The sequence below is a fragment of the Pseudomonas sp. Z003-0.4C(8344-21) genome (assembly GCF_900104975.1).
Taxonomy (GTDB): domain Bacteria; phylum Pseudomonadota; class Gammaproteobacteria; order Pseudomonadales; family Pseudomonadaceae; genus Aquipseudomonas; species Aquipseudomonas granadensis.
This window is the reverse complement of sequence record NZ_LT629756.1, coordinates 5,352,260-5,409,620: the sequence shown is the minus strand read 5'-3', so window position 1 is coordinate 5,409,620 and position 57,361 is coordinate 5,352,260. Positions and strand designations below refer to the sequence as shown.

51 protein-coding genes (1 of these 51 only partly in view) are annotated in these 57,361 nt (G+C 60.4%); 24 read left to right on the top strand and 27 right to left on the bottom strand.

The features are described from left to right. Positions 1-1,453 precede the first annotated feature (1,453 nt). Complete coding sequence (locus BLU24_RS24485) at positions 1,454-2,635, top strand: MFS transporter (RefSeq protein ID WP_093104723.1); 1,182 nt, start codon at positions 1,454-1,456, stop codon at positions 2,633-2,635. A gap of 159 nt (positions 2,636-2,794) precedes the next feature. Further along, on the top strand, positions 2,795-3,058 hold the full coding sequence (locus tag BLU24_RS24480) for a hypothetical protein (RefSeq protein ID WP_093104721.1): 264 nt from the start codon (positions 2,795-2,797) through the stop codon (positions 3,056-3,058). A gap of 211 nt (positions 3,059-3,269) precedes the next feature. Here the strand turns inward: BLU24_RS24480 and BLU24_RS24475 are convergent, their stop codons facing one another. The 9 genes from BLU24_RS24475 to BLU24_RS24435 all read right to left on the bottom strand — a co-directional run bounded on the left by BLU24_RS24475 (position 3,270) and on the right by BLU24_RS24435 (position 15,903). Then, the gene (locus tag BLU24_RS24475; RefSeq protein WP_093104716.1) at positions 3,270-4,250 is read right to left on the bottom strand and encodes a peptide ABC transporter ATP-binding protein; all 981 of its coding nucleotides are present in this window, start codon (positions 4,248-4,250) and stop codon (positions 3,270-3,272) included. Continuing rightward, entirely contained in the window at positions 4,250-5,218 is a 969-nt protein-coding gene (locus tag BLU24_RS24470; protein WP_090281743.1) for an ABC transporter ATP-binding protein, read from the bottom strand. Before BLU24_RS24470 ends, BLU24_RS24475 begins: the two co-directional genes overlap by 1 nt. Before the next feature lie 10 nt (positions 5,219-5,228). Beyond that, entirely contained in the window at positions 5,229-6,155 is a 927-nt protein-coding gene (locus BLU24_RS24465) for an ABC transporter permease subunit (protein WP_093104715.1), read from the bottom strand. Positions 6,156-6,165: 10 nt separating this feature from the next. Continuing rightward, a complete protein-coding gene (locus BLU24_RS24460) occupies positions 6,166-7,176 on the bottom strand; it encodes an ABC transporter permease subunit (protein WP_016771720.1) in 1,011 nt (336 codons plus the stop codon). A gap of 73 nt (positions 7,177-7,249) precedes the next feature. Beyond that, the gene (locus BLU24_RS24455; RefSeq protein WP_093104714.1) at positions 7,250-8,845 is read right to left on the bottom strand and encodes an ABC transporter substrate-binding protein; all 1,596 of its coding nucleotides are present in this window, start codon (positions 8,843-8,845) and stop codon (positions 7,250-7,252) included. Between the two features lie 77 nt (positions 8,846-8,922). After that, positions 8,923-10,338: an OprD family porin gene (locus tag BLU24_RS24450; RefSeq protein ID WP_093104713.1), complete on the bottom strand. Its 1,416-nt coding sequence runs from the start codon at positions 10,336-10,338 to the stop codon at positions 8,923-8,925. Between the two features lie 176 nt (positions 10,339-10,514). Beyond that, entirely contained in the window at positions 10,515-12,113 is a 1,599-nt protein-coding gene (locus BLU24_RS24445; protein ID WP_093104710.1) for an ABC transporter substrate-binding protein, read from the bottom strand. Between the two features lie 302 nt (positions 12,114-12,415). Then, entirely contained in the window at positions 12,416-14,041 is a 1,626-nt protein-coding gene (locus BLU24_RS24440) for an ABC transporter substrate-binding protein (RefSeq protein ID WP_093104709.1), read from the bottom strand. A gap of 260 nt (positions 14,042-14,301) precedes the next feature. Then, a complete protein-coding gene (locus BLU24_RS24435) occupies positions 14,302-15,903 on the bottom strand; it encodes an ABC transporter substrate-binding protein (RefSeq protein ID WP_093104708.1) in 1,602 nt (533 codons plus the stop codon). Positions 15,904-16,830: 927 nt separating this feature from the next. Here BLU24_RS24435 and BLU24_RS24430 point away from each other — a divergent pair. Next, positions 16,831-17,232, top strand: coding sequence for a DUF6124 family protein (locus tag BLU24_RS24430; protein WP_093104705.1), 402 nt, complete (start codon positions 16,831-16,833; stop codon positions 17,230-17,232). Positions 17,233-17,400: 168 nt separating this feature from the next. Here BLU24_RS24430 and BLU24_RS24425 read toward each other — a convergent pair whose 3' ends face one another. Continuing rightward, on the bottom strand, positions 17,401-18,117 hold the full coding sequence (locus BLU24_RS24425; protein WP_093104701.1) for an SIMPL domain-containing protein: 717 nt from the start codon (positions 18,115-18,117) through the stop codon (positions 17,401-17,403). 265 nt (positions 18,118-18,382) lie between these two features. Between BLU24_RS24425 and BLU24_RS24420 the strand changes: the two genes are divergently transcribed. The 4 genes from BLU24_RS24420 (at position 18,383) to BLU24_RS24405 (ending at position 22,964) form a co-directional block, all read left to right on the top strand. Beyond that, positions 18,383-19,642, top strand: coding sequence for an ATP-binding protein (locus BLU24_RS24420; RefSeq protein ID WP_090281752.1), 1,260 nt, complete (start codon positions 18,383-18,385; stop codon positions 19,640-19,642). After that, positions 19,639-20,199 (top strand): response regulator transcription factor, encoded by a 561-nt coding sequence (locus BLU24_RS24415; RefSeq protein ID WP_003221630.1) that lies wholly within the window; start codon positions 19,639-19,641, stop codon positions 20,197-20,199. The genes BLU24_RS24420 and BLU24_RS24415 overlap by 4 nt, the downstream gene beginning before the upstream one ends. 96 nt (positions 20,200-20,295) lie before the next feature. Beyond that, the gene (locus BLU24_RS24410; protein ID WP_093104700.1) at positions 20,296-22,023 is read left to right on the top strand and encodes an ABC transporter ATP-binding protein/permease; all 1,728 of its coding nucleotides are present in this window, start codon (positions 20,296-20,298) and stop codon (positions 22,021-22,023) included. 191 nt (positions 22,024-22,214) lie between these two features. Further along, a complete protein-coding gene (locus BLU24_RS24405) occupies positions 22,215-22,964 on the top strand; it encodes a FadR/GntR family transcriptional regulator (RefSeq protein WP_177344124.1) in 750 nt (249 codons plus the stop codon). 3 nt (positions 22,965-22,967) lie between these two features. Here BLU24_RS24405 and BLU24_RS24400 read toward each other — a convergent pair whose 3' ends face one another. Next, positions 22,968-23,348 carry a hypothetical protein gene (locus BLU24_RS24400; protein ID WP_093104695.1) on the bottom strand — a complete coding sequence of 127 codons (381 nt, stop codon included), beginning with the start codon at positions 23,346-23,348 and terminating at the stop codon, positions 22,968-22,970. Between the two features lie 298 nt (positions 23,349-23,646). On the opposite strand from BLU24_RS24400, the gene kdgD reads away from it, so the two are divergent. From kdgD to BLU24_RS24375, 5 genes are all read left to right on the top strand, one after another. After that, a complete protein-coding gene (gene kdgD, locus BLU24_RS24395; protein ID WP_093104692.1) occupies positions 23,647-24,558 on the top strand; it encodes a 5-dehydro-4-deoxyglucarate dehydratase in 912 nt (303 codons plus the stop codon). Between the two features lie 74 nt (positions 24,559-24,632). Further along, positions 24,633-26,078: an aldehyde dehydrogenase family protein gene (locus BLU24_RS24390; RefSeq protein ID WP_090281756.1), complete on the top strand. Its 1,446-nt coding sequence runs from the start codon at positions 24,633-24,635 to the stop codon at positions 26,076-26,078. 147 nt (positions 26,079-26,225) lie between these two features. Then, positions 26,226-27,587, top strand: coding sequence for an MFS transporter (locus BLU24_RS24385; protein WP_090281757.1), 1,362 nt, complete (start codon positions 26,226-26,228; stop codon positions 27,585-27,587). Between the two features lie 11 nt (positions 27,588-27,598). Further along, positions 27,599-29,152: a galactarate dehydratase gene (gene garD, locus BLU24_RS24380; RefSeq protein WP_090281758.1), complete on the top strand. Its 1,554-nt coding sequence runs from the start codon at positions 27,599-27,601 to the stop codon at positions 29,150-29,152. Positions 29,153-29,417: 265 nt separating this feature from the next. Beyond that, the gene (locus tag BLU24_RS24375; RefSeq protein ID WP_093104689.1) at positions 29,418-30,359 is read left to right on the top strand and encodes an AEC family transporter; all 942 of its coding nucleotides are present in this window, start codon (positions 29,418-29,420) and stop codon (positions 30,357-30,359) included. Between the two features lie 116 nt (positions 30,360-30,475). On the opposite strand, the gene BLU24_RS24370 is transcribed toward BLU24_RS24375, so the two are convergent. The 6 genes from BLU24_RS24370 to gatC form a co-directional block, all read right to left on the bottom strand. Next, complete coding sequence (locus BLU24_RS24370; RefSeq protein WP_090281760.1) at positions 30,476-30,856, bottom strand: carboxymuconolactone decarboxylase family protein; 381 nt, start codon at positions 30,854-30,856, stop codon at positions 30,476-30,478. Further along, complete coding sequence (locus BLU24_RS24365; RefSeq protein ID WP_090281761.1) at positions 30,853-31,914, bottom strand: calcium/sodium antiporter; 1,062 nt, start codon at positions 31,912-31,914, stop codon at positions 30,853-30,855. Before BLU24_RS24365 ends, BLU24_RS24370 begins: the two co-directional genes overlap by 4 nt. Before the next feature lie 46 nt (positions 31,915-31,960). Continuing rightward, entirely contained in the window at positions 31,961-32,332 is a 372-nt protein-coding gene (locus tag BLU24_RS24360; RefSeq protein WP_090281762.1) for a septal ring lytic transglycosylase RlpA family protein, read from the bottom strand. A 149-nt stretch (positions 32,333-32,481) separates the two neighbouring features. Then, positions 32,482-33,927 (bottom strand): Asp-tRNA(Asn)/Glu-tRNA(Gln) amidotransferase subunit GatB, encoded by a 1,446-nt coding sequence (gene gatB, locus BLU24_RS24355; RefSeq protein ID WP_093104688.1) that lies wholly within the window; start codon positions 33,925-33,927, stop codon positions 32,482-32,484. A gap of 10 nt (positions 33,928-33,937) precedes the next feature. Continuing rightward, positions 33,938-35,389 (bottom strand): Asp-tRNA(Asn)/Glu-tRNA(Gln) amidotransferase subunit GatA, encoded by a 1,452-nt coding sequence (gene gatA, locus BLU24_RS24350; protein WP_090281764.1) that lies wholly within the window; start codon positions 35,387-35,389, stop codon positions 33,938-33,940. A 16-nt stretch (positions 35,390-35,405) separates the two neighbouring features. Then, positions 35,406-35,693 carry an Asp-tRNA(Asn)/Glu-tRNA(Gln) amidotransferase subunit GatC gene (gatC, locus tag BLU24_RS24345; protein WP_007976465.1) on the bottom strand — a complete coding sequence of 96 codons (288 nt, stop codon included), beginning with the start codon at positions 35,691-35,693 and terminating at the stop codon, positions 35,406-35,408. Positions 35,694-35,904: 211 nt separating this feature from the next. Between gatC and mreB the strand changes: the two genes are divergently transcribed. The 8 genes from mreB to tldD all read left to right on the top strand — a co-directional run bounded on the left by mreB (position 35,905) and on the right by tldD (position 47,070). Further along, positions 35,905-36,942 (top strand): rod shape-determining protein MreB, encoded by a 1,038-nt coding sequence (gene mreB, locus BLU24_RS24340; protein WP_002555108.1) that lies wholly within the window; start codon positions 35,905-35,907, stop codon positions 36,940-36,942. Between the two features lie 189 nt (positions 36,943-37,131). Continuing rightward, positions 37,132-38,184 carry a rod shape-determining protein MreC gene (gene mreC / locus BLU24_RS24335; protein ID WP_418951618.1) on the top strand — a complete coding sequence of 351 codons (1,053 nt, stop codon included), beginning with the start codon at positions 37,132-37,134 and terminating at the stop codon, positions 38,182-38,184. Continuing rightward, on the top strand, positions 38,184-38,675 hold the full coding sequence (gene mreD / locus BLU24_RS24330) for a rod shape-determining protein MreD (protein WP_090281766.1): 492 nt from the start codon (positions 38,184-38,186) through the stop codon (positions 38,673-38,675). Before mreC ends, mreD begins: the two co-directional genes overlap by 1 nt. Before the next feature lie 37 nt (positions 38,676-38,712). Continuing rightward, positions 38,713-39,309: a Maf family protein gene (locus BLU24_RS24325; RefSeq protein ID WP_090281767.1), complete on the top strand. Its 597-nt coding sequence runs from the start codon at positions 38,713-38,715 to the stop codon at positions 39,307-39,309. Between the two features lie 58 nt (positions 39,310-39,367). Continuing rightward, positions 39,368-40,825 (top strand): ribonuclease G, encoded by a 1,458-nt coding sequence (gene rng, locus BLU24_RS24320; protein ID WP_090281768.1) that lies wholly within the window; start codon positions 39,368-39,370, stop codon positions 40,823-40,825. Between the two features lie 75 nt (positions 40,826-40,900). After that, a complete protein-coding gene (locus BLU24_RS24315; protein ID WP_093104685.1) occupies positions 40,901-44,704 on the top strand; it encodes a YhdP family protein in 3,804 nt (1,267 codons plus the stop codon). Between the two features lie 58 nt (positions 44,705-44,762). Then, positions 44,763-45,623: a carbon-nitrogen hydrolase family protein gene (locus BLU24_RS24310; RefSeq protein ID WP_093104684.1), complete on the top strand. Its 861-nt coding sequence runs from the start codon at positions 44,763-44,765 to the stop codon at positions 45,621-45,623. A 4-nt stretch (positions 45,624-45,627) separates the two neighbouring features. Further along, entirely contained in the window at positions 45,628-47,070 is a 1,443-nt protein-coding gene (gene tldD / locus BLU24_RS24305; protein WP_093104683.1) for a metalloprotease TldD, read from the top strand. A gap of 51 nt (positions 47,071-47,121) precedes the next feature. Here the strand turns inward: tldD and yjgA are convergent, their stop codons facing one another. Next, positions 47,122-47,646 carry a ribosome biogenesis factor YjgA gene (gene yjgA, locus BLU24_RS24300; protein WP_090281772.1) on the bottom strand — a complete coding sequence of 175 codons (525 nt, stop codon included), beginning with the start codon at positions 47,644-47,646 and terminating at the stop codon, positions 47,122-47,124. Positions 47,647-47,748: 102 nt separating this feature from the next. On the opposite strand from yjgA, the gene pmbA reads away from it, so the two are divergent. The 4 genes from pmbA to BLU24_RS24280 all read left to right on the top strand — a co-directional run bounded on the left by pmbA (position 47,749) and on the right by BLU24_RS24280 (position 51,312). Next, positions 47,749-49,101 carry a metalloprotease PmbA gene (gene pmbA / locus BLU24_RS24295; protein ID WP_172833296.1) on the top strand — a complete coding sequence of 451 codons (1,353 nt, stop codon included), beginning with the start codon at positions 47,749-47,751 and terminating at the stop codon, positions 49,099-49,101. 232 nt (positions 49,102-49,333) lie between these two features. Beyond that, on the top strand, positions 49,334-49,774 hold the full coding sequence (locus tag BLU24_RS24290) for a hypothetical protein (protein WP_090281774.1): 441 nt from the start codon (positions 49,334-49,336) through the stop codon (positions 49,772-49,774). 1 nt (position 49,775) lies between these two features. Further along, positions 49,776-50,387, top strand: a complete 612-nt coding sequence (locus tag BLU24_RS24285; protein WP_093104680.1) for a superoxide dismutase — start codon at positions 49,776-49,778, stop codon at positions 50,385-50,387. 31 nt (positions 50,388-50,418) lie between these two features. Next, positions 50,419-51,312, top strand: a complete 894-nt coding sequence (locus BLU24_RS24280; protein WP_093104679.1) for a ZIP family metal transporter — start codon at positions 50,419-50,421, stop codon at positions 51,310-51,312. 35 nt (positions 51,313-51,347) lie between these two features. Here BLU24_RS24280 and BLU24_RS24275 read toward each other — a convergent pair whose 3' ends face one another. The 9 genes from BLU24_RS24275 to BLU24_RS24235 all read right to left on the bottom strand — a co-directional run. Then, positions 51,348-51,623 carry an HPr family phosphocarrier protein gene (locus BLU24_RS24275; protein ID WP_090281777.1) on the bottom strand — a complete coding sequence of 92 codons (276 nt, stop codon included), beginning with the start codon at positions 51,621-51,623 and terminating at the stop codon, positions 51,348-51,350. A 15-nt stretch (positions 51,624-51,638) separates the two neighbouring features. After that, on the bottom strand, positions 51,639-52,496 hold the full coding sequence (rapZ, locus tag BLU24_RS24270; protein WP_090281778.1) for an RNase adapter RapZ: 858 nt from the start codon (positions 52,494-52,496) through the stop codon (positions 51,639-51,641). A 2-nt stretch (positions 52,497-52,498) separates the two neighbouring features. Continuing rightward, complete coding sequence (gene ptsN, locus BLU24_RS24265) at positions 52,499-52,963, bottom strand: PTS IIA-like nitrogen regulatory protein PtsN (protein ID WP_093104677.1); 465 nt, start codon at positions 52,961-52,963, stop codon at positions 52,499-52,501. 11 nt (positions 52,964-52,974) lie between these two features. Then, on the bottom strand, positions 52,975-53,283 hold the full coding sequence (gene hpf, locus BLU24_RS24260; RefSeq protein ID WP_090281780.1) for a ribosome hibernation-promoting factor, HPF/YfiA family: 309 nt from the start codon (positions 53,281-53,283) through the stop codon (positions 52,975-52,977). A 73-nt stretch (positions 53,284-53,356) separates the two neighbouring features. Further along, a complete protein-coding gene (locus tag BLU24_RS24255; protein ID WP_093104675.1) occupies positions 53,357-54,850 on the bottom strand; it encodes an RNA polymerase factor sigma-54 in 1,494 nt (497 codons plus the stop codon). 185 nt (positions 54,851-55,035) lie between these two features. After that, positions 55,036-55,761, bottom strand: coding sequence for an LPS export ABC transporter ATP-binding protein (lptB, locus tag BLU24_RS24250; protein WP_008085069.1), 726 nt, complete (start codon positions 55,759-55,761; stop codon positions 55,036-55,038). Continuing rightward, positions 55,761-56,306, bottom strand: coding sequence for a lipopolysaccharide transport periplasmic protein LptA (gene lptA / locus BLU24_RS24245; protein WP_090281782.1), 546 nt, complete (start codon positions 56,304-56,306; stop codon positions 55,761-55,763). The genes lptB and lptA overlap by 1 nt, the downstream gene beginning before the upstream one ends. Next, positions 56,293-56,865, bottom strand: coding sequence for an LPS export ABC transporter periplasmic protein LptC (gene lptC / locus BLU24_RS24240; RefSeq protein WP_090281783.1), 573 nt, complete (start codon positions 56,863-56,865; stop codon positions 56,293-56,295). The genes lptA and lptC overlap by 14 nt, the downstream gene beginning before the upstream one ends. Positions 56,866-56,873: 8 nt before the next feature. Beyond that, positions 56,874-57,361: the 3' portion of a KdsC family phosphatase gene (locus BLU24_RS24235; protein WP_090281784.1), read on the bottom strand. 37 nt of this gene lie beyond the right edge of the window; 488 of the gene's 525 nt are visible here — the last part of the coding sequence; its start codon lies beyond the right edge, outside the window; it ends in the stop codon at positions 56,874-56,876.

Sequence of the window (57,361 nt, the reverse complement as noted above, 5' to 3'; positions counted from 1 at the left end):
CCCAGCCCTCTCCCCTTGGAGAGGGAGCCGATTTTTGGGTGGTTCAAAACCTGAGTTCGACTCGGTATGTCATGTCGGCGTACCTCGCCCATTCACCACGATCAGTTCCCTCTCCCTCCGGGAGAGGGCTAGGGTGAGGGGCTTTTGATCTTCAAAATCCGGGTTCGACGCGGCATCGCACTTCGGGGCGCCTCGCTCAAACACCAGATCTGGCTGCGCCAGACGGTCGCTGCGCTCCCACGCCAGGATCAATCCCTCCGCTCAGCCTTCCGATGTCGCTGGTGGATCAAGATCAAAAGCACTCGAGCTGGCGCTCATTGTTGAGTGGTGAGAAGCGCCGCATGGCTTGGGATTTTCGGTGGATTCGCCCCTCACCCCAGCCCTCTCCCCTTGGAGAGGGAGCCGATTTTTGGGTGGTTCAAAACCTGAGTTCGACTCGGTATGTCATGTCGGCGTACCTCGCCCATTCACCACGATCAGTTCCCTCTCCCTCCGGGAGAGGGCTAGGGTGAGGGGCTTTTGATCTTCAAAATCCGGGTTCGACGCGGCATCGCACTTCGGGGCGCCTCGCTCAAACACCAGATCTGGCTGCGCCAGACGGTCGCTGCGCTTCCACGCCCGGATCAGTCCCTCCGCTCAGCCTTCCGATGTCGCTGGTGGATCAAGATCAAAAGCACTCGAGCTGGCGCTCATTGTTGAGTGGTGAGAAGCGCCGCACGGCTTGAGATTTTCGGTGAATTCGCCCCTCACCCCAGCCCTCTCCCGAGGGAGAGGGAGCCGATTCGTGGGCCGTTCAAAACCTGAGCACGACTCGGTATTGCACGTCGGCGTGGCTTTCGCATTCACCTCGGTCAGTTCCCTCTCCCTCCGGGAGAGGGCTAGGGTGAGGGGCTTTTGATCTTCAAAATCCGGGTTCGACGCGGCATCGCACTTCGGGGCGCCTCGCTCAAACACCAGATCTGGCTGCGCCAGACGGTCGCTGCGCTCCCACGCCCGGATCAATCCCTCCACTCAGCCTTCCGATGTCGCTGGTGACGCAAGATCAAAAGCACTCGAGCTGGCTCTCATTGTTGAGTGGTGAGAAGCGCCGCACGGCTTGGGATTTTCGGTGAATTCGCCCCTCACCCCAGCCCTCTCCCGAGGGGAGGGAGCCAGATTGATGAGCTGTTCAAATCCTGAGTTCGGCTCGGTATTTCAGATCGGCGTACCTTCTCCAAGCAACTCGGTCAGTCCCCTCTCCCTCCGGGAGAGGGATAGGCGGGCGGCGTTCCGATGAGGGGTTTTTTGTTGCTGCTTGAAAATGGGGAACTGTCAGGCATACAGAATTTTCTGTAGGCAGTTTTCTTCAGCAACGTAGCCCGACTCTGTTTTTACTTCGCCAGGCCTTTGCCTCGCGACATTGCGCTTGATCCGGTTTAGTGTTCAAAGAACCCTCGCCCACAGCGGACGTTTCATGCTCAAAGGACTGACCCATCTCCTGCACCCCAACGGCTATTTCGCCCCGATGGCCTGGGTGCTCGGCGCGCTTTTATTTATCAATCGCCTCAGCGCCATGGTCAAGCTATTCATGGCGTTGTATCTGCGTCAGGAGCTGGGTTTTGCGATTGAAACCGTCGGCTGGTTACTCTCGGCTTATGGCGCGGGTTTGCTGGTCGGTTCAATGCTCGGCGGTTGGCTCAGTGATCATGTGCGCACGGCGCGGCTGACGGCGGCGCTGTTTTTTGTTTCGGTGTGGGTGCTGATGTTGCTGGGGCTGGTGACGCAGGTGGCGTGGCTGGCCGGTCTGTTGTTGCTCAGTGGTGTGATTGATGGGGCGATTCGTACGCTGCATCAGCGGCTGATCATGGAGTACTGCGAAGTTGCGCAGCGTTCGCGGGCGCAGGCTTTGAGTCGGGTGGCGCGTAATCTGGGCATGGCGGCTGCCGGGGTGGCGGGTGGGGTGTTGGCGCAGGCGGATTTTCGCTGGGTGTTTTTTGTCAGTGCGGCGATGACGATGCTGGCCTTGTTGTGGTTTGTGCGCACGACGTGGCGGCGGCCGATCATTAAGCAGGATGGAGCGCGGGAGACGGTTTCAGGCTCGCCGTATCGCGATAAACCGTTTCTATGGCTGCTGGCCGCGACCGCCATGCTCGGTATCGCGTTCGATACGGTTTACAGCACGCTGGGCAATTATCTGCGGGATTACTACCACCTGAGCACCGAAGTGATCGGCTGGCAATTCGGCCTCAATGCGTTGCTGGTGATTGCGCTGCAGATTCCGCTGTCCCACTCGATCGAACGCTGGGGCGCGCGCTGGCAGATGCTGGCCGGGAGTGTGCTGCTGGCGTGCGGGTTGGGGATGTTGCCGTTCGGTTCGGGGCTGTTTTACGTGTGTCTGTCGACGGTTATCTGGACGCTGGGCGAGGCGCTGTTCATGCCGCCGCTGAATGTGCTGGCGATGCAGTTTGCCCAGAGCGGCAGAAGCGGTCAGTACTTCGGATTGTTCTTCATGAGCTGGAGTGCCAGCGCGTTGTTATCACCGATGCTCAGCGGGCAGCTCTATGGCGAATTTGGCGGGCACAGTGTCTGGCTGATGAGTGCGCTGCTGGTGCTGATCTCGATTCCGCTGACCTGGCAGGCCACGCGCGCAGCTTAGCTGTTTCGGTTATGACCTTTATTCGAAAGCAATCTGTCTATCAAGGGCATTTCTGCCTTTGCCGTCGCGTCCTAAGTGGTGAGTCGGGCGGTTCGCAACTAGATTTCACACGGAGCCAGTCCGGCAAGCATGTCTTAGCGCAACAGGATGGAGTCGGCCATGAAAAGCAGATTGCTACGGGTTTTGATGTTGTTGAAAGTGATGGTGATGCTGTCTCTTGGCACCGCTACGGCGTGGGCCGAGTGTGAGGATCACGATTCGCAGGCGTTCAATGGGCAGGTCGGGCACAGCGGGCTGATGATTGCCAAATCGGAGTCGGAGCCGGGGGACATGAATCAGGGCGGCAGCGCCGATGATGACGACTCGACGACCGGTGATCCGGACAGCGATGACCCGGATGATGAGGGCGATAGCCAGACGTAGATCGCAGGCAAAAGAAAACCCCTTCGGCCTCGACTGATGCGCAATCGGGGTGGAAGGGGTTTGTTAACACGTCACTCTGGTTGAAATGCGATCCCTGTAGGCCTTCGCCTGCTCGATATCGGTGGATCAGTCGATGAGGATGTTGACTGAAATAACGCTATCGCGAGCAGGCGAAGGCCTACATTGGTTTTGTGTTGGCCTCCGGAGCTGCTTACGCTGCGCCGTCGAGGAATTGCTCGGCGTAGTGGCAAGCCACCTGCCGATTATCCAGCTCGCGCAACAGCGGCTCTTCGGTGCTGCAACGCTCGGTCGCATACGGGCAGCGCTTGTGGAAAGCGCAACCTGGTGGCGGGTTCAGCGGGTTGGGCAGTTCGCCGACGATCTTGATTTTCGGCTTGTTCGGGTCCGGGTGAATGGTCGGGGTCGCCGACAGCAGCGCCTGGGTGTAAGGGTGCAGCGGGCGCTCGTAGATGTCGTTTTTCGGGCCCAGTTCCACCGGGCGCCCGAGGTACATCACCATCACGTCATCGGCCACGTGCTGCACCACCGCGAGGTTGTGCGAGATGAACACGTAGGCAGTGTTGAACTCCTGCTGCAGGTCCATGAACAGGTTCAGCACCTGAGCCTGAATCGACACGTCCAGCGCCGAAGTCGGTTCATCCGCCACCAGCACTTTCGGCTGCAGCATCATCGCCCGGGCCAGGGCGATACGCTGGCGCTGACCGCCAGAGAACATGTGCGGATAGCGCTGGTAGTGCTCGGGACGCAAGCCGACCTGCTTCATCATCGCCTGGACTTTCTCGCGACGCTCGGCGGCGGAGAGGTTGGTGTTGATCAGCAGCGGTTCGCCGAGCTGGTCACCGACTTTCTGCCGTGGGTTCAGCGACGCGTACGGGCTTTGAAAGACCATCTGCACGTCTTTGCGCAGTTGCTTGCGTTGCGCCTTGTCGGCACCGGCAACTTCCTGGCCGGCGATTTTCAGCGAGCCTGACGATGGCTCCTCAATCAGTGTCAGCGCGCGGGCGAGGGTGGATTTGCCGCAGCCCGATTCGCCCACCACGGCGAGGGTCTTGCCGGCTTCCAGTTCGAACGACACACCGTTGAGTGCGCGCACGGTCGCATGGCCCTTGAACAGGCCACGGGAGACTTCGTAGTGACGGGTCAGGTCGCGGGCGGTAAGTACGACGGCCATTACGCCACCTCCTGGTTCAGCGGGTAGAAGCAGCGGGCGAGGCTGTTGCTTTTCGGGTCAAGGCCGGGACGCTGCGCGCGGCAGTTGTCCTGCACGTACGGGCAGCGCGGCGACAGCAGGCAACCTTGCGGACGGTCGTAACGACCCGGGACGATGCCCGGCAGGGTCGACAGGCGTGAGGCGCCGAGGCTGTGCTCGGGAATCGCCTTGAGCAGCGCTTCGCTGTACGGGTGCGCCGGGATGTCAAACAGTTGCGGGACTTGGCCGACTTCCACAGCCTGCCCGGCATACATTACGCAGACGCGCTGGGCGGTTTCGGCGACGACCGCGAGGTCGTGAGTGATCAGCACCAGGCCCATGTTCTGTTCTTTCTGCAACGCCAGCAGCAGATCCATGATCTGCGCCTGAATCGTCACGTCGAGCGCGGTGGTCGGTTCGTCGGCGATCAGCAGTTTCGGCTCGCCGGCAATCGCCATGGCGATCGCGACGCGCTGGCTCATGCCACCGGACAGTTGATGCGGGTAGGCGTCCATACGGCTGGCGGCGCCAGGGATTTCGACTTTTTCCAGCAGTTCGATGGCACGCTTGCGCGCTTGCTTGCCGGACATTTTCAGGTGCAGGCGCAGCACTTCTTCGATCTGGAAACCGACGGTGTAGCTCGGGTTCAGCGCGGTCATCGGATCCTGGAAGACCATCGACAGGTCCTTGCCGACGATCTGCCGACGCTGACGGTTGCTCAGCTTGAGCATGTCCTTGCCGTCGAAGCTGAGCGAGTCAGCGGTGACGATGCCGGGGTGCTCGATCAGGCCCATCAGCGCCATCATGGTCACGGATTTACCCGAGCCCGACTCGCCAACGATGGCCAGCACTTCGCCTTTGTCGACTTTCAGGTCGAGGCCGTCGACCACGGGTGTGGCGTTCTTGTCGCCGAAGCGGACGTTGAGATTCTTGATTTCTAGCAGTGACATGGGAATCTCCTCAGGCGGCGTTCTTGAGTTTCGGGTCCAGCGCATCGCGCAGGCCGTCGCCCATCAAGTTGATTGCCAGCACGCTGAGCAAAATGGTCAAGCCAGGCAGACTGACTACCCACCAGGCGCGTTCGATGTAGTCGCGGGCCGAGGCCAGCATGGTGCCCCACTCAGGGGTTGGCGGTTGTACGCCGAGGCCGAGGAAGCCCAGGGCGGCGGCATCGAGGATCGCCGACGAGAAGCTCAGGGTCGCCTGCACGATCAGCGGCGCCATGCAGTTAGGCAGCACGGTGATGAACATCAGACGCGGCAGGCCGGCACCGGCCAGGCGCGCAGCGGTGACGTAGTCGCGGTTCAGTTCGCCCATCACCGCGGCACGGGTCAGACGCACGTAGGACGGCAGCGAAACCACGGCAATCGCGATCACGGTGTTGATCAGGCCAGGGCCGAGGATAGCGACGATCGCCACGGCCAGCAGCAGCGACGGCAAGGCCAGCATGATGTCCATCAGACGCATGATGGTCGGGCCGATCATCTTCGGGAAGAAACCGGCGAACAGACCCAAAAGGATCCCCGGAATCAGCGACATCACCACCGACGACAAGCCGATCAGCAGCGACAGGCGCGAGCCTTGGATCAGGCGCGAGAGCAGGTCACGGCCAAGCTCATCGGTGCCGAGCAGGAATTGAATCTGCCCGCCTTCGAGCCACGCCGGTGGTGTCAGCAGGAAGTCGCGGTATTGCTCGCTCGGGTCATGCGGCGCAACCCACGGCGCGAAGATCGCGCAGAAAATGATCAGCAGCATGAACAGCAGGCCGGCAACGGCGCCCTTGTTTTTCGCGAAGGCTTGCCAGAATTCTTTGTACGGCGACGGGTACAGCAGGCTTTGATCCACGGCGGACGTGGCGGTGGCTACTGAGGATGTTGGAGTGCTCATGGTATTGACCTCAGCGCTGATGACGGATGCGTGGGTTGGCAAAGCCGTAGAGGATGTCCACCACGAAGTTGACCAGAATCACCAGGCAGGCGATTAACAGGATGCCGTTTTGCACCACCGGATAGTCCCGGGCGCCGATGGCTTCGATCAGCCATTTGCCTATGCCGGGCCAGGAGAAGATGGTTTCGGTCAGAACCGCACCGGCCAGCAGCGTGCCGACCTGCAGGCCGACGACGGTGAGTACCGGAATCAGTGCGTTACGCAGACCGTGGACGAACACCACGCGCGACGGCGACAGACCTTTGGCCTTGGCGGTGCGGATGTAGTCTTCGCGCAGCACTTCGAGCATCGACGAACGGGTCATCCGCGCGATCACCGCCAGCGGAATGGTGCCGAGCACGATGGCCGGCAGGATCAGGTGATGCAGCGCATCGAAGAACGCGCCGACGTCATCGGCCAGCAGCGTGTCGATCAGCATGAAGCCGGTTTTCGGCTCGATGTCATACAGCAGGTCGATCCGCCCGGAGACCGGCGTCCAGCCCAGGCTCACCGAGAAGAACATGATCAGGATCAGGCCCCACCAGAAGATCGGCATCGAATAGCCCGCCAGGGAGATGCCCATCACCCCGTGGTCGAACAGCGATCCTCGCTTGAGTGCCGCGATTACCCCGGCCAGAAGGCCGAGGATGCCGGCGAACAGCAGGGCGGCCATGGACAGTTCCAGGGTCGCCGGGAAGAGGGAGGTGAATTCGGTCCAGACGCTCTCACGCGTACGCAGTGATTCGCCGAGATCGCCTTGGGCCAGTTTGCCGATGTAGTCCAGGTATTGGGCGTACAGCGGTTTGTTCAGACCGAGGCGTTCCATTGCCTGAGCGTGCATTTCGGGGTCGACCCGACGTTCGCCCATCATCACTTCCACGGGGTCGCCCGGAATCATGCGAATCAACGCGAAAGTCAGCAAGGTGATGCCGAAAAACGTGGGGATCAACAACCCCAGTCGGCGGGCAATAAAACTAAACATCTTGTGTGGTACCTCATCAGCCGGTTAGGCGTGTCCGGCGTCCCTCAGGTCAGGGACGCCGGGCGTTTCTTATCTACTTCACCTGGGTGGTGGCGAAGTTATTAGTGGTGAGAGGGCTGATGTGGTAGCCCTCTACATTTTTGCGCATTGCGGTAAACATCCGAGTATGAGCCATGCTGATCCATGGCTGGTCCTGATTAAACAGCACTTGCGCCTGTTCGTAGAGCGCGGCGCGTTCGGCCGGATCTACTTTAGCCCGTGCTTCTTCCAGCAGCGCCTGGAATTTCTCGTTGCACCAGCGCGCGTAGTTTTCGCCGTTCTTGGCGGCCTCGCAACTGAGCATAGGCGTCAGGAAGTTATCCGGGTCGCCGTTGTCGCCCGCCCATCCGGCCGACACCATGTCATGCTCGCCGGCCTTGGCGCGCTTGAGCATTTCGCCCCATTCCATCACGCGGATGTCGATCTTGATCCCGACTTTCGCAAGGTCAGCCTGCATCATCTGCGCGCCGAGCATCGGGTTGGGGTTGGTCGGACCGCCGCCGTTGCGAGTGAACAGGGTGAATACGGTGCCATCCGGTACGCCGGCTTCCTTGAGCAGCTTGCGCGCGGCGTCGAGGTCGCGTGGCGGGTTTTTCAGGTCGTGGTTATAACCGAGCAAGGTCGGCGGGTACGGGTTGACTGCAACCGACGCGTTGCCTTTGCCGAACAGCGCGTTGACATAGGCTTCCTTGTCGAAAGCAATGTCGATGGCTTTACGCACACGCACGTCACTCATGTATTTGTGCTGGGTGTTCATGGCGATGTACGAAACGGTCATCGCGTCCAGTTCGTCGACTTTCAGGTTGCTGTCTTTCTTGATGCTCGGAATGTCGTCCGGCTTCGGATACAGGGCGATCTGGCACTCGTTGGCCTTGAGCTTCTGCAGGCGCACGTTGTTGTCGGTGGCAATGGCCAGGATCAACGCATCGGCCGGAGGCTTGCCGCGGAAATAATCCGGGTTGGCCTTGAAGCGCACCTGCGCATCCTTGGCGTAACGCTGGAAGATGAACGGGCCGGTGCCGATCGGCTTGTTGTTCAGATCGCCGGTCTTGTTGGCCTTGAGCAACTGGTCGGCGTATTCGGCCGGGTAGATCGACGAGAACGCCATCGCGATGTCTGCCAGGAACGGCGCTTCGCGGCGGGTCAGGGTGAATTTGACCGTGTTGTCGTCGACTTTCTCGACGCTTTTGAGCAGTTCCTTGAAGCCCATGCTTTCAAAGTACGGGAAGCCCACGCTCGACAGTTTGTGCCACGGGTGATTCGGGTCCAGTTGACGCTGGAAGCTCCAGACCACGTCGTCGGCGTTCATGTCGCGAGTCGGCTTGAAGTATTCGGTGGTGTGAAACTTGACGCCTTTGCGCAGATGGAACGTGTAGGTCAGGCCGTCTTCGCTGATGTCCCAGGACTCGGCGAGTGCCGGGATCACTTCGGTGGTGCCGGGTTTAAAGTCGGCCAAGCGGTTGAAGATGGTTTCGGCCACAGCATCCGCCGTGACTGCAGTCGTGTACTGGACCATATCGAAGCCTTCCGGGCTGGCTTCGGTGCAGACCACCAAGGGTTTGGCCGAGACGCCGACAGCGACACTCAGCAACGCAGCCGCGATGGCCGCACGTAGGGGAAGCATTTTCATCGATAACCCTCTGCAATCGGTTGAAGACAAAAAACCAAACGGCCGACTCATCATGAGTCAGCCGTCGGTTGGCGTTTTTACAGAATGTTGAACGGAATCGTAGTCACCAGACGGAACTCGTTGATGCTGCCGTCCGCCTGGTTTTCGCTGGCGCGGTGCGCGGTGTAAGTGCCGCGAATGGTCGTCGCTTTAAGCGGGCCGCTTTGTACCGCGTAGGTTGCACCGACGCCGTATTCATAGTGGTGCTCGCCGTCCATCGCCTGCACGCCGTCATAGCCGCCACCCTTGTAGTGAGTGCCGTCGATGCCCCAGCCGCGCGCCTGGTAGATGTTGAATTTCAGGCCCGGCACGCCGTATTCGGCCATGTTGATGCCGTAGGAAACCTGGAAGGATTTCTCGTTCGGGCCGTTGAAGTCCGAGAGCAGGGAGTTGGCCAGGTAGATACCGTTGGTTTCGTGCAGGTAGTCGAAGTACTCGTTACCGTTCACTTCCTGATACGAGAAGGTCAGGGTATGCGCCAGGTGGGTCAGGCCGAACGACAGCGAGTAGGTGTCGTTGTCGATGTCGCCCAGCAGCTTTTTACCTTCGTCGACGGTCTTGTAGTAGTTCAGGCCGGTGGTCAGGCTGAGGATCGAGCTGTCACCCAATACGTGGGTGGCGCCGAAGTAGTACTGGTTCCACAGGTCTTCGGCCTGGGTACCCCACAGGCTGGTGGTCAGGCTGGCGAACGGCTGGTACGAGATACCGGCGGTGTTGACGTGATCGGCTTCGGCGTTGATGTCGCCGTACTCGGAGCGGAACTTGCTCAGGCTTTCTTCGGTACGTGGCGAAACGCGGTCGAAGGTCGCGATGTCGAACGCCAGGTTGTTCAGCTCTTCGCTGTGGATCGCGATACCTTCGAAGCTCGATGGCAGCGGACGGTTACCGATCACATCGACCTGCGGGCTGCTGAAGTTCATGCGGCCGGCGGTCAGGGTGGTGTTGGAGATGCGTGCCTTGACGTTGGCCAGGCCCAGCTTGCTCCACTGGCCGACAGCGTCGCCGCCTTCGCGGGTCAGGGTACGGTTGTTGCCGGCGCCAGGACGGGTGCCCGGTGCGCCACCATTATTGGCAGCGAGGTTCTCGCGGTCACGCTCCAGGGCGATGGCGTTGTATGCGGCCACTTCGGTGCTGAAGCCGACCGTACCTTCGGTGAAACCCGAGTTGTACTTGATGATCGTGCCTTGCACCCAGTTGATGCGACGGTCGGTTTCGTTGGACTGACCGTTCTTGCGGTAAGCGAACTTGCCGCCGCGCTTGAGTTGTTCGTTGGCATACCAGTTACGGGTCGAACCGCTGATCGATTGCCCTTCGAGGAAACCGGTGGCTTCGGCCTGGGCGCTCTTTTCGTTGACGGTCACTGGCGTGAACGCCTGGCTTTGGGTTTCCGCATAAGCCGTGGCGGTGATGCTGCTGATGGCCAGGGCCAGTATCGCGGTGCTGCTCAGTTTCATGGGTGAAGCTCCTTTACTTTCTTTTTATCCCGGCTTTTTTTGGTAGACCGGTTATTGGTTTAGAACTCGTTCACACATCGCAAACGTTTGCAAAAGGCCGGATTGACGAATTTCGGCAAAGCGCTTGCGTGAGGGGAGTTCACGGCTCCCCTCAGCGTTGCGGCTAATCGGTAGGTTTAATCGATACTGACGCCCGAAAATACGTTGCGACCGAATGGGCTGACTTTGAAGCCCTCGACCTTGGTGCTTAACGGCTGGTTGACCGTCGAGTGGGCGACTGGCGTGATCGGCACTTGCTGTTTAAGCAATTGCTGGGCCTGTTTATAAAGCACGGTGCGCTGTTCGCGGTCGGTAACGACCTTGGCTTGTTTAATCAGCTTGTCGTACGCCGGATCGCACCACATGGAGTAGTTGTTGCCGCCAATCGCATCGCAGCTGTACAGGGTGCCGAGCCAGTTGTCCGGGTCACCATTGTCGCCGGTCCAGCCGATCAGGCTGACGTCGTGTTCGCCATTCTTGGTGCGCTTGATGTACTCGCCCCATTCATAGCTGACGATCTTCACTTTCAGACCGATCTTCGCCCAGTCGGCCTGCAGCATTTCGGCCATCAGTTTGGCGTTCGGGTTGTACGGGCGCTGCACCGGCATGGCCCACAGGGTGATCTCGGTGCCTTCTTTCACACCGGCAGCCTTGAGCAGTTCCCTGGCTTTTTCCGGGTTGTAGGCGGCGTCCTTGACGGTGTCGTCGTAGGACCACTGCGTCGGTGGCATCGCGTTGACGGCCAGTTGACCGGCGCCTTGATAAACAGCGTTGAGAATCCCTTGTTTATTCACCGCCATGTCCAGCGCCTGGCGCACTTCGAGCTGGTCGAAAGGCTTGTGGCGGACGTTGTAGGCGATGTAGCCGAGGTTGAAACCGGGCTTGGAGATCAGTTGCAGTTTCGGGTCGGCCTTCAGCGCTTCGACATCGGCCGGACGCGGATGCAGGGTGATCTGGCATTCGCCTGCCTTGAGCTTCTGCACCCGCACCGAGGCGTCGGTGTTGATAGCGAAGATCAGATTGTCGAGCTTGACCCGGCTCGGGTCCCAATACTGTTTATTAGCCGTGTAACGGATGTTCGAATCTTTCTGATAACTCTTGAACACGAACGGCCCGGTGCCGATCGGTTTCTGGTTGATGTCGCTCGGCTTGCCTTCGGCCAGCAGCTTGTCGGCGTATTCGGCGGACAGGATGGAGGCGAAGCTCATGGCGATGTTCTGAATGAACGCGGCGTCGACGCTGTTGAGCGTGAACTCCACGGTCAGTGGCCCGGTCTTTTCGACCTTGGCGATGTTCTTGTTCAGGCTCATCCCGTTGAAATACGGGAATTCGGTCGGGTAAGCCTTACGAAACGGCTGTTGCGCATCAAGCATGCGATTGAACGTGAACAGCACGTCGTCGGCGTTGAAGTCGCGGCTCGGTTTGAAGTAAGGGGTCGTATGAAATTTCACACCTTCACGCAGGTGGAAAGTGTATTTCAGACCATCCTCGGAAATATCCCACGTTGTTGCCAGGCCAGGTACGACATTGGTCGCGCCCTTTTCGAACTCGACCAGGCGGTTGTACAGCGGTTCGGCGGCGTCGTTATCGGTGGCCGTCGTATATTGCGCGGTATCGAAACCCGCCGGGCTGCCTTCCGAGCAGAACACCAGGCTTTTCTGTGCGGCGAAACTGGCGGACGACGCGGCCAACAGGCCAGCACCCAGCAAAGCGGACAATTTCAAGGTATGGCGCATGACGCTCCCTCTTTTTTTAATGGTGTGCAATGCGCTTTGGCCCCGATCCCGGGACGTTCATGGCGCATTGAGCTCAATCCAATACGTACGGCAAAACCGGTGGCCCACGCAGACACTGGTCAGTACGCGACGGTAGGCACCGTGCTTCTGGCAGTAAATACGTAAAAGCCTTAATGCTCGTAGGAAAAGTCGACGCGCCTATACCGAAGCAATCATCTACTACGGATTTTGGTGTAGGCCTTTTCCTGTTTGCCCGGTAGAAAAAGCAACGGCGACGTCAGAAACGCCGCCGTTGCAATGCCTTACTTGCTGACGCTGACGCCGTAGAAAGAATTCAAGCCGAATGGGCTGATCTTGAAATCCTGCACGTTGGCGCGCATGGGTTGGTACACCGTCGAGTGAGCGATAGGTGTCATCGGAACTGCATCTTTGAGGACGTGTTGCGCCTGTTTGTACAGTTCGGTGCGCTTGCCCTGATCGGTCGTGCGTTTGGCTTCTTTCACCAGACCGTCGAACTTCTTGTCGCACCACTTGGAGAAGTTGTTGCCGCTGAGCGAGTCGCAGCCGAACAGCACGTTCAGCCAGTTGTCCGGATCACCATTGTCACCGCTCCAGCCAATGATCATGGCCTGGTTCTCGCCACCTTTGGAACGCTTGATGTACTCGCCCCATTCGTAGCTGGTGATCTTCACTTTCAAGCCGATCTTGGCCCAGTCGGACTGGAGCATTTCGGCCATCAGCTTGGCGTTCGGGTTGTATGGACGTTGTACCGGCATCGCCCACAGCACGATTTCGGTACCTTCCTTGACGCCGGCTTCCTTGAGCAGCTGTTTGGCTTTCTCAGGGTCGTACTTGGTGTCTTTGATGGTGGTGTCGTAGGACCACTGGGTCGGCGGCATGGCGTTGACGGCCAGTTGACCCGCGCCCTGGTAAACCGAATCGATGATCTGCGGCTTGTTCACCGCCATGTCCAGCGCCTGACGCACGCGCAGGTCAGCCAGTGGGTTGGCTTCGTTGCTGCCCTTGACCTTGTCCATCACGTTGTAGGCGATGTAGCCGAGGTTGAAACCGGCCTGATCCGGCATCTTCAGCGCTTTGTCTTCTTTCAGCGCCTTGAGGTCGGCCGGACGCGGGAACAGGGTGACCTGGCACTCGTTCTTTTTCAGCTTCTGGATACGCACCGACGGGTCGGTGGTGATGGCGAAGATCAGGTTGTCGATCTTCACGTCTTCCGGCTTCCAGTAATCCTTGTTGCCGGTGTAACGGATGTTGGAATCTTTCTGGTAGCTCTTGAACACGAACGGACCAGTGCCGATCGGCTTCTGGTTGATGTCGGCGGCTTTGCCTTCCTTGAGCAGCTGGGCCGCGTATTCGGCGGACTGCACGGAAGCGAAGCTCATCGCCAGGTTCTGGATGAACGCGGCATCGACTTCTTTCAACGTGAACTTGACGGTGTGGTCGTCGACTTTATCGATCTTGGTGATGTTGGTGTCCATCCCCATGTCGGTGAAGTACGGGAATTCGGTCGGGTACGCCTTACGGAAAGGGTCGTCCTTGTTGATCATGCGGTTGAAAGTAAACAGCACGTCGTCGGCGTTGAATTCACGAGTCGGCTTGAAGTACGGCGTGGTGTGGAACTTGACGCCTTCACGCAGGTGGAAGGTGTACGTCAGGCCGTCATCGGAAATGTCCCACTTGGTCGCCAGCCCAGGAATCACGGCGGTGCCGCCGCGCTCGAACTGGGTCAGACGGTTGAACATGGTTTCGGCTGAGGCGTCGAAGTCGGTTCCGGTGGTGTACTGGCCTGGGTCGAAACCGGCCGGGCTGCCTTCGGAGCAGAACACCAGGTTAGTCGCAGCGGATGCGAACGGTGCGGAGGCTAACAAGCCTGCGCCGACTAAAAACGGAATGACCGCGTGTTTAAGCATGTTGGCCTCATGATTTGTTGTCATTTTTTAGTAGTGAGGTACGACCTCGTGAGTCGTGCCTGCGGATACTTATGCAGGGGCCATACCCAATGCAAGATCCAGAGCGGTCGGCGGCGTCAAAGCGTGGCACGAACGTACCTTAATGTCGCATCCGTATAACTTCTGACGCATTTGACCGTTTGCGGGTGGTTTTTACGGTGCAAATCGAGCCCCAAAACAGTGCGCCGGTCACGTTGTGCGCGCTGCGTTGGGGCTCGGTGTTACCTATTTATACCCACGCCATAGAAGGGGGTGAGACCGAACGGGCTGATACGGAAATCAGTGACTTCCTTGCGCAGCGGCTGGAACACCGTGGAGTTGGCAATCGGCGTGATTGGCACTTGTTGTTTAAGGATCAGTTGCGCCTGTTGATACAGCTTTATCCGTTGCGCCTTATCAGTCGCAACTTTGGCTTGCTGAACAAGCTTGTCGTAGGCCGGATCACACCATTTGGCGTAGTTGCTGCCCTTTACCGCCGCGCAGCTGTAGAGCACGCCGAGCCAGTTGTCCGGGTCACCGTTGTCGCCGGTCCAGCCGTAGATCATCGCGTCGTGCTCGCCGTTTTTCGCGCGTTTGATGTACTCGCCCCACTCGTAGCTGACGATGTTGGCCTTGATGCCGATCTTCGCCCAGTCCTGCTGGATCATCTGCGCCGACATGCGTGCATTCGGGTTCGATGCGCGCTGCACTGTCATCGCCCAGAGGTTGATGGTTGTACCCGGCGCAACCCCTGCTTCTTTCAGTAGCACCCGGGCTTTTTCCGGGTCGTATGGCGCGTCCTTGATGTTCGGGTCGTACGACCATTGCGCGGGCGGCAAGGCATTGTGTGCCAACTGGCCGGCACTTTGGTAAACGGCCTTGATGATGGCCGGCTTGTCGATGGCCATGTCCAGAGCCTGACGCACCTTTAGCTGGTCCAGTGGCGGGTGCGTGGTGTTGTAGGCGAGGAAACCGAGGTTGAAACCGGGCTGCTTGAGCACGCGCAGGTTCGGGTCTTTTTCCATCACATCGATATCCGCCGGGCGCGGGTAGCCGCTGACCTGGCATTCACCGGCCTTGAGTTTTTGCAGACGTACGGCCGCGTCCGGAGTGATCGAGAAAATCAGGTTATCGATCTTCACGTCTTCGGGTTTCCAGTAGGCCTTGTTCGCGACATAGCGGATCTGCGAATCCTTCTGGTAGCGCTTGAACACGAACGGGCCAGTGCCGATGGGTTTCTGATTGAGGTCGGCGGCTTTGCCTTCCTTCAATAGCTGCGCGGCGTATTCGGCCGACTGCACCGAGGCGAAGCTCATGGCGAGATTCTGCACGAAGGCAGCGTCGACGTTGTTGAGATTGAAGCGCACGCTGTGCTCGTTGAGTTTTTCCACCGATTTGATCGTGGTGTTCAGGCCCATGTCGGTGAAGTACGGGGACTCGGCGGGGTAGGCTTTGCGGAAGGCGTTAGCCGGGTCGAGCAGGCGCTGGAAGGTGAATACGACGTCGTCGGCGTTGAAGTCGCGGGTCGGGGTGAAGTAGTCGGTGCTGTGGAATTTCACCCCTTCGCGCAGGTGGAAGGTGTATTGCAGGCCGTCGCTGGAGACGTCCCATTTTGTCGCCAGGCCGGGCTCGATGTCGGTGCCGCCGCGCTGGAATTGGGTGAGGCGGTTGAAGACGGTTTCGGCGGAGGCGTCGAAATCGGTGCCGCTGGTGTATTGGCTGGGGTCGAAGCCGGCGGGGCTGGCTTCGGAGCAGTAGACCAGGGTTGTGGCGGCATGTGTGATCGGGGCTATGGTCGTTAGTGCGAGCGTGATCAGTAGTGGTTTCAGGGTGAATCTTGGCATGGAGTCCCCGGGGAATTTGCTGGTTATGCTTTTCAGGGTAGCGGGGATTTGGGGGGCTTCGGAAATATCGTTTTTTGTGTTGGGGTGTCTGTCTCGGTATATAGCGGCTTATGTTGTGTTGTTTTGGGTGTATATCCGTTGCTGCGGTAACGGCGGCTTATGGTTTCGCCTGACGGCGACTCACTTTTTTTACAAACGCCTAAAAAAAGTAAGCAAAAAAACGCTTGCTCCTACGTACGGCCCTCGCAGGCTCGGGTCCCTTCGCTCCGGGATCGATCCGGGCGCAGCGGCTACGGTTTGCTTCGCTGCACCTACTTCCGCTGTGTCTGGCTGCGCCAGACGGTCGCTGCGCTCCCACGCCCGGATCGATCCCTCCACTCAGCCTTCCGACGTCGCCGGTGACGCAAGATCAAAAGCAGGCGAGCTGACACTCGGCCTATTGAGTGGTGAGAAGCGACGCATGGCTTGGGATTTTCGGTGGATTCGCCCCTCACCCCAGCCCTCTCCCCCAGGAGAGGGAGCCGATTCGTGGGCCGTTCAAAACCTGAGTTCGACTCGGTATTTCAGGTCGGAGTGGCTTTCGCATCCACCGCGGTCAGTCCCCTCTCCCTCCGGGAGAGGGCTAGGGTGAGGGATGGCTTTTGGCTGTTTAAAGCTGTGTCAGATAACCAGAACCTTCCCACAAGGTTTTCAGGTTGTCCGTCGGACGCTCGCTCTCTAGGCTCTGGGTGTCGCTGAATGTTCAGTGATCGGGTGTGAGAACCCGCTGAGCTTGAAACTGGCACCAGTAAGACCATAATTGCGGCCGGCTTATCAGCTGTCGCGATGCCTTATGGCGGCTGTGTGCGGGCAGACTTCGGTCTGGCCGGTTTTCTGCTCACCGGTTTCTCACTCCGCACATAGCTGCCACCCTTCGTCACGTGAGAAATGGCTAAGGGCGGCTCGAATTACGAGCAGATTTGTATGAAAGATAAAATTGTCCCCGACCCACCCCTTGAACCCACAACCCCTCTCGAAGACGCCGTCCGCGCCGACGATCAAATCAAGAACCGCGAAGCCATAAAGCGTGCCCTCGATTTCTATCTCTGCCCTCCACCCAGCAAACCGCATCCACCGAGCACGATGTTTTTGATCCAGCCCGACATCGACACTGAGAGCCTGCTGGCTCACGCCTGCGAATCCCTGGCTTCGGCGAATACCCTTGCCGGAAACTTTGCCGATCAACTGGGCCGGCCCGAGCGCAATACAGCGCTGGCGATTCAGCAGATCATCATGCTGGCGGAGCTGGCGGTGAATCGGGCGCTGGATCGGGTTGATCCGCAGGCTTGAGCCCGAGTCATCGTTTTTCGCGAGCAGGCTCACTCCTACAGGGGAATGCATTTCAAACTGTGTGCGAGCCTGCTCGCGAAAGCGGTGGAACATTCACCACAAATCCCCGGCATAAAAAAACCGCCGATCATTCACCGATCGGCGGTTCTTCATTCAGCCAAGCTCAATTCACTGCATCAACACTTCAATCGAGCCATCGGCGGTCATGCTGACCTGACTGGTGCCGGCTTCAACTTCTGGTGTCACCGGTGCTGAATCCATGGCGGCGGCTTTCATCATCATTGGGCCGCGCAGGTACGGTTGTGGGTAACCGTTGCTGTTGAGGTTCAGGTTGACGATTTTGTAGCCTTTGCCGCCCAGGGCGTCGGTGGCCAGTTGTGCGCGGGCCTTGAAAGCGCTGACGGCTTCTTTGAGCAACTGGTCTTCGCTGGCCTTGCGGGTCGGGTCGGCGATGGCGAAGTCCATGCCGCCCATTTTCAGGTCGGTCAGCAGCTCGCCGGTGAGTTTCGACAGGGCGGCGAAGTCGGTGCTTTCCAGGCGCAGTTCGGCGCGTTCGCGCCAGCCGGTGATTTTCTGGCCCTTGGTGTCGTAGATCGGGTAGCTGTTGCGGCTGCCCGTGCGCAGGGTGATGTCCTTGACTTGCTTGGCCTGGGCCGTTGCCTTGTTCATCGTGGTGCTGATGGCGGCGGCGAGTTTGGCCGGGTCGGTGTTCTGGTCTTCGGTGTAGAGCGTCACGATCATCTGATCGCGAGCCACTTCCTGGCTGACTTCGGCGCGCAGGGAAATCTGGTTGTAGTGCAGCTCATCGGCGGCCAGGGCCGGAAGGCTTGCGATGCTGCCGACGGTCAGGGCGAGAAGGGCGGCGCTGCGGCGAACTGTGTGCATGAAAGCTCCTTGAGGGGGCGCAGGTGTTGGTTCGAGCCTGCGTGAACCATCAGACTCCAGAAAGCAGCTGCAAGTTGCAAGCTTCAAGCTTCAAGCTGCAAGTAAAAGCAAGAGCAAGAACTGCGTCGCTTTTGATCTTGCTTGCCGCTTGAAGCTTGCAACTTGCAGCTGCCTTCCTGTGGTCGTTTGCCGCACTTTCGCCTCTCACGCCCGCGCCTTGGTTATACTCCCTGCGATCCGCCTGGAGCGCTCATCAGGAGAGCTCATGCTCGCCCCCGTACAACTGACTTCCGCCACTCGCCAGAACCTCTGGCGGCTGACGTTCATTCGCACCCTCGTGCTCGCCGCGCAGGCCGGTTCTGTGGGGCTGGCGTATTGGCTGCAATTGTTGCCGTTGCCGTGGGTGCAACTGGCGATGACCCTCGGCTGTTCGACCTTGCTCTGTGTATTCACCGCCGTGCGTCTGCGCACATCGTGGCCGGTGACCGAGCTTGAATACGCGCTGCAACTGGCGTGCGATCTGGTGATTCACAGTGCGCTGCTGTATTTCTCCGGCGGCTCGACCAACCCGTTCGTTTCCTATTATCTGGTGCCGCTGACCATCGCCGCGGTGACGCTGCCGTGGCGCTATTCGGTGATCCTGTCGGGCATTGCGCTGGCGTTGTACACGGTGATGCTGACGCGTTTCTATCCGCTGGAGACCTTGCCGGTGGCCCGCGAGAATCTGCAGATCTACGGCATGTGGCTGAGCTTTGCATTGGCGGCGGCGGTGATTACCTTTTTTGCTGCGCGCATGGCCGAAGAGTTGCGCCGTCAGGAAGAGTTGCGGGCGATTCGCCGTGAGGAAGGTTTGCGCGATCAGCAGTTGCTCGCCGTCGCCACTCAGGCCGCAGGCGCTGCCCATGAACTTGGCACGCCGCTGGCGACCATGAGCGTGTTGCTCAAGGAAATGCAGCAGGACCATCCCGACCCGATGTTGCAGGACGATCTGAAGGTGCTGCAGGATCAGGTCAAGCTGTGCAAGGAAACCTTGCAGCAACTGGTCCGTGCCGCCGAGGCCAACCGGCGTCTGGCGGTAGAAATGCAGGACGTCACCGACTGGCTCGACGAAGCGCTGAACCGCTGGCATCTGATGCGCCCGGAGGCCAGTTATCGCTTCCAGCGTCTCGGCCAGGGCAGCGTGCCGCGCATGGCTCCGCCGCCGGATCTGACCCAGGCGCTGCTCAATCTGCTGAACAATGCCGCCGACGCCTGCCCGGAAAACCTCCAGGTCACCCTGGATTGGGATGCGGAAACGCTGACCATCAGCATTCGCGACCACGGCGCCGGTGTTCCGCTGGCCATTGCCGAGCAGATCGGCAAACCGTTTTTTACCACCAAGGGCAAAGGTTTCGGCCTGGGCCTGTTTTTGAGCAAGGCCAGCGTGACACGCGCCGGCGGCTCAGTGAAACTCTATAGTCATGAGGAAGGCGGCACGCTCACCGAGCTGCGCCTGCCCCACGGCGCCCGAGGAGACCTAACATGAGTGACGAAATCCAAGTCGAAGGCGAAGAACTGCCGCATTTGCTGCTGGTCGATGACGACGCGACCTTCACCCGCGTGATGGCGCGCGCCATGGCCCGCCGTGGCTTTCGCGTCAGCACCGCCGGTTCCGCCGAAGAAGGCCTGACCATCGCTCAGGCCGATCTGCCGGATTACGCCGCGCTCGACCTGAAAATGGACGGTGACTCCGGTCTGGTGCTGCTGCCCAAGCTGCTGGAGCTGGACCCGGAAATGCGCGTGGTGATCCTCACCGGCTATTCGAGCATTGCCACTGCGGTCGAGGCGATCAAGCGCGGTGCCTGCAACTACCTGTGCAAACCGGCCGACGCCGACGACGTGCTGGCCGCGTTGCTGTCCGAGCACGCCGACCTCGACAGTCTGGTGCCGGAAAACCCGATGTCGGTCGACCGCCTGCAGTGGGAGCACATCCAGCGCGTGCTCACCGAGCACGAAGGCAACATCTCCGCCACTGCCCGCGCCTTGGGCATGCATCGCCGCACCCTGCAGCGCAAACTGCAGAAGCGCCCGGTTCGTCGCTGAACCTGCGCTGAACGACTATCGCCAGCCCTCGCGATGAAACGCACCGATCATCTATGATCGGTGCGTGTCTGTTCTTATCTTTATCGAGCCTTATCCATGAATCAGAACGCTGAATATTCCGCGGTCAACGATGCTGTGCGCGGGCAGTTTTTTCGCAAAGTCTGGGCGATGACCACGCCTTATTGGCGCAGTGAAGAGAAGGGCAAGGCCTGGACGTTGCTGATTGCAGTGATTGCATTGACATTGTTCAGCGTGGCCATCTCGGTGTGGATCAACAGCTGGTACAAGGACTTCTACAACGCCTTGCAGAAAAAGGACGAGGCGGCGTTCTGGCAGTTGATCCTGTATTTCTGCGGCATCGCGGCGGTGGCGATTCTTGGCGCGGTGTATCGCCTGTACCTGACGCAGATGCTGACTATCCGCTGGCGGGCGTGGCTGACCGAAAAGCACTTCAAGCGCTGGCTCGACCACAAGAACTATTACCAGCTGGAGCAGGGCGGTTACACCGATAACCCCGATCAGCGAATTTCCGAAGACCTCAACACCTACACTGCCAACACCCTGAGCCTGGGCCTCGGGCTGCTGCGCACGATTGTCAGCCTGGTGTCGTTCTCGATCATTTTGTGGGGCGTTTCGGGCAGCATCGAGGTCTTTGGTATCGAGATTCCCGGCTACATGTTCTGGTGTGCGCTGCTCTATGCGGCTGTCGGCAGTTGGCTGACGCACCTGATCGGTCGCCGCTTGATCGGTTTGAACAACCAGCAGCAACGCTTCGAGGCCGACCTGCGTTTCTCCATGGTGCGGGTGCGGGAAAACGCCGAAAGTATTGCGCTGTACAACGGCGAGCCGAATGAAAATCGCCGTTTGAGCAGCCGCTTCGGCCTGGTCTGGCACAACTTCTGGGACATCATGCGCGTGTCCAAGCGTCTGACGTTCTTCACCTCCGGCTACGGCCAGATCGCAATCATTTTCCCGTTTATCGTCGCGGCGCCGCGCTACCTGTCCGGCAAGATCGAACTGGGCGAGCTGATGCAAATCAACTCGGCGTTCGGCAACGTGCAGGAGAACTTCAGCTGGTTCATCACTGCCTACGCGGATCTGGCCGCGTGGCGTGCGACCTGTGATCGTCTGCTGAGCTTCCGTCAGGCCATGAGCGACAACGAAGAGCGGGCTCCAGCCATTGATGTGCAGAACCAGGGCAGCGAATTGCAGGTGCACAACCTCGGGCTGGATCTGGCCGACGGCCGTCATCTGTTGACCAACGCCGACATGACCGTGGAACCGGGTGAGCGAGTGATGCTCAGCGGGCGTTCCGGCAGCGGCAAGTCGACGTTGCTGCGGGCGATGGGGCACTTGTGGCCGGCGGGGCATGGCAATATTCGCCTGCCAGCGGCGCGTTATCTGTTTCTGCCGCAGAAACCGTATCTGCCGATCGGTACCTTGCGCGAAGCGCTGAGTTATCCACAACCGGGCGACACTTACGCAACAGAGCGTTATGCCCAGGTACTGGAAACCTGTCGCCTGCCGCATCTGGTTGCACGGCTCGACGAAGCCAATCACTGGCAGCGCATGCTGTCGCCGGGCGAACAGCAGCGCCTGGCCTTCGCCCGCGCGCTGCTTTATGCACCGCAATGGCTATACATGGACGAAGCGACCTCGGCGATGGACGAGGAGGACGAAGCGACGCTGTACCAGGCGCTGGTCGATCAGATCCCGGGGTTGAGTATCGTCAGCGTCGGCCATCGCAGCAGTCTGAAACGTTTCCATCCACGGCATGTGCGGATCGATAGCGGGCACTTGATAGAGCAACCCGTGACGGCCTGACACCATGCATTCCCCTGTAGGAGTGAGCCTGCTCGCGATAGCGGTATGACAGTCAAAGAGGATGCCGACTGAACTGACGCCATCGCGAGCAGGCTCACTCCTACAAAGGGCATTGTGATCTGGGCGGTGATCGTACAACCCGCTTGAGCTATGATGGCCGCAAGCCGAACTTTCGAGACAAGATGCAGATCATGGAAAAGCTGATGGACACCCCGCGCCTACCGCGCAAGCGCCGCAGTCTGGCTCAGGAACTGGTGACGGTGCTGAGCGAGCAGATCCGCGATGGTCTGCTCAAACGTGGTGACAAGTTGCCCACCGAGTCGGCGATCATGGAAGCCCATGGCGTCAGCCGCACCGTGGTGCGTGAGGCGATTTCCCGTCTGCAGGCCGCAGGTCAGGTGGAAACCCGCCATGGCATCGGCACCTTCGTCCTCGACACGCCGAGCCCGAGTGGTTTCCGTATCGACCCGGCGACCGTCGTCACCCTGCGTGACGTCCTGGCTATCCTCGAATTGCGCATCAGCCTCGAAGTCGAATCCGCCGGCCTCGCCGCACAACGTCGCACTCCCGAGCAACTGGCGACCATGCGCGCCGCCCTTGATGCGTTGAACGAAAGCGCCTCGCATGCCAGCGACGCGGTGTCGTCAGACTTTGCCTTCCACCTCGAAATTGCCCTGTCCACCGGCAACCGCTATTTCACCGACATCATGACCCACCTGGGCACCAGCATCATTCCGCGGACGCGGCTGAACTCGGCGCGCCTGGCCCATGATGATCAGCAACATTACATGGGCCGTCTGAGCCGTGAGCACGAAGAAATCTACGATGCGATCGCCCGTCAGGATTCAGATGCAGCCCGCGCCGCGATGCGTCTGCATTTGACCAACAGCCGTGAGAGGCTGCGCCAGGCTCATGAAGAGGCGCAGGCGCAGCGAGGGTAAGTATTACGCCTCTATTCGCAGCCTCAGCGGCAGTGAATACGGCTCCATACTCGACTCATCCCGAAACTTGTAGCGCAGCTCCACCTCGCGGCCCAGGTACGGTTGCAGCGCTTCTTTCGGCAACTGCACCTCGATGTCGAACAGCTTTTCCATTTCATCCTCGGCATCGTCCCAGGTGCCGGTATCGACTTCGTCTCCCTCCCATTCGGGCTCTTCGGCATCGCTGCCGAGGATCGCGTAGACGGTCCAGTTCGCTGCGAAATCGCTGGAATCCGGAACCTGCACAGTGAGGATGTCCGGCAATTGCGAAAGATGAACGGTGACGCAGTCGTCCTTCGCAGGGGCTGCGTGGGTGAGGGTGGGGGCGGAAAAATGCATCGACATAACGGCTTCCTTTGAGTGGTCCGCCACGATCCTTCGTGGCAGTCGTCCCACTTTACGAGCCGCTCGCCCTCAATGACTTAAACGAATCCAGACCAGATATTTCTGTGAACGGACGCCGTAAAGACGGGCCTCGCAGCGATTTTTGCCAGGTCCAGAGCCAATCTTGTCCGACAAAAAAGTGCCGACAACGATGAAATGCAGTTGACGGTTATCTTTTAAGTTGTACGATGACCTACAACTTCAGCCAAGGCTGAACGGTCCACTCACAATAAAACGTTGCTACCAGGGTGTTCGAATAATGAATCCACAAGAACTGAAGTCCATCCTCTCTGCCGGCCTGCTGTCGTTCCCGGTGACCGATTTCAACGCGCAAGGCGATTTCAACCGCGCGGGCTATATCAAACGCCTGGAATGGCTGGCTCCGTATGGCGCTTCGGCCCTGTTCGCAGCGGGCGGCACCGGTGAGTTCTTCTCCCTGGCCGCCAGCGAATACTCGGAAATCATCAAGACTGCCGTCGACACCTGCGCGACCAGCGTGCCAATCCTCGCCGGCGTGGGCGGTTCGACCCGTCAGGCCATCGAATACGCTCAGGAAGCCGAGCGTCTGGGCGCCAAAGGCCTGCTGCTGCTGCCGCACTACCTGACCGAAGCGAGCCAGGACGGCGTTGCCGCTCACGTTGAAGCCGTGTGTAAATCGGTGAAAATCGGCGTGGTCGTCTACAACCGCAACGTTTGCCGCCTCAACGCGCCGCTGCTGGAACGTCTGGCCGAGCGCTGCCCGAACCTGATCGGCTACAAGGACGGCCTGGGCGATATCGAGTTGATGGTGTCGATCCGTCGCCGCCTCGGTGATCGCTTCAGCTACCTGGGCGGCCTGCCGACCGCTGAAGTCTACGCCGCGGCCTACAAGGCGCTGGGCGTGCCGGTCTACTCCTCGGCGGTATTCAACTTCATCCCGAAAACCGCGATGGACTTCTACCACGCGATCGCCCGTGAAGATCACGCCACCGTTGGCAAGATCATCGACGACTTCTTCCTGCCGTACCTCGACATCCGTAACCGCAAGGCCGGTTACGCCGTGAGCATCGTCAAGGCAGGCGCGAAAATCGCCGGCTATGACGCAGGTCCGGTGCGTGCGCCGCTGACCGACCTGACCGGCGAAGAGTACGACATGCTCGCCGCGCTGATCGACAAGCAGGGCGCGCAGTAACACCTGAGTAGAGCGAGGCCGCTGAGCAATCAGCGGCTTTTTGCGTAAAGGCTTTTAGAGTTGAGGGCTGCCCTGTGACAACTGCAAAACGCTACGACAACTACATCAACGGCGAGTGGGTCGCCGGTGCCGATTACTCGGCCAACATCAACCCGTCCGAATTGAGCGACAACATCGGCGACTACGCCAAGGCTGACCTGAATCAGGTCAATGCTGCCATCGACGCCGCCCGCGCGGCATTTCCGGCGTATTCCACTTCGGGCATTCAGGCCCGTCACGATTCGCTGGACAAGGTCGGCACCGAAATCCTCGCCCGTCGCGAAGAACTTGGCACGCTGCTGGCTCGCGAAGAAGGCAAGACCCTGCCGGAAGCCATCGGCGAAGTGACCCGCGCCGGCAACATCTTCAAGTTTTTCGCCGGCGAATGCCTGCGCCTGTCCGGCGACTACGTGCCGTCGGTACGCCCGGGCGTCAACGTTGAAGTCACTCGCGAAGCGCTGGGCGTGGTCGGCCTGATCACCCCGTGGAACTTCCCGATCGCCATTCCTGCCTGGAAAATCGCCCCGGCCCTGGCCTACGGCAACTGCGTGGTGCTCAAGCCTGCCGATCTGGTGCCGGGCTGCGCCTGGGCCCTGGCGGAAATCATCTCCCGCGCGGGCTTCCCGGCCGGTGCGTTCAACCTGGTAATGGGCAGCGGTCGCGTGGTTGGCGAGGCGTTGGTCAACAGCCCGAAAGTCGACGGCATCAGCTTCACCGGTTCGGTAGGCGTTGGCCGGCAGATCGCAGTCAACTGCGTTTCGCGCCAGGCCAAGGTGCAGCTGGAAATGGGCGGCAAGAACCCGCAGATCATTCTCGACGACGCCGACCTCAAGCAAGCCGTCGAGCTGTCGGTGCAGAGTGCGTTCTACTCCACCGGTCAGCGCTGCACGGCGTCGAGCCGTCTGATCGTGACCGCCGGCATCCACGACAAATTCGTCGAGGCCATGGCCGAACGCATGAAGTCGATCAAGGTCGGCCACGCCCTCAAAGCCGGCACCGACATTGGTCCGGTGGTGTCCCAGGCGCAGCTCGAACAGGACATGAAGTACATCGACATCGGCCAGTCCGAAGGTGCGCGTCTGGTCAGCGGCGGTGGTGTGGTGACCTGCGACACCGAAGGCTACTTCCTCGCGCCGACTTTGTTCGCCGACAGTGAAGCGTCGATGCGCATCAGCCGTGAAGAGATCTTCGGCCCGGTCGCCAACGTCGTGCGCGTGGCGGACTACGAAGCGGCATTGGCGATGGCCAACGACACCGAATTCGGTCTGTCCGCCGGCATCGCCACCACTTCATTGAAGTATGCCAACCACTTCAAGCGCCACTCCCAGGCCGGGATGGTAATGGTCAACCTGCCGACCGCCGGTGTCGATTACCACGTACCGTTCGGTGGCCGTAAAGGTTCGTCCTACGGCTCGCGTGAGCAGGGCCGCTATGCGCAAGAGTTCTACACGGTCGTGAAGACCAGTTACATCGGCTCCTGACCCTGTAGGAGTTTGCCTGCAAGCGATAGCCTCACCGCGGTGTGACTGAAACACCGCAGTGTGCCATCGCTGGCAGGCCAGCTCCCACCAAAGCAAGACCAAAGAAGCTTCACCCCGCATAAAAATAATCAGTGGGAGTACATCTACATGCAATCGTCCAAGCCGACTCACGTCCGCTATTTGATCCTGCTCATGCTGTTTCTGGTGACCACGATCAACTACGCCGACCGTGCCACGATCGCCATTGCCGGCTCCAGCCTGCAAAAGGATCTGGGCATCGACGCCGTTACCCTCGGCTACATCTTCTCCGCATTCGGTTGGGCCTACGTGGCCGGGCAAATCCCCGGTGGCTGGCTGCTCGATCGCTTCGGCTCGAAAAAAGTCTATGCGCTGAGCATTTTCACCTGGTCGCTGTTCACCGTGCTGCAAGGCTTTGTCGGTGAATTCGGCATGTCCACTGCGGTGGTTGCGCTGTTCATGCTGCGTTTCCTTGTGGGCCTGGCCGAAGCGCCATCGTTCCCTGGCAATGCGCGCATTGTTGCCGCGTGGTTCCCGACCGCTGAACGCGGCACCGCCTCGGCGATCTTCAACTCGGCGCAGTACTTCGCCACCGTGTTGTTCGCGCCGCTGATGGGCTGGATCGTCTACAGCTTCGGCTGGGAGCACGTGTTCATCGTCATGGGGATCCTCGGTATCGTGTTCTCGCTGGTCTGGCTGAAAGTGATCTACAGCCCGCGCGAGCATCCACGCATCAATGACGCCGAATTCAAGCACATCGCCGACAACGGCGGCATGGTCGACATGGACCAGAAGGGCAAGAAGGCCGACGGTCCGAAGTGGGATTACATCCGTCAGTTGCTGACCAACCGCATGATGCTCGGCGTGTATCTGGGCCAGTACTGCATCAACGGCATCACGTATTTCTTCCTGACCTGGTTCCCGGTGTATCTGGTGCAAGAGCGTGGCATGACCATTCTCAAGGCTGGTTTCATCGCTTCGTTGCCGGCGATCTGCGGCTTCATCGGTGGTGTGCTCGGCGGGGTAATTTCCGATTACCTGCTGCGCAAAGGCCATTCGCTGACCTTCGCCCGCAAGGCACCGATCATTGCCGGTCTGCTGGTGTCGAGCAGCATCGTGGCGTGCAACTATGTCGAAGTGGAATGGATGGTCGTTGGCTTCATGGCCCTGGCATTCTTCGGCAAAGGCGTGGGCGCACTGGGCTGGGCGGTGGTGTCCGACACCTCGCCGAAGCAGATCGCCGGTTTGAGTGGCGGCCTGTTCAACACCTTTGGCAACATCGCTTCGATCACCACCCCGATCGTGATTGGCTACATCATCAGCTCTACCGGTTCGTTCAAATGGGCGCTGGTGTTTGTGGGTGCCAACGCACTGGTCGCGGTGTTCAGTTATCTGGTGATCGTCGGCCCGATCAAGCGCGTGGTCCTCAAAGAGCCGCCTGCCAAGGGCGGTAATGAAGCCACCGGCAATTTGTCTCAAGCGCATTCCTGAGGAGCGGCGTCATGCAGTTGATTGAACATTCCGACTCGCCGCGCTACATCCGCCTGCACGAGCGGGACAATGTTGTAGTGGTGGTCAACGACCAGGGCGTACCGGCCGGCACTGAATTTGCCGATGGTCTGGTGACGGTGGATTTCGTTCCGCAGAGCCACAAGGTCACCCTGGAAGACATTCCCGAGGGCGGCGCGGTGATTCGTTACGGGCAGATCATCGGTTATGCCTTGCAGCCGATCCGTCGCGGCAGTTGGGTCAAGGAAGATCAACTGCGCATGCCGACCGCACCTCCGCTGGACAGCCTGCCGCTGTCCACCGACGTGCCGGACGCGCAGGCTCCACTGGAAGGCTTCACCTTCGAGGGTTATCGCAACGCCGACGGCACCGTCGGCACGCGCAACATTCTCGGCATCACTACGACCGTGCAGTGCGTCACCGGCGTGCTCGATCACGCGGTGAAAAGGATCAAGGAAGAGCTGCTGCCCAAGTACCCTCACGTCGATGACGTGGTGGCACTGACCCACAGCTACGGCTGCGGCGTGGCGATCACCGCCACCGACGCCTACATTCCGATCCGCACCGTGCGCAATCTGGCGCGCAACCCGAACCTGGGCGGCGAGGCACTGGTGATCAGCCTGGGCTGCGAGAAATTGCAGGCCGGACAGGTGATGCACGAGGACGATGCGTCGGTCGATCTCAGCGACCCGTGGTTGTATCGCTTGCAGGACTCCAGCCACGGCTTCACTGAAATGATCGAGCAGATCATGGAACTGGCCGAGGTCCGTTTGAAGAAGCTCGACCAGCGCCGCCGTGAAACCGTGCCGGCGTCCGAGCTGATTCTGGGCATGCAGTGCGGCGGCAGCGATGCCTTCTCCGGCATCACCGCTAACCCGGCGCTGGGTTTTGCCTCGGATCTGCTGCTGCGTGCCGGGGCGACGGTGATGTTTTCCGAAGTCACCGAAGTGCGCGACGCGATCTACCTGCTGACCTCTCGCGCACAAACGCAAGCCGTGGCTGAAGAGCTGGTGCGCGAAATGGACTGGTACGACCGTTACCTGGCCAAGGGCGAGGCCGATCGCAGTGCCAACACCACGCCGGGCAACAAGAAGGGCGGCTTGTCGAACATTGTCGAGAAGTCGCTGGGTTCGATCGTCAAGTCCGGCAGCAGCGCGATCAACGGCGTGCTTGGCCCGGGGGAGCGCTTCAAGCAGAAGGGTTTGATTTTCTGTGCGACACCGGCCAGCGATTTTGTCTGCGGCACCTTGCAACTGGCGGCGGGGATGAACCTGCATGTGTTCACCACCGGGCGTGGCACGCCTTACGGGCTGGCGATGGCGCCAGTGGTCAAGGTTTCGACGCGAACCGAACTGGCGCAGCGCTGGCCGGATCTGATCGACATCGATGCCGGACGCATTGCTACCGGACGCGCGACCATCGAGGAGTTGGGTTGGGAGCTGTTTCACTACTATCTGGATGTGGCGAGCGGCAAGCAACAGACCTGGGCGGAGAAGCACAAGCTGCATAACGATATTACGTTGTTCAACCCGGCGCCGATTACCTGACGGTTTGGGGGAGGGCGGTCAACAGCTACCCTCACCCCAGCCCTCTCCCAAAGGGAGAGGGGGCCGGTCCGGGGATATTTTAGAAGTACACCGACCTGCAAGAGCTGTGTTGAATCCATAGTCGACTCGATTTTGCAGAGCGATGTAATGCAGCAAGACACCTCGGTCAGTCCCCTCTCCCTCCGGGAGAGGGTTAGGGTGAGGGGCTTTTATAGCTTTTGGCTTATCATTGCCCCTAATCGACGCTCACCCAAGGCACCCCGGCATGCTGGCAATCTTCCTCGAAACCCTGAACATCACCGCGCCGGTATTCGCCATGCTGTTTCTCGGTGTGCTGCTCAAGCGCATCGACTGGATCAACGACAACTTCATTCACACCGCCTCCTCGCTGGTGTTCAACGTGACCATGCCGGCGCTGCTGTTTCTAGGCATCCTGCATGCGGACCTGCACGCCGCCCTGCAACCGTCTCTGCTGATCTACTTCTCCCTCGCCACCCTGGTGAGCTTCGCCGTGGCCTGGGGCTGGGCGATTTTCCGTTGTCCGCGGGAAGATCGCGGCATCTACACCCAAGGCGCGTTTCGCGGCAACAACGGCGTGATCGGGCTGGCACTCGCAGCGAGCATGTACGGCGATTACGGGATTTCCCTCGGGGCGATTCTCGCGGCGCTGGTGATTCTGTTTTACAACACCCTGTCGACCATCGTCCTGGCGGTCTACAGTCCGGTGATCAAGTCTGACCCGTGGAGCATCTGCAAAAGCGTGTTCAGCAACCCGCTGATCATCAGCGTGATTGCCGCGGCGCCGTTTGCCTATTTCAAGATCGGTTTGCCGGGCTGGCTGGAGACGTCGGGTCAGTATCTGGCGCAGACCACATTACCGCTGGCGCTGATCTGCATCGGTGGCACGCTGTCGCTGGCGGCGTTGCGCAAGAGCGGCAAGATGGCGCTCAGTTCCAGTCTGGTGAAAATGGTCGGCTTGCCCATACTGGCGACGCTGGGCGCGTGGCTATGGGGCTTTCGCGGGGCGGAGCTGGGGATTCTGTTTCTCTACTTCGGCAGCCCGACGGCAGCGGCGAGTTTCGTCATGGCGCGGGCGGCGCAAGGCAATCATGAACTGGCGGCGGCGATTATTGTGCTGACCACGTTGATGGCGGCGATTACCACCAATGTCGGGATATTTGTGTTGCAGTGGGGTGGGTGGATCTGACCTGGATTGTGCGGTGCTGCTGATGACCCCATCGCGAGCAGGCTCACTCCTACATTTGGAATGCGTTCCTCTGTAGGAGTGAGCCTGCTCGCGATAGCTATTTCAGCCGCGCCGAATCATTCCGGCTTCTGGTAGGTATCAATCACTTCCTGCGCCGCGCGAAACGCGTCGATCGCCGCCGGCACTCCGGCGTACACCGCACAATGCAGCAGCGCTTCACGAATCTCCTCCACCGTGCAGCCATTGTTCAGCGCGCCGCGCACATGGCCCTTCAGCTCTTGCGGACACTTGAGTGCGGTCAGCGCGGCGAGGGTGATCAGGCTGCGGGTTTTCAGCGGCAGGCCTTCGCGATTCCACACCCCGCCCCAGGCATGTTCATTGACGAAATCCTGCAACGGCTGGGTGAACTCGGTGGCGTTGCCCAGTGCGCGATCAACGAACGCGTCGCCCATTACCTGACGGCGGATTTCAACTCCGGACTGCTTCGATTCGGTCATGGCATATCCTTCTTGTGATGTTGGCGGCGCCAGGCGCGTATCGACGTGAACAACAGAAACATCAACAGCGGCGGCAAGACGTAAAACAGCATCAGTCGCTCGAGCCGGCCGGCCAACGGCATGCCGGTGGTGAACGACACCACATGCAGCCCGTAGACCAGGTACAAACCGAGTAACAGCAAACCTTCGGCGCGGGTTACGCGGTAGCCGGAATAGAACACCGGCAGGCACAGCGCCGCAACCCCGAGCATCACCGGCAGGTCGAAATCCAGCGCGTTCGGCGAAACCGACAGTGGTGTCGGTGCGATCAGCGCGGTGAGGCCCAGCACCCCGAGCAGGTTGAACAGGTTGGCGCCAATCACGTTGCCGACGGCGATGTCGCGTTGCCCGCGCAATGCGGCGATCAATGAGGTGGCCAGTTCCGGCAACGAAGTACCGACCGCGACCACAGTCAGGCCGATCACCCGTTCGGAGAAACCCAGATCGGTGGCGACCACAACCGCGGCGCCCAGCAACAGATGCCCGGCAAACACCAGCATCGCCAGCCCGACGCTGATCATCAGCAAACTGCCGAACCACGACGCCTGGGCGACGTCAGGTTGCTCGGAATGCGGCCGTGTCGAGTGACGTGACTGACGCAACAGCAGACCGAGGTAGAGCGCCAAAGCGGCAAGCAACAAGATGCCGTCGAAGCGGCCGATCTCTTTGTTCCAGGCCAACAGAAACACCAGCAGGCTGGCGCCGATCATCAGCGGAATATCAAGTCGCACCAGTTGCCGCGAAACGCGCAGCGGAATGATCAGCGCCGACAGTCCGAGCGTGACGAGGATATTGAAGATGCTGCTGCCGACCACGCTGCCGACGGCGATGTCCGGGTTGTGCGCCAGCGCTGCCTGCAGGCTGACGGCCATTTGCGGTGCGCTGCTGCCGAGGGCGACGATGGTCAGGCCGATGATCAGCGGGCGTACATGCAGACGTGCCGCCAGACGCACCGCCGCGCGCACCATCAGTTCGGCACCGAAGATCAGCAGGCACAGGCCGGCGAGCAGTTCGATCAGGCTGATCAGGGGTAGGTCGGCTAATCCGAAAATGGTCGGCGCTCCATTAATCGAGGGCCTGTACGCGAACCCGCGCGGTGCCGCTGCGCAGCATACCGATTTCTTCGGCGGCCTCGCGCGACAGATCGATCAGCCGGCCACGGGTGTGCGGGCCGCGGTCATTGATGCGGACCACCACCGATTCATCGTTTTTCAAATTGGTGACTTTCACCCGCGTGCCGAAGGGCAATTGGCGGTGGGCGGCAGTCAGGGAATGCTGGTTGAACGCTTCGCCGCTGGCGGTGCGTTTACCGTGGTGTCTGGCTCCGTAATAGGAGGCGACGCCGCTTTGGTCGTAACCGTGCGGGTCGATGGTGTCGGTGCTGGCGCAACCGGCCAACAAGGAGAGCAGGGCGCTGCTCAGGAACAGACGCTTCATTCAAAGGTATCCCGAATCAAATGCAGGAGTGAGCCTGCTCGCGATAGCGGTCCGACAGTCAACTTTTCAGTGTCTGACATTTCGCGATCGCGAGCAGGCTCACTCCTACAGGGGATGGAGCCAGGCTTTGGATCTGGCTCCATTTGTGGTCAGCCTTCGAGCTTGCTTTTCAGCAGTTCGTTCACTTGCTGCGGGTTGGCCTTGCCTTTGGAGGCTTTCATGGCCTGGCCGACGAAGAAGCCGAACATCTTGCCGCGTTTGGCTTCATCCGCTGCACGGTACTGTTCGACCTGCTCGGCGTTGGCCGCGAGCATTTCATCGAGCACCGCCGAAATCGCGCCGGTGTCGGTGACTTGCTTCAGGCCACGCTTTTCGATGATCTCGTCCGCGCTGCCTTCGCCGTTGGCCATTGCTTCGAACACCACTTTGGCGATCTTGCCGGAGATGGTGTTGTCCTTGATGCGCTGCAGCATGCCGCCCAATTGTTCGGCGGAAACCGGCGATTCGTCGATGTCCACGCCTTGCTTGTTGAGCAGGCTGCCCAACTCGACCATCACCCAGTTCGCCGCCAGTTTCGCGTCGCCGCCGATAGCGGCGACTTTCTCGAAGTAATCCGCTTGCTCACGGCTGGTGGCCAGCACGTTGGCGTCGTAGGCCGACAGACCGAACTGGCTCTGGAAGCGCTCGCGTTTCTGCGGTGGCAATTCCGGCAGGGTGGCGCGCACCTCGCCGAGGAACGACTCTTCGATGACCACGGGCAGCAGGTCTGGATCGGGGAAGTAACGGTAGTCGTTGGCTTCCTCTTTCGAACGCATCGGACGGGTCTCGTCCTTGTTTGGATCGTACAGGCGGGTCTGCTGGATCACTTTGCCGCCGTCTTCGATCAGCTCGATCTGACGCTGGATCTCGGAGTTGATCGCCTTCTCGATGAAGCGGAACGAGTTGACGTTCTTGATCTCGCAGCGCGTACCGAACTCGACCTGGCCTTTCGGACGGACCGACACGTTGCAGTCGCAACGCAGCGAGCCTTCGGCCATGTTGCCGTCGCAGATGCCCAGGTAACGCACCAGCGCATGGATCGCCTTGACGTAAGCCACGGCTTCCTTGGCGCTGCGCATGTCCGGCTCGGAAACGATTTCCAGCAGCGGCGTGCCGGCACGGTTCAGGTCGATGCCGGTGGCGCCGTTGAATTCTTCGTGCAGGCTCTTGCCGGCGTCTTCTTCCAGGTGCGCGCGGGTGATGCCGACGCGTTTGACCGTGCCGTCTTCCAGTGCGATGTCCAGGTGGCCTTTACCGACGATCGGCAATTCCATCTGGCTGATCTGGTAGCCCTTCGGCAGGTCCGGGTAGAAGTAGTTCTTGCGCGCGAAGACGTTGTGCTGACCGATCTCGGCGTCAATCGCCAGACCGAATATCACTGCCATGCGCACCGCTTCCTGGTTGAGCACCGGCAGCACGCCGGGCATGCCCAGGTCTACGAGGCTGGCCTGGGTATTCGGCTCGGAGCCGAATGTGGTGGAACTACCGGAAAAGATTTTCGACCGGGTGGTGAGCTGAGTGTGAATCTCCAGCCCGATCACGACTTCCCATTGCATGTGTGTCTCCTCAGAAGCCGGTTGGGGTGCGGGTGTGCCAGTCGGTGTTGAGCTGGTACTGGTGCGCCACATTAAGCAGGCGACCTTCCTGGAAATACGGCGCAAGCAGTTGCACGCCCACCGGCAGACCGTCGACAAAACCGGCCGGCATCGACAGGCCCGGCAGGCCGGCGAGGTTGGCGGTGATGGTGTAGACGTCTTCCAGATAGGCCGCGACCGGGTCGCTGTTCTTCGCGCCGAGCTTCCAGGCCGGGTTCGGCGTGGTCGGGCCGAGGATGATGTCGACTTCGTTGAAGGCCGTCATGAAATCGTTCTTCACCAGACGACGGATCTTCTGCGCTTTCAGGTAGTAGGCGTCGTAGTAACCGGCCGACAGCGCGTAGGCACCGACCATGATCCGGCGCTGCACTTCAGGCCCGAAGCCTTCGCCACGGGAGCGCTTGTACAGGTCGATCAGGTTTTCCGGGTTCTCGCAGCGATGGCCGAAACGCACGCCGTCGAAACGCGACAGGTTCGAAGAGGCCTCCGCCGGCGCGATCACGTAGTAAGCCGGAATCGCGTGCTGCATGTTCGGCAGGCTGATTTCCTTGATCACCGCACCGAGCTTCTGCAACTGCTGGATGCTGTTCTGGATCAGTTCGGCGATGCGCGGGTCGAGACCGGCGCTGAAGTATTCCTTCGGCACGCCGATGCGCAGGCCTTGCAGCGAATCGCCGAGGCTGGCGGAGTAATCCGGCACCGGCTCATCGATGCTGGTCGAGTCGTTTTGATCGAAACCGGCCATGCCTTGCAGCAGGATCGCGCAGTCCTCGGCGGTGCGCGCCAACGGGCCGCCCTGATCGAGGCTGGACGCGTAGGCGATCATGCCCCAGCGCGAAACGCGACCGTAGGTCGGTTTCAGGCCGGTCAGGTTGGTGAATGCCGCCGGCTGACGGATCGAGCCGCCAGTATCGGTAGCCGTCGCGGCAGGCAACAGGCGAGCAGCGACAGCGGCGGCCGAACCACCGGACGAACCGCCCGGTACGTGTTCCAGATTCCACGGGTTTTTCACTGCGCCATACCAGCTCGACTCGTTGGCCGAACCCATGGCGAATTCGTCCATGTTGGTCTTGCCCAGGGTGACAGCGCCGGCAGCAGCCAGCTTCGCCACCACGGTGGCGTCGTACGGCGCCTTGAAGTTGTCGAGCATCTTCGAGCCGCAGCTGGTGCGAATGCCCTGGGTGCAGAACAGGTCTTTGTGGGCGATCGGCGCGCCGAGCAGGGCGCCGCTCTCACCGTTGGCGCGGCGCGCGTCGGCAGCTTTCGCCTGCTCCAGGGCCAGCTCTTCGGTGAGGCTGATGAAACTGTTGAGCTGTGGATCGAGCTGGGTGATACGCGCCAGCAGGACCTTGGTCAGCTCTTCGGAGGAAAACTTTTTATCGGCGAGACCGCGGGCGATCTCGGCCAGAGTCATTTGATGCATTGCAGGCTCTTTCCCTTTAGTCGATGACTTTCGGAACCAGATACAGGCCGTTTTCGACCGCTGGTGCGATGGACTGGTAGGCCTCGCGGTTATTGGTCTCGGTCACAACGTCGGCGCGCAGGCGCTGACTGGCTTCCAGCGGGTGGGCCAGAGGCTCGATTCCGTCGGTATTAACAGCCTGCATTTCGTCGACCAGACCGAGAATGCTGTTGAGGGCGGAAGTAATGTGTGGAAGATCGGCATCATTGAGGCCAAGGCAGGCCAGATGAGCGATTTTTTCCACGTCGGAGCGTTCTAGCGCCATCGGGATTCTCCTGTGGAAAACAGAACGGACGGCGTCCGTGTGTTAGATTGTCGGAACACTACCGCACTTCTACGGTCATAAGGCCGCGATTGTGGGGCTTGGTGCACAGAAAAGCGGCCAATTTAACATATTGGCGCCTTGCCCAAAATCCCTGTCGTTGTTAGAGTTTGCCGCACTTTTTTACCCACGCGTTGCCTAGGGTCCCTTTCCCATGTTCAAGAAACTGCGTGGCATGTTTTCCAGCGATCTTTCCATTGACCTGGGCACTGCCAACACCCTTATTTACGTGCGCGAGCGCGGTATCGTCCTGAATGAGCCATCGGTTGTGGCCATTCGGACACACGGTAACCAGAAAAGTGTCGTCGCTGTCGGCACCGAAGCCAAGCGCATGCTCGGCCGTACGCCGGGCAACATTGCTGCCATTCGTCCGATGAAGGACGGCGTGATCGCCGACTTCAGCGTCTGCGAAAAGATGCTGCAATACTTTATCAACAAGGTTCACGAAAACAGTTTTCTGCAGCCCAGCCCTCGTGTGCTGATCTGCGTTCCATGCAAATCCACTCAGGTTGAGCGTCGCGCCATCCGTGAATCGGCCCTCGGTGCCGGTGCCCGGGAAGTATTCCTGATCGAAGAGCCGATGGCCGCTGCCATCGGTGCCGGCCTGCCGGTGGAAGAAGCACGCGGTTCGATGGTGGTCGATATCGGTGGCGGTACCACTGAAATCGCATTGATCTCCCTGAACGGCGTGGTTTATGCCGAATCCGTACGTGTGGGCGGCGACCGTTTCGACGAAGCGATCATCACCTACGTGCGTCGCAACTACGGCAGCCTGATCGGTGAATCCACCGCTGAGCGCATCAAGCAGGAAATCGGCACGGCCTACCCGGGCGGCGAAGTTCGCGAAGTCGACGTTCGCGGTCGCAACCTGGCCGAAGGCGTTCCTCGCGCATTCACCCTGAACTCCAATGAAGTGCTGGAAGCTCTGCAAGAGTCGCTGGCAACCATCGTTCAGGCCGTGAAAAGCGCGCTGGAGCAGTCGCCGCCGGAACTCGCGTCCGACATCGCCGAGCGTGGCCTGGTGCTGACCGGTGGTGGCGCGCTGCTGCGTGACCTCGACAAGCTGCTGGCGCAGGAGACGGGTCTGCCGGTGATCGTTGCCGAAGATCCGCTGACTTGCGTTGCTCGCGGCGGTGGCCGTGCGCTGGAAATGATGGATAAGCACACCATGGATCTGCTTTCGAGCGAGTAAGTTGCCGATCGCAATACGTGGGTGAACGCACAGGCAGCACTTTGCAGTGCTGCCTGTTGGCGTTTATCTTCTGTCAGTCTTCATCCAGGCCGGTTTGATGCCGTATGAATAAACAGAACATTTGCCTGGGAGGAGCGGCTTATTAAACCGCTTTTCACCAAAGGCCCTTCGTTGGGTGTGCGCCTGTTGGTGCTGGCCGTGCTGTCGGTCGCGCTGATGGTGGTCGATGCACGTTTCGACCTGCTCAAGCCCGCGCGTAAACAAGCGTCGCTGGTGCTCATGGATGCCTACTGGATCACCGATCTGCCCGGCAGATTGTGGGAAGGGGTCGCCAGTCAGTTCGGCAGCCGCACCGAGCTCGTCGCCGAAAACGAAAAACTCAAGACCGAAAACCTGCTGCTGCAGGGGCGCATGCAAAAGCTTGCCGCCCTGACCGAGCAGAACGTTCGGCTGCGCGAGTTGCTCAATTCCTCTGCGCTGGTCAATGAAAAGGTCGAAGTGGCCGAGCTGATCGGCATGGACCCCAACCCCTTCACCCATCGCATCATCATCAATAAAGGTGAGCGCGATGGCGTGGTCCTCGGTCAGCCGGTGCTCGATGCGCGCGGGCTGATGGGCCAGGTGGTTGAGTTGATGCCCTACACCTCGCGTGTATTGCTGTTGACCGACACCACCCACAGTATTCCCGTACAGGTCAACCGCAACGGTCTGCGAGCGATTGCCAGCGGCACCGGCAACCCGGAACGTCTGGAGTTGCGCCATGTCGCCGACACTGCGGATATCAAGGAAGGCGATTTGCTGGTCAGCTCTGGCCTCGGTCAGCGATTCCCGGCCGGTTACCCAGTGGCCACGGTGAAGGAAGTCATCCACGATTCCGGCCAACCGTTCGCGATTGTCCGTGCCGTGCCGACCGCCGCGTTGAATCGCAGCCGCTACCTGCTGCTGGTGTTCAGCGACAGCCGCACCGCCGAAGAGCGCGCCAACGAAGCCGCCCAGGCTCAGGAACAGCTCGATGCCCACGGTGGCGGTCCGATGTTGCCGGTCAACATACCCAAGCCCTTGATCATGGCCACACCGGCGGCCCCGGCTGCTGCGCCAGCCAGCGAAGCGGCGGCGCCCGCAGCCGCGCCTGCCGCCACACCTGCCAAGCCTGCGGCGAGCAAACCGCCCGCCGCCGCCAAACCACCGGCCGCGACAAAGCCACCGGCGAAACCGCCAGCTACCACCGGGGGACGAGAATAATGGTCGGGGCCAAAGCTTCGGGGAATGGCTGGATGATCTGGCTGACGTTCGTCATCGGCATCCTGCTCAGTGTGTCGCCGTTGCCGATTTTCATGGAAATCCTGCGCCCGCTCTGGCTGGCCTTGCTGGTGACGTTCTGGGCGTTGTACATGCCGCACACGGTCGGCATGGTCACGGCGTTCTGTCTGGGCCTGGCCGAAGACGTGCTGCAAGGCGATCTGCTCGGGCAGAACGCGTTGATCCTCACACTCATTACTTTCCTGGTGCTGTCGTTGCAGCAGCGTCTGCGCATGTTTCCGATGTGGCAGCAGTGCCTGGTGATCCTGGTGATTTTCGGTCTCGCGCAATTGGCCCAATTGTGGCTCAGCGCCCTGACCGGCAACCGCCAGCCAACCCTCGCCCTGGTCTTGCCGGCGTTGGTCAGTGCCTTGCTCTGGCCGTGGGTCAGTTTCGCCTTACGCGGATTGTGCCGACGCTACAGAATTTATTGAGCCGGTGAAGCAGGGCACTGAACAGGGAGATGTTTTGATGAAGCCGCTTTACCTCGCCTCCGGATCGCCGCGCCGGCGTGAATTGCTCACGCAGATCGGCGTGGCGTTCACCGCCATCAGCGCGGACATCGACGAAACCCCTTTAGCCGAAGAATCGCCCTCGGCCTATGTCGAACGCCTCGCGCGCGGCAAGGCTGAAGCCGGGCGCCGCAGCGTCGTGTCCGCTCAGAGCTTTTGTGTGTTGGGTGCCGACACCGCTGTGGTGCTCGACGGCAAAATTCTTGGCAAACCGGTGGACGAAGCCGACGCATGCGCCATGCTGATGATGTTGTCCGGCAGAGAGCATGAAGTGCTGACCGCCATCGCCGTGCTCGAAGGCGAACGCTGCGAGTCGCGGGTGGTGCGCAGTCTGGTGCGCTTTCGCCCGATCAGCCGCGAGGAAGCCGCCGCCTACTGGGCCAGCGGCGAACCGCGAGACAAGGCCGGCGGTTATGGCATTCAAGGCCTCGGCGGGGTGTTCGTCGCCGGCCTCAATGGCAGCTACTCGGCTGTGGTCGGTCTGCCCGTTTGCGAAACCTGCGAGGTGTTGGGCCATTTCGGCATACCCTGTTGGCAAAACCTGAGCGCGTCATAAGCGTCGTACCCATCCAGATGCGGCCATTATCGTGAACATGCCTGAACGAGATCCTGCCATGAGTGAAGAGATTCTGATCAACATCACGCCGATGGAGTCGCGCGTGGCGGTGGTCGAAAACGGTGTGCTGCAAGAAGTCCACGTTGAGCGCACGCAAAAACGCGGGATCGTCGGCAACATCTATAAAGGCAAGATCGTGCGCGTATTGCCGGGCATGCAGGCCGCATTCGTCGATATCGGACTGGACCGTGCGGCATTCATTCACGCTGCGGAAATTTCCCTGCGCGAAGGCCCGGCGGTCGAGAGCATCAGTTCGCTAGTGCACGAAGGCCAGAGCCTGGTGGTGCAGGTGACCAAAGACCCGATCGGTTCCAAAGGTGCGCGCCTGACCACGCAACTGTCGATCCCGTCGCGCTATCTGGTGTACATGCCACGCACGGCCCATGTGGGCATCTCGCTGAAAATCGAAGACGAAGCCGAGCGCGAACGCCTCAAGCAGGTGGTCAGCGACTGTGTGGCCAAAGAAGGCATCAAGGAAGCAGGCGGCTTCATTCTGCGTACCGCGGCCGAAGGTGCCGGCGCTGATGAAATCCTTATGGACATCCGCTACCTGCGACGCCTGTGGGACCAGATCAACGAACAGATCAAAACCATCTCCGCGCCGAGCGTGATCTACGAAGACCTCGGCCTCGCGTTACGGACCCTGCGCGATCTGGTCAATCCGAAGATAGAAAAGATCCGCATCGATTCCCGGGAAACCTTCCAGAAAACCACACAGTTCGTCGCTGAACTCATGCCGGAAATCGCCGATCGCCTGGAGCACTATCCGGGCGAGCGGCCGATTTTCGATCTGTACGGCGTTGAAGACGAAATCCAGAAAGCCCTCGAGCGCAAGGTGCCGCTGAAATCCGGCGGCTATCTGGTGGTCGATCCGGCGGAAGCCATGACCACCATCGACGTCAATACCGGGGCGTTCGTCGGCCATCGTAATCTCGAAGAAACCATTTTCAAGACCAACCTCGAAGCGGCGACCGCGATTGCCCGGCAACTGCGCCTGCGCAATCTGGGCGGGATCATCATCATCGATTTCATCGACATGGAAGATGAAGAGCACCAGCGTCAGGTATTGCGTACGCTGGAAAAGCAGCTGGAGCGCGACCACGCCAAGACCAACATCATCGGCATCACCGAGCTGGGCCTTGTGCAGATGACTCGCAAGCGCACCCGCGAAAGCCTCGAGCAAGTGCTCTGCGAGCCGTGCAGCAGTTGTCAGGGCCGGGGCAAACTGAAAACCGCGGAAACCATCTGTTACGAGATCTTCCGCGAGATCCTGCGCGAAGCGCGTGCCTATCAGGCCGAGGGCTATCGGGTGCTGGCCAACCAGAAAGTGGTTGATCGCCTGCTCGACGAAGAATCCGGTAACGTCGCCGAGCTTGAAGGGTTCATTGGCCGCACCATACGCTTCCAGGTGGAAACCATGTATTCCCAGGAACAATATGACGTGGTGCTGCTCTGAACCCCTGCATCACCCTTAATCCAACGCGGCTGGCCTCAGCTTTTCGCAGTATTTTTGCCATGGGAGCCACCTGACATGGAGCGTCCGACACGCATTCTGGCCGCACTCACCCGTTGGGGGCTGGGCCTGTGCGCGTTGGTTCTGGTGTTGATGGCGTTGTATGTCAGTCTCGGCCGCGAACTGACCCCCCTTGTGGCCGAATACCGTACCGATATCGAAGACAAGGCCAGCGCTGCCCTCGGCATGCCGTTGCAGATCGGTGAGCTGGAGGGCAACTGGAGCGGTTTTGCGCCGATCCTGCTGGCGCATGACGTGATGGTCGGCAGCGGCGCCAATGCGCTGCGTCTGGACCGGGTCCGCGCGGTGCCGGATCTGTGGGCCAGTCTGCTCGCCCGCGAAGTACGCATCGCGCATCTTGAATTCAATGGCCTGAAGATCAGCCTCAAGGAAGGCGAAGACGGCCAGTGGGCGCTGGAAGGCCTGCCGGTGCACAACGATCAGCCGTTCGATGCCGCGCAACTGTTCCAGCGTTCGCAGATGATTCAGCAGCTGTCGATCCTCGACAGTCAAGTCACCCTGCAACCGCTCGATCACCCGCCGATGACCCTGACCTATGTCGGGTTCAATCTGAAGACCGGCGCCAGTCGCCAGCGTCTCGATGCGCGCCTGACCTTGCCGGACGGCCAGCCTGTGGCGCTGAACCTGCGTACGCGGCTGCGGCCCGATCAATGGCAGAACAGCACGGTCGACGGTTACGCCAGTCTGCCGCAGAGCGACTGGTCGAAGTGGCTGCCCGAGCGCCTGACCCAACAATGGAATTTTTCCGAGATCAAGGCCGGAGGCGAGCTCTGGGTGAACTGGGCCGAGGGCACCCTGCAAAGCGCGGCGTTGCGCCTGAATGCCCCGCAAATCACCGGCGCCTACGCTGAGCGCAAGCCGATCCAGATCAACAATCTGGCGCTCAACGCCTACTACCGCAACAGCGCCGAGGGCGCGAGCGTGATCCTCGATTCGCTGGCGATGAGCTTCGGCGAAACCCGTTGGGAATCGCGCGTGCAGGTGCAGCAGACCCGCGCGACCGACAAGGTCGAAGAGCTCTGGCATTTGCAGGCCGATCGCCTCGACCTGACGCCGCTCACCCCGTTGCTGAACGCGCTGGGGCCGTTGCCGCAGGGTTTCGCCACGGTCGTCGAGCGGCTCAAGGTGACTGGCGGCTTGCGCAATGTTCTGCTGGACTTCCGCCCGAACGCCACCGACGGCACCAAATTCGGCTTTGCTGCCAATCTGGATAACGTCGGTTTCGATGCCTATCACGGCGCACCGGCGGCGCGAAATGTCAGCGGCAGCCTGAGCGGCAATCTCGACGGCGGCGAGTTGCGTCTGGACAGCAAGGACTTTGTCCTGCATCTGGACCCGATCTTCACCAAGCCCTGGCAATACCTGCAAGCCAACGCGCGGTTGACCTGGAAACTCGACAAGGACGGTTTCACCCTGATTGCGCCGTACCTGAAGGTGCTGGGCGAGGAGGGCAAGATCGCCGGTGACTTCCTGATTCGCCTGCACTTCGACCACAGCCAGGAAGACTACATGGACCTGCGTGTCGGCCTAGTCGAGGGCGACGGTCGTTACACCGCTAAATATCTGCCGGCAGTGCTCAGCCCGGCGCTCGACGAATGGTTGCGCACGGCGATTCTCAAAGGCGCGGTCGATCAGGGCTTTTTCCAGTATCAGGGCTCGCTGAGCAAGAATGCCGGGGAAGCCGATCGCAGCATCAGTCTGTTTTTCAAGGTGCACGATGCCGAACTGGCCTTTCAGCCGGGCTGGCCACATGTGAGCAAGGTCAGTGGCGATGTGTTCATCGAGGACAGCGGCGTGCGGATCTGGGCCGACAAAGGCCAGTTGCTGGACACTCAGGTCAGCGATGTCTTCGTCAATATTCCCCATGTGCCGGCGGGGCAAAACACCCACCTGTTGCTCGATGGCGCATTTGCCGGTGGTCTGGGCGACGGGCTGAAAATCCTGCAGGAAGCGCCGATCGGCACGGCCGACACGTTTGCCGGTTGGGAAGGCGCGGGTAACCTTACCGGCAAGCTCAAACTCGACGTGCCGCTGGCCAAGGGCGAGCAACCGAAGATCCTTGTCGACTTCAAGAGCGCCAACGCCCGCCTGAAACTGGCCGAGCCGAAACTGGAGCTGACGCAACTCAAAGGCGATTTCCGCTTCGACAGCGCCAAAGGCCTGAGCGGGCAGAACATCGCTGCGCGGGCGTTCGACAAACCCGTCACCGCGCAGATATTCGCCGATGGCAGCCCCGGCAAGCTCAAGACCCGGGTCGCTGCGACGGGGCAGGTCGAAGTCAGGAAACTCACTGACTGGCTGGGCGTGACCCAGCCGTTGCCAGTGTCCGGGACGATTCCCTATCAGTTGCAGTTGAATCTGGACGGCGTCGACAGTCAGTTGATGGTCAGCTCGAATCTCAAAGGCGTGGCGGTGGATCTGCCGGCGCCGTTCGGCATGGCGGCGGATGTCGGGCGCGACACTGTATTTCGCATGACCTTGCAGGGGCAGGAGCGTCGTTATTGGGTCAATTACGATCAACTGGCCAACTTCACCTTTGCAGCGCCGCCGAGCAATTTTGCCGAGGGCCGTGGCGAGTTGTTCCTCGGTGCCGGCGAAGCCGTGCTGCCGGGCGCCAAAGGCTTGCGCGTTCGTGGCGTGCTGTCGGAACTGGACGTCGCGCCCTGGCAGGATCTGGTCAACCGGTACGCCGGGCAGGATCCGGGCGGCAGCGCCAAGCAATTGCTCAACAGCGCTGACTTCAAGGTCGGCAAGCTCACGGCAATGGGCACAACTCTGGATCAGGCATCGGTTCAGCTCAATCGCAAGTCTGCGGCATGGAATCTGGCCCTCGACAGTCAGCAGGCCAAAGGCACGGCGAGCCTGCCGGACGCCAAAGGCGTGCCGATCGCGGTCAATCTGCAATACGTGAAACTGCCGGCGCCGGACCCGGCAGTACAGGCTGACGAAAATGCGCCTGATCCACTGGCTTCGGTCGATCCGACGAAAATTCCGGCGCTGGATATCACCCTCAACCAGTTGTTCCTTGGGCCCGATCTGGTCGGTGGCTGGTCGCTGAAAATTCGCCCGACCGCCAAGGGCATCGCCCTGAACAATCTCGACATGGGCCTCAAGGGCATTCTGTTGCAAGGCAACGGTGGCTGGGAAGGCGCGCCGGGTTCGACCAGCAGTTGGTACAAGGGGCGTATCGGCGGCAAGAATCTAGCCGACGTGCTCAAGGGCTGGGGTTTTGCGCCGAGCGTGACCAGCGAAGAGTTCCACATGGACGTCGACGGCCGCTGGCCGGGTTCGCCGGCCTGGCTGGCGACCAAGCGTTTCTCCGGGACGCTGGATGCCTCGCTGAACAAGGGCCAGTTTGTCGAAGTCGAAGGCGGCGCACAGGCCCTGCGGGTGTTCGGTCTGCTCAACTTCAATTCGATCGGCCGCCGTCTGCGCCTGGACTTTTCCGACCTGTTCGGCAAAGGCTTGAGTTATGACCGGGTCAAAGGCCTGCTGGTGGCAAACAATGGCGTATATGTGACGCGTGAGCCGATTCGCCTGACCGGCCCGTCGAGCAACCTCGAACTGGACGGTACCCTCGATCTGGTTGACGACAAGGTCGATGCGAAATTGCTGGTGACCTTGCCGGTGACCAACAACCTGCCAATTGCCGCGTTGATCGTCGGCGCACCGGCAGTCGGCGGTGCTTTGTTCCTGATCGACAAACTGATCGGCGACCGTGTAGCGCGCTTCGCCAGTGTCAAATACACGGTCAAAGGCCCATGGAAAGAGCCGAAAATCACTTTCGACAAGCCTTTTTGAACGGCCCGGCCTTGAAGCGATGGAGTAGCATGGCCAAATACCTCGTTGGGAGTTCGCCATGTCTTTAGCGGTGATTCAAATGGTCAGCCAGAGTGACGTGCTGGCCAATCTGGCTCAGGCCCGGCGCCTGCTCGAACAGGCCGCGGCCGGCGGCGCGAAGCTGGCGGTGCTGCCGGAGAACTTCGCGGCGATGGGCCGTCGCGATGTCGCTGATATCGGTCGCGCCGAAGCGCTGGGCGAAGGGCCGATCCTGCCATGGTTGAAACAGACCGCCCGCGACCTCACCTTATGGATAGTGGCCGGCACGTTGCCGTTGCCGCCGGCGAATCAGCCGACGGCCAGGGCGCATGCCTGCTCGCTGCTGATCAATGATCAGGGCGAAATCGTTGCCCGCTACGACAAGCTGCACCTGTTTGATGTGGATGTCGCCGACAATCGCGGACGTTACCGCGAATCCGATGACTATGCTTATGGCGGCAATATAGTGGTGGCCGACACGCCGGTAGGACGGCTTGGTCTGACGGTATGTTACGACTTGCGTTTCCCCGAGCTGTACAGCGAATTGCGTGCTGCCGGTGCCGAACTGATCAGCGCACCGTCGGCGTTCACTGCGGTGACCGGTGCGGCGCATTGGGAAGTGTTGATTCGCGCGCGGGCCATCGAGACGCAGTGTTATCTGTTGGCTGCGGCGCAGGGTGGGACTCACCCGGGGCCGCGAGAAACCTTCGGCCATGCAGCGATCGTTGACCCATGGGGACGTGTGCTGGCCAGCCAGGATCAAGGCGAAGCGGTGTTGTTGGCCGAACGCGACATTAATGAACAAGCGTCCATCCGGGCGCGCATGCCGGTGACGAATCATCGGCGGTTTTTCTCGCAGGGCGCTCAGCGGCCTGCTTCAGAACACGAATTTAAGGCGTAAACCCATGAGCGAGTTGTTGTCCTCAGTCAGTGATCACCTGTTGGCGCCCGGCGGCGTGACGATCGAGAGCCTGCAAGGCGTGCTTGGCGATCTGGCCGGCCCCGGCATCGATGCCGCCGATCTGTATTTCCAGGGCCAGATTTCCGAGTCCTGGGCGCTGGAAGACGGCATCGTCAAGGAAGGCAGCTTCAACCTCGACCAGGGGGTCGGCGTACGTGCGCAGTCCGGTGAGAAAACCGGTTTCGCCTACAGCAACGCGATCACCCTCGAAGCCCTCGGCGCAGCTGCTCGTGCGGCGCGCTCGATCTCCCGTGCCGGGCAGAATGGCACGGTGCAGGCGTTCAGCACTCAGGATGTCGCGCAACTGTACGCTCCGGACAATCCGCTGGAAGTGCTCAGCCGCGCCGAGAAGGTCGAGCTGCTCAAGCGTATCGACGTGGCTACGCGCGCGCTCGATCCGCGTATCCAGCAGGTCAGCGTGAGCATGGCCGGGGTCTGGGAGCGGATTCTGGTGGCGTCCACTGATGGTGGCCTGGCCGCTGATGTGCGGCCGCTGGTGCGCTTCAACGTCAGCGTCATCGTTGAGCAGAATGGCCGTCGCGAGCGCGGCGGGCATGGCGGTGGCGGGCGTACCGACTACCGCTATTTCCTCGCCGAAGACCGCGCCATGGGCTACGCCCGTGAGGCGCTGCGTCAGGCGCTGGTCAATCTGGAAGCGATTCCGGCACCGGCCGGCACCCTGCCGGTGGTGCTGGGTTCAGGCTGGTCCGGCGTGCTGCTGCACGAGGCGGTCGGTCACGGCCTGGAAGGCGATTTCAACCGCAAGGGCAGTTCGGCCTACAGCGGGCGCATGGGCGAAATGGTTGCGTCGAAGCTGTGCACCATCGTCGACGACGGTACTTTGAGCGGCCGCCGCGGATCGCTGAGTGTCGACGACGAAGGCACACCGACCGAGTGCACCACGCTGATCGAGAACGGCGTGCTCAAGGGTTACATGCAGGACAAGCTCAACGCGCGTCTGATGGGCGTGGCCCGCACCGGTAACGGTCGTCGCGAGTCCTACGCGCATCTGCCGATGCCACGCATGACCAACACTTACATGCTCGGCGGCGAAAGCGATCCGGCGGAAATCATTGCCTCGGTGAAAAAAGGCATCTATTGCGCCAATCTCGGCGGCGGTCAGGTTGACATCACCAGCGGCAAGTTCGTGTTCTCCACCAGCGAGGCGTACCTGATCGAGGACGGCAAGATCACTGCGCCAGTCAAAGGCGCGACGTTGATCGGCAACGGTCCCGAGGCGATGAGCCGGGTGTCGATGGTCGGTAATGATCTGGCGCTGGACAGCGGTGTCGGCACGTGCGGCAAGGATGGGCAATCGGTGCCGGTGGGTGTAGGCCAGCCGACGCTGAAAATCGATGCGATCACCGTGGGTGGCACGGGCGCATAAGAAGTGATGGAGCCTCGGGTGGCGCGCAGGGCGGCCACCCGGTGGCGAAGATCAGCGCAGGCCGCGTTGAGTTTCGTCCAGCTCACGGATGTACTTGAAGATCTTGCGGCTGGAAGCAGGAGGTTTGTTTTGCGCAACCTCGTGCTGAGCCTGACGGATCAGGGAACGCAATTGCTGGCGATCGGCGTCCGGGTACTCGACGACGAATTTCTCCAGCACGGCGTCATCGCCGCCGATCAGGCGGTCGCGCCAGCGTTCGAGATTGTGGAAACGCTCGTTGTACTGGCGGGTCGAGGCATCGAGTTGATCGAGCAAGGTCAGAATCGCGTCAGTGTCCTGATCGCGCATCAGCTTGCCGATGAACTGCAGGTGCCGTTTACGCGCGATGTTCGCGGTGTGCTTGGGCGCATCGGCCAGCGCCCGGCGCAGGGCGTCGGTCAATGGCAGTTTTGCGATCAAGTCAGGCTTGAGTGTGGTCAGGCGCTCGCCGAGGTCAACCAGAGCATGCAGCTCGCGTTTGACCTGAGATTTGCTTTTTTCTCCCGTATCGAGGGAGTCGTCGTAAGAATCAACCATGGTGGCAGTCCGCAAAGAAACGCCGCCATGATAACCAGTCGGGGGCCGCTTGTCCGGCCCGGTCGCTCGATGGCCCCAGCCGAAAGCAGAATTTGAGTGGAGATGAGCATGAGTGCAGTTCAAAGCGTCGGCCCGCAGGCATTGCCGGCACTGCAGGAACAGGTCGAGCAGATCATCGCCGAAGCCAAGCGTCAGGGCGCCAGCGCCTGCGAAGTGGCGGTGTCGCTGGAACAGGGTTTGTCGACGTCGGTGCGCCAGCGCGAAGTCGAAACGGTCGAGTTCAACCGTGATCAGGGCTTTGGCATCACCTTGTACGTCGGCCAGCGCAAGGGCTCGGCCAGCACCTCGGCGACAGGCCCGGACGCCATTCGTGAGACCGTCGCCGCCGCGCTGGCCATCGCCAGACACACCTCCGAAGACGAAGCCTCGGGCCTTGCCGATGCAGCGCTGATGGCCAGGGAGCAGCACGATTTCGATCTGTTCCATGAGTGGGATATCACTCCGGAGCAGGCGATCGAGAAGGCCTTGCTGTGTGAAGCGGCAGCATTCGATGCCGACGCGCGCATCAAGAACGCCGACGGCACCACCCTCAGCACCCATCAGGGCTGCCGCGTGTACGGCAACAGCCACGGCTTCATCGGCGGTTACGCTTCGACCCGGCATAGCCTGAGTTGCGTGATGATTGCCGAGGCTGACGGGCAGATGCAGCGTGATTACTGGTATGACGTCAATCGTCAGGGCACGCTGCTGGCCGACCCGGTGAGCATCGGCCAAAAAGCCGCGCAACGGGCGGCGAGCCGTCTTGGCGCGCGTCCGGTGCCGACTTGCGAGGTTCCGGTGCTGTTTTCTGCCGAGCTGGCGGGTGGTCTGTTCGGCAGCTTTCTCTCGGCGGTGTCCGGCGGCAGTCTGTATCGCAAATCGTCCTTCCTCGAAGGCACGCTGGGCCAGAAGCTGTTCCCGGAGTGGATGACCATCGATGAGCGTCCGCATCTGATGCGCGCCATGGGCAGCGCTTCGTATGACGGCGACGGTCTGGCGACCTATGCCAAACCGTTCGTCGAGAACGGCGAATTGGTCTCCTACATTCTCGGTACTTATTCCGGCCGTAAACTGGGTATGCCGAGCACGGCAAACGCGGGTGGCGTGCACAACCTGTTCGTCACCCATGGCGATGAAGACCAGGCGGCGCTGTTGAAACGCATGGGCCGCGGACTGCTGGTCACCGAGCTGATGGGCCATGGTCTGAACATGGTCACCGGCGATTACTCGCGTGGCGCGGCAGGTTTCTGGGTCGAGAACGGTGAAATTCAGTTCGCCGTGCAGGAAGTGACCATCGCCGGCAACATGCGCGACATGTTCAAGCAGATCGTTGCCGTCGGTAATGATCTGGAGCTGCGCAGCAACATTCGCACCGGTTCGGTGTTGATCGAGCGGATGACCGTCGCGGGTAGCTAAACCCCGGTCCGCTAAGCGAAAAGGCGCGTCATCCGCACTGGATGACGCGCCTTTTTTATTGCTCTCGCCACAGACCCGTTGTGGGAGCGAGCATCTCCATAGCTGACACGCTTGTGTTGCGTCTTATTATCATTTAATAATCAATCCCATCTGGTCGTTGGAAGAGCTACTCAACCCTTGCAAGCTCACCGCCGGCGGCGTGTAAACCCCGCAATCGCTTTGGAGGCTCACCATGGAGCACTGGAAACGCACGATCGAACGGGCCAATCGCTGCTTCATGCTCGGCGAATTGATCGACGCCCGTGAGGCTTACCTGCAAGCGCTGGCCCTGGCGCAAGTGTTGTTCGAGCGCTGGGCGGACGCCGACGAAGCGGTGGCGGCTTGCGTCATCTCCCACCACAACCTCGCGGATCTGCACCTGCGTCTGAATCAGCCCGAGGAGAGTGCCGAATATATGTGCGCCATCCATCAGCGGCTGCTGCAGACCATGCAGGACGAACGGCTGCGCCCAGCCCTGCGGGAAGCAGCATTGCGTCAAAGCAGCAAGACCTACGTCGAGCTGCTGAATTTCATCAGCGAGCACGGCGAATACCCGCGCACCCAACGCCTGCTGCACCCGGATACCGGCAATGCACGCCGCGCGCCTGCTTCACACCACTATGGAGTCCACTGAAATGGCTTTTACCTTGCCTGTCTTGCCTTATGCCTACGATGCCCTGGAACCGCATATCGATGCGCAGACCATGGAAATCCACTACACCAAGCATCACCAGACGTACATCAACAACCTCAACGCTGCCGTAGAAGGTACGGAATATGCCGAGTGGCCGGTGGAGAAACTGGTCGCCAGCGTCCAGCAACTCCCGGAAAAACTGCGGGCGGCGGTGATCAACCAGGGCGGCGGTCACGCCAACCACTCGCTGTTCTGGGAAGTCATGGTGCCAGGCGGTGGCGGCAAACCGGATGGCGCGCTGGCCAAGGCTATCGATGAGCAACTGGGTGGGCTCGACAGTTTCAAGGAAGCGTTCACCAAAGCGGCGCTGACCCGTTTCGGGAGTGGCTGGGCCTGGCTCAGCGTCACCCCGGAGAAGAAACTGATCGTCGAAAGCAGCGGCAATCAGGACAGCCCGCTGATGAACGGCAACACGCCGATTCTCGGTCTCGATGTCTGGGAGCACGCCTACTACCTGCGCTACCAGAACCGCCGCCCGGAATACATCAACGCGTTTTACAACGTGATCAATTGGCCCGAAGTCGCGGCGCGCTATCAGGCCGCACTGGTTTAAGCCTTCTATAAAAAAACATCCAGGGCAGATTATGGGCACGGAGACACTGGCGACTGGCAGTGGGCGAATGTTTCGTTACGCAGTGGGATCGCTGTTGCTGTTGGCGGGCATGACCTTGCTGGTCGCTCACGGGCTGCAATGGCTGAATCTGGAACCGCGCCTGCTGCGTGCATTGCAGGGCGGTGCTCTGTGCGCGCTCGGCACGGCGCTTGGCGCGGTGCCGGTGCTGGTCATCCGGCGGATGCCGCAGGCGCTCAGCGACACCTTGCTGGGGTTTGGCGCCGGGGTGATGCTGGCGGCAACCGCGTTTTCGCTGATCGTGCCGGGCATCGCGGCCGCCGAAGGTCTCGGTCTGACCCCTTGGGGCGCCAGTGGCCTGATCTGCTTCGGCATCCTGCTCGGCGCGTTTGGCCTGTATCTGGTCGATCGCAAGGTTTCCGGCGCTTCTCCTGAAATGCTCGTTGGCACCCTCGAGCGCCCGGTGATCCCGCCGCGGATCTGGCTGTTCGTTTTTGCCATCATTGCTCACAACATTCCGGAAGGCATGGCCGTCGGCGTGTCCGCCGGCGGCGGCATGCCGGATGCCGACAGCCTGGCCATGGGCATCGCTTTGCAGGATGTGCCGGAAGGTCTGGTGATCGCACTGGTATTGGTCGGGGCGGGGATGTCACGGGTGAGGGCGTTTCTGATCGGCGCGGCGTCAGGTCTCGTCGAACCGGTGTTTGCACTGCTTTGCGCGTGGCTGGTCAGCCTCGCGCAGATGTTGCTGCCATTGGGGCTGGCGCTGGCGGCCGGGGCGATGTTGCTGGTGGTGACCCACGAAGTGATCCCGGAGTCGCGACGCCATGGTCATGACAAACTCGCGAGTCTGGGTTTGCTGATCGGGTTTTGTCTGATGATGGTGATGGATACCGCGTTGGGTTGAGTTGTCGCGACGAGGAATGCTCCGTCGCAAAAGGCTTATTCACCCTCATCGAAGTAGTTGTTGATCAGCGCCACCAAGGCGTCCATGGCTTCCTCGGCTTGTTCGCCTTCGGTGCTCAAATGAATTTTGGTGCCCTTGCCTGCCGCGAGCATCATCATCGCCATGATGCTTTTACCATCGACCGTGGTCTCGGGTGTACGGCCTACTCTGATCGTAGTCTCCGGAAACTTGCCCGCCACGCCGACAAACTTGGCAGACGCTCGGGCATGCAAACCGAGTTTGTTGATGATTTCGATTTCACGAGCAGGCATCGCGGTGTGGATCCTTTAGGTGAGGTCGCGGTGGCGGACCTGGACGTTTTTCAAGGTTTTCTGCAGGGCCTGACCCAGACGTTCGGTCAGGTAGACGGAGCGGTGATGCCCGCCGGTACAGCCAATGGCAACGGTCACATAGGCGCGATTACTGGCAGCAAAGCGCGGCAGCCACTTGTGCAGGTAGGCGTAGATGTCCTGGTACATTTCCTCGACATCCGGCTGTTGCGCCAGATACTCGGCAACCGGTGCGTCGAGACCGGACTGCTCGCGCAACTCCGGCTTCCAGTACGGATTGGGCAGGCAGCGAACGTCGAAGACCAGATCCGCATCCACCGGCATGCCGCGCTTGAAACCGAATGATTCGACCAGAAACGCCGTACCCGGCTCAGGCTGATTCAGCAGGCGCAACTTCAAAGTGTCGCGCAGCTGGTACAGGTTGAGATGGGTGGTGTTGATCTTCAAGTCAGCCAGGTCGGCGATCGGGCCGAGCAGGGCGGTTTCATCGTGAATCGCCTCGGCCAGTGAACGATTGGCGTTGCTCAACGGATGGCGCCGGCGCGTCTCGGAAAAACGCTTGAGCAGGGTCTCTTCGTCGGCGTCCAGGTACAGCACATCGCACTGGATATGCTTGGCACGCACCACTTCGAGCAATTCGGGGAAACGCGACAGATGACTCGGCAGATTGCGTGCATCGATCGACACCGCGACGAGCGGCTGCGCCAGTTCGGTGTGGATCAGCGCACGTTCGGCCAGTTCCGGCAGCAAACCGGCCGGGAGGTTGTCGATGCAGTAGTAGCCGTTGTCCTCAAGGACATTCAGCGCGGTACTCTTGCCCGAGCCCGAGCGGCCACTGACGATGATCAAGCGCATGATTAATGCCCGTTCTGCTCGTCCAGTACAACCTGGTACAAGGCTTCGTTGCTCGGTGCGCTGCGCAGTCTTTCACGCACTTCCTTGCGATCGAGCATGCTGGCGATCTGGCGCAGCAGTTCCAGGTGTGCATCGGTAGCAGCTTCCGGGACCAGCAGCACGAACAGCAGGTCTACCGGGGCGCCATCGATCGCGTCGAAATCGATCGGGGCTTCAAGGTGCATCAGCGCACTGATCGGCGCGTCGCAACCCTTGAGGCGGCAGTGGGGGATGGCGATGCCGTTGCCAAAACCGGTGGAACCGAGTTTTTCACGGGCGACCAACGCCTCGAAGACATCCTGCATCGCCAGATCCGGCACTTCGCGGTGGATCAGGTTGGCAATCTGTTCGAGGGCTTTTTTCTTGCTGCCGCCCGGCGCGTTCACTTGGGAACGGCCGGGGGTCAGGATGGTTTCAAGTCGGATCATGGATGAGGGTGTTAACGACCGGTCGCGCCCTGGAGGAGGCTCTGGGTCTTTTCCTTATGCTTTTTGAGTTGGCGATCCAGCTTGTCGGTCAGCAGGTCAATGGCGGCATACATGTCGTCGTGCTCGGCATTGGCGACTACTTCTCCGCCGGGAATATGCAACGTGGCTTCGATTTTCTGCTTGAGCTTCTCGACATTCAATATGACTTGCACGTTGGTGATCTTGTCGAAATGCCGCTCCAGCCGGTCGAGTTTCTCGCCGATGTAGGTGCGCAGAGGTTCGGTCACTTCCAGTTGGTGTCCACTGATGTTGACTTGCATACAGCTTCTCCTTCGTTGCCAGTGCATAAAGCGGCAGGCCGAAAAGCCTGCCACTGGAACGCTGTAACGTGGCTTACATCAACCGCTTGCGTTCGCTCGAAGGCGCGATTCCGAGGGATTCGCGGTACTTGGCGACGGTGCGGCGAGCCACCTGAATGCCTTGTGCCTCCAGTAAACCAGCGATCTTGCTGTCACTCAACGGCTTTTTCTGATTTTCCGCGGCAACCAGTTTCTTGATGATCGCGCGGATCGCCGTGGACGAGCATTCGCCGCCTTCGGAGGTACTCACGTGGCTGGAGAAAAAGTATTTCAGCTCATAAATACCGCGCGGGGTATGCATGAATTTTTGTGTGGTCACTCGGGAAATCGTCGATTCGTGCATGCCCACCGCCTCGGCGATGTCATGCAGGACCAGCGGTTTCATGGCTTCGTCGCCGTACTCCAGGAAGCCGCGCTGATGCTCGACGATCTGCGTGGCGACTTTCATCAGCGTTTCGTTGCGGCTCTGCAGGCTTTTGATGAACCAGCGAGCTTCCTGAAGCTGATTGCGCATGAAGGTGTTGTCGGCGCTGGTGTCGGCGCGTTTTACGAAACCGGCGTACTGAGCGTTGACGCGTAGACGCGGTACCGATTCCTGGTTCAGCTCGACCAGCCAGCGCTCGTTGTCCTTGCGCACGATGACGTCAGGTATGACGTATTCGGCTTCGGTGGACTCGATCTGCGAACCCGGTCGCGGATTGAGGCTCTGCACCAGTTCGATGACCTGGCGCAGCTCGTCTTCCTTGAGTTTCATGCGCCGCATCAGCTGACTGTAGTCGCGGCCGCCAAGCAGGTCGATATAGTCGCTGACCAGGCGTTTGGCCTCTGCCAGCCATGGCGTTTTTGCCGACAACTGGCGCAGTTGCAACAGCAGGCATTCGCTGAGGTTGCGTGCGCCGATGCCCGCGGGCTCGAACTGCTGGATGCGGTGCAGGACGGCTTCGATTTCGTCCAGTTCAATGTCCAGTTCCGGGTCGAAGGCGTCGAGGATTTCTTCGAGGGTTTCGTCCAGGTAGCCCTGATTGTTGATGCAATCGATCAGGGTCACGGCGATCAGGCGATCGGTGTCGGACATCGGTGCGAGGTTCAACTGCCAGAGCAAATGGCTCTGCAGGCTTTCGCCGACGGAAGTGCGGGTGGTGAAATCCCACTCGTCATCATCGCTGCTCGGCAGACTGCTGGCGCTGGTCTGGTAAACATCCTCCCAGGCCGTGTCTACCGGAAGCTCGTTGGGGATGCGCTCGCTCCATTCGCCATCGTCGAGGTTGTCTACCGTCGGCGCGGCTTCCTGGTAAGAAGGTTCCTGAATGTCGGTGTTGGGCTTTTGCTCGACGTTGTCGGCCAGCGGATCGGAATTGTCGAAGTCGTCGCCTTCTTCCTGGCGTTCGAGCATCGGGTTGGATTCCAGAGCCTCCTGGATTTCCTGTTGCAGATCCAGGGTCGACAATTGGAGCAGGCGGATGGCCTGTTGCAGCTGCGGTGTCATCGTCAGCTGCTGGCCCATTCTCAAGACTAGCGATGGTTTCATGGCAGGGGCTTAACACCTTATTCGCCGGCGCTATGCGCCATCCACTACAGGGCGCCGAAGCGCCAAACTTAAGCAAATTATATGCCTGAAACTGAAGTGTTTGCCTAGAGCGCTGTAACAATTAAGCGCTATAAAAAACGGCTTGATCGATACAGCACCCGCGCAGCTTGTCGAACAGCTCGCGCTTACAGGCGGAACTCGTGACCCAGATACACTTCCTTCACCAGATCGTTGGCCAGGATAGTCTCGGCGTCACCTTCGGCGATCAATTGACCGTCGTTGACAATGTAAGCGGTTTCGCAGATATCCAGCGTCTCACGCACGTTGTGGTCGGTGATCAGCACACCGATGCCTTTGGCCTTGAGATGGTGAATGATCTGCTTGATGTCGCCAACCGAGATCGGGTCGACACCGGCGAACGGCTCGTCGAGCAGGATGAATTTCGGTGCGGTGGCCAGGGCGCGGGCGATTTCCACCCGGCGGCGCTCACCACCCGACAGGCTCATGCCGAGGTTGTCGCGAATGTGGCTGATGTGGAATTCCTGCAGCAGGCTCTCCAGCTCTTTGCGGCGACCGGCCTTGTCGAGTTCCTGACGGGTCTCGAGGATGGCCATGATGTTGTCGGCCACCGACAGTTTGCGGAAGATCGACGCTTCTTGCGGCAGATAGCCGATGCCGGCTTTGGCGCGGCCGTGCATTGGCTGGTGGCTGACGTCCAGATCGTCGATCAGCACGCGACCCTGATCGGCCTGCACCAGACCGACGATCATGTAGAAGCAGGTCGTCTTGCCGGCGCCGTTCGGGCCGAGCAGGCCGACGATCTGGCCGCTGTCGATCGACAGACTGACGTCCCGCACGACCTGGCGGCTTTTGTAGGCCTTGGCCAGGTGCTGAGCTTTCAGAGTTGCCATTACTGGGTTTTCTCGTCGGTTTTCTTCTTCGGCTGGATCACCATGTCGATGCGCGGACGCGCCTCGGTGACCTTGCTGCCGGTAGCGCGACCGGCGCTGGCGAGTTTCTTCACGGTGTCATAGACGATTTTCTCGCCTTGCGTCGTGTTGTTGTCCTTGTCGACCACTTTGGCCTTGTCGATCAGGACGACGCGATTCTGCGCGGCGTGGTACTGGATCGTCACGCCCCAGCCTTGTACAGGCTTGGTGTCGCCGGCGGTCTGCAGCTGTTCGAAGTAGGCCAGGTTGCCGACCGAAGTCACCACATCGATGTCACCGGCCTGAGTGCGGGTGATGGTCACCGTGTTGCCTTTAACGATCATCGAGCCCTGAGTGATGATCACATCACCTTTGTAGGTCGCGATGCCGTTCTTGTCGTCCAGTTGGGCGTCGTCGGCCTGAATGCGGATAGGTTGCTGCTGATCGTTCGGCAGAGCCCAGGCGCTCACGCTTCCCAGTGCTGCGCCCAGACTGAGCAAAATAGGGAGGGTTTTAACGAGCCTCATACTGTCCTCTTACGTTCGATTGCAGGTGTATCCTGCTGTCCTTCAGGTACGCTTTCATTCCGACGCCAGTCGACACACCGCCAGCGCCCTCGATTCTAACGGGTTGCGCGGTCTGCGCATATTCCTGCTGCGGGAACACGGTCATGCGGGTGCTGGTGATCAGGGTGTCGCGTTTCTTTTCGTCGGTGCGCTTCACGCGCACAGAGTCGATCAGTTCCACTTCGGTGCCGCCGGAATTCACTTCGCCGCGCTCACTGGTCACGTGCCACGGAAAGTCCGTGCCGCGATACATGTTCAGGTCGGGTTTGGTCACCAACGTGATGTCGGTGGCCTTGACGTGTTCGGCCTTGTCCGAGGTCATCTCGTATTGCACCTTGCCGTCGGGCAGGTACTGAATGGTATGCGTATTGGTCGCGTACCAGTCGATCGGATTCTCGGCGGTCGAGACCGGCGGCTTGTCGAGAAAGCGTTCCGGGCTGATGTTCCAGTAGCCGACCGCGGCGAAAATCGCCGCGATGCAGCCGAACAGCAGGAAGGTGCGAAATTTTTTACTGAACATGGCTTGGCTCACAGGTACGCGGCATTGGCCGCATCGAGGCGGCCCTGGGCGCGCAGGATCAATTCGCAGAATTCGCGGGCGGCACCTTCGCCGCCACGGGCGCGGGTCACGCCGTGGGCGTGTTCGCGGACGAAGTCGGCGGCGTTGGCCACGGCCATGCCCAGACCGACGCGGCGGATCACCGGCAGATCAGGCAGGTCGTCACCGAGGTAGGCAACCTGTTCATAGCTTAGGCCCAGTTGCTCGAGCAGGCCGTCGAGCACCACCAGTTTGTCTTCGCGGCCCTGAAACAGGTGCGGGATGCCGAGGTTTTTCGCTCGACGCTCAACCACCGGAGTCTTGCGACCGCTGATGATGGCAGTTTCCACGCCGGCGTTCATCAGCATCTTGATGCCCTGGCCGTCGAGGGTGTTGAAAGTCTTGAATTCGCTGCCGTCTTCCAGGAAGTACAGGCGCCCGTCGGTGAGGACGCCGTCGACATCGAAAACCGCCAGTT

Excerpts from the sequence above, each read along its gene's own strand:
- BLU24_RS24280 (WP_093104679.1), top strand. The coding sequence starts at position 50,419 with ATGGGCACGGAGACACTGGCGACTGGCAGTGGGCGAATGTTTCGTTAC.
- BLU24_RS24410 (WP_093104700.1), top strand. The coding sequence starts at position 20,296 with ATGAATCAGAACGCTGAATATTCCGCGGTCAACGATGCTGTGCGCGGG.
- hpf (WP_090281780.1), bottom strand. The coding sequence starts at position 53,283 with ATGCAAGTCAACATCAGTGGACACCAACTGGAAGTGACCGAACCTCTG.
- lptA (WP_090281782.1), bottom strand. The coding sequence starts at position 56,306 with ATGAGGCTCGTTAAAACCCTCCCTATTTTGCTCAGTCTGGGCGCAGCA.
- kdgD (WP_093104692.1), top strand. The coding sequence starts at position 23,647 with ATGAATCCACAAGAACTGAAGTCCATCCTCTCTGCCGGCCTGCTGTCG.
- BLU24_RS24485 (WP_093104723.1), top strand. The coding sequence starts at position 1,454 with ATGCTCAAAGGACTGACCCATCTCCTGCACCCCAACGGCTATTTCGCC.
- yjgA (WP_090281772.1), bottom strand. The coding sequence starts at position 47,646 with ATGGTTGATTCTTACGACGACTCCCTCGATACGGGAGAAAAAAGCAAA.
- BLU24_RS24275 (WP_090281777.1), bottom strand. The coding sequence starts at position 51,623 with ATGCCTGCTCGTGAAATCGAAATCATCAACAAACTCGGTTTGCATGCC.
- mreD (WP_090281766.1), top strand. The coding sequence starts at position 38,184 with ATGGTCGGGGCCAAAGCTTCGGGGAATGGCTGGATGATCTGGCTGACG.
- BLU24_RS24465 (WP_093104715.1), bottom strand. The coding sequence starts at position 6,155 with ATGAGCACTCCAACATCCTCAGTAGCCACCGCCACGTCCGCCGTGGAT.
- BLU24_RS24310 (WP_093104684.1), top strand. The coding sequence starts at position 44,763 with ATGTCTTTAGCGGTGATTCAAATGGTCAGCCAGAGTGACGTGCTGGCC.
- gatA (WP_090281764.1), bottom strand. The coding sequence starts at position 35,389 with ATGCATCAAATGACTCTGGCCGAGATCGCCCGCGGTCTCGCCGATAAA.
- BLU24_RS24440 (WP_093104709.1), bottom strand. The coding sequence starts at position 14,041 with ATGCTTAAACACGCGGTCATTCCGTTTTTAGTCGGCGCAGGCTTGTTA.
- BLU24_RS24255 (WP_093104675.1), bottom strand. The coding sequence starts at position 54,850 with ATGAAACCATCGCTAGTCTTGAGAATGGGCCAGCAGCTGACGATGACA.
- BLU24_RS24460 (WP_016771720.1), bottom strand. The coding sequence starts at position 7,176 with ATGTTTAGTTTTATTGCCCGCCGACTGGGGTTGTTGATCCCCACGTTT.
- BLU24_RS24450 (WP_093104713.1), bottom strand. The coding sequence starts at position 10,338 with ATGAAACTGAGCAGCACCGCGATACTGGCCCTGGCCATCAGCAGCATC.
- BLU24_RS24480 (WP_093104721.1), top strand. The coding sequence starts at position 2,795 with ATGAAAAGCAGATTGCTACGGGTTTTGATGTTGTTGAAAGTGATGGTG.
- mreB (WP_002555108.1), top strand. The coding sequence starts at position 35,905 with ATGTTCAAGAAACTGCGTGGCATGTTTTCCAGCGATCTTTCCATTGAC.
- ptsN (WP_093104677.1), bottom strand. The coding sequence starts at position 52,963 with ATGATCCGACTTGAAACCATCCTGACCCCCGGCCGTTCCCAAGTGAAC.
- BLU24_RS24470 (WP_090281743.1), bottom strand. The coding sequence starts at position 5,218 with ATGTCACTGCTAGAAATCAAGAATCTCAACGTCCGCTTCGGCGACAAG.
- rapZ (WP_090281778.1), bottom strand. The coding sequence starts at position 52,496 with ATGCGCTTGATCATCGTCAGTGGCCGCTCGGGCTCGGGCAAGAGTACC.
- lptB (WP_008085069.1), bottom strand. The coding sequence starts at position 55,761 with ATGGCAACTCTGAAAGCTCAGCACCTGGCCAAGGCCTACAAAAGCCGC.
- BLU24_RS24435 (WP_093104708.1), bottom strand. The coding sequence starts at position 15,903 with ATGCCAAGATTCACCCTGAAACCACTACTGATCACGCTCGCACTAACG.
- BLU24_RS24375 (WP_093104689.1), top strand. The coding sequence starts at position 29,418 with ATGCTGGCAATCTTCCTCGAAACCCTGAACATCACCGCGCCGGTATTC.
- rng (WP_090281768.1), top strand. The coding sequence starts at position 39,368 with ATGAGTGAAGAGATTCTGATCAACATCACGCCGATGGAGTCGCGCGTG.
- BLU24_RS24405 (WP_177344124.1), top strand. The coding sequence starts at position 22,215 with ATGGAAAAGCTGATGGACACCCCGCGCCTACCGCGCAAGCGCCGCAGT.
- BLU24_RS24475 (WP_093104716.1), bottom strand. The coding sequence starts at position 4,250 with ATGGCCGTCGTACTTACCGCCCGCGACCTGACCCGTCACTACGAAGTC.
- BLU24_RS24370 (WP_090281760.1), bottom strand. The coding sequence starts at position 30,856 with ATGACCGAATCGAAGCAGTCCGGAGTTGAAATCCGCCGTCAGGTAATG.
- BLU24_RS24385 (WP_090281757.1), top strand. The coding sequence starts at position 26,226 with ATGCAATCGTCCAAGCCGACTCACGTCCGCTATTTGATCCTGCTCATG.
- garD (WP_090281758.1), top strand. The coding sequence starts at position 27,599 with ATGCAGTTGATTGAACATTCCGACTCGCCGCGCTACATCCGCCTGCAC.
- BLU24_RS24285 (WP_093104680.1), top strand. The coding sequence starts at position 49,776 with ATGGCTTTTACCTTGCCTGTCTTGCCTTATGCCTACGATGCCCTGGAA.
- gatC (WP_007976465.1), bottom strand. The coding sequence starts at position 35,693 with ATGGCGCTAGAACGCTCCGACGTGGAAAAAATCGCTCATCTGGCCTGC.
- lptC (WP_090281783.1), bottom strand. The coding sequence starts at position 56,865 with ATGTTCAGTAAAAAATTTCGCACCTTCCTGCTGTTCGGCTGCATCGCG.
- BLU24_RS24425 (WP_093104701.1), bottom strand. The coding sequence starts at position 18,117 with ATGCACACAGTTCGCCGCAGCGCCGCCCTTCTCGCCCTGACCGTCGGC.
- BLU24_RS24430 (WP_093104705.1), top strand. The coding sequence starts at position 16,831 with ATGGCTAAGGGCGGCTCGAATTACGAGCAGATTTGTATGAAAGATAAA.
- BLU24_RS24315 (WP_093104685.1), top strand. The coding sequence starts at position 40,901 with ATGGAGCGTCCGACACGCATTCTGGCCGCACTCACCCGTTGGGGGCTG.
- gatB (WP_093104688.1), bottom strand. The coding sequence starts at position 33,927 with ATGCAATGGGAAGTCGTGATCGGGCTGGAGATTCACACTCAGCTCACC.
- BLU24_RS24445 (WP_093104710.1), bottom strand. The coding sequence starts at position 12,113 with ATGCGCCATACCTTGAAATTGTCCGCTTTGCTGGGTGCTGGCCTGTTG.
- pmbA (WP_172833296.1), top strand. The coding sequence starts at position 47,749 with ATGAGCATGAGTGCAGTTCAAAGCGTCGGCCCGCAGGCATTGCCGGCA.
- BLU24_RS24360 (WP_090281762.1), bottom strand. The coding sequence starts at position 32,332 with ATGAAGCGTCTGTTCCTGAGCAGCGCCCTGCTCTCCTTGTTGGCCGGT.
- tldD (WP_093104683.1), top strand. The coding sequence starts at position 45,628 with ATGAGCGAGTTGTTGTCCTCAGTCAGTGATCACCTGTTGGCGCCCGGC.
- BLU24_RS24400 (WP_093104695.1), bottom strand. The coding sequence starts at position 23,348 with ATGTCGATGCATTTTTCCGCCCCCACCCTCACCCACGCAGCCCCTGCG.
- BLU24_RS24325 (WP_090281767.1), top strand. The coding sequence starts at position 38,713 with ATGAAGCCGCTTTACCTCGCCTCCGGATCGCCGCGCCGGCGTGAATTG.
- BLU24_RS24415 (WP_003221630.1), top strand. The coding sequence starts at position 19,639 with ATGAGTGACGAAATCCAAGTCGAAGGCGAAGAACTGCCGCATTTGCTG.
- BLU24_RS24455 (WP_093104714.1), bottom strand. The coding sequence starts at position 8,845 with ATGAAAATGCTTCCCCTACGTGCGGCCATCGCGGCTGCGTTGCTGAGT.
- BLU24_RS24420 (WP_090281752.1), top strand. The coding sequence starts at position 18,383 with ATGCTCGCCCCCGTACAACTGACTTCCGCCACTCGCCAGAACCTCTGG.
- BLU24_RS24290 (WP_090281774.1), top strand. The coding sequence starts at position 49,334 with ATGGAGCACTGGAAACGCACGATCGAACGGGCCAATCGCTGCTTCATG.